Genomic DNA, 57671 nt, shown 5'->3' with positions numbered 1-57671 from the left:
CGGCACGCCGGCGGGGGCCGGGGGAGTGCTGGTGAACGGGGTGTCGCTGCCGCGGGCGTGGGTGGCCGGGGAGTCGCTGGCGCGTGCGCGGGTGGCCGAGGTGTCGGTCGGCGGGCCGCCGGCATGCGCGGTGCCTGCCGCCGGCGGCAGGCTGCCCGGCCCCGCCTCCGCCAGCTGGTCCTCCAGACGGCGGAGGAGCTCGTCGGTGCGGGCCGCTGCCTGTTCCCGGTCGTGGGCGAGGAGCAGCCGGCAGTCCTGGCCGTGCCCGGGACGGACATGCGGCAGCCAGCCCAGCCATGACCACTCGGCGGTGCGCTCCTCCAGCGGGCGGGATCGGTCCGCGGCGATCAGGACGATCTCCAGCATGTCGGGGGAGTGCAACGCGGTGAGCTGGGCCAGCAGGGCCCGGGCCAGTCCGCCGAGCCGCGCCCGCGGCCCGGCGAGCCCCAGAGCGCCGACCTCGCGCAGCCCGGCGGTCACCGGCACCGCGGGCAGCAGGCCCGAGCCGTCCGGCACCGCCCGGTCGGCCGTGCCGAGGCGCACCGCGAGCGCCTCCGGGTCGCCCGGACCGCGCTCCCAGAGCCGGGGTCCCGGGCCCAGTGCCGTCAGCAGCAGGGTGGCCGGATCCGGCCAGGTCTCCGGTACCGCCGGTACCACGGCCGAGCGCTCCGCCACCGCGTCGGCCGGCTCGTCCGCGTACGCCTCGCGCGCGTCCGGCCCCTGGTCGCCGCGCCCACCGGCCAGCCGCCGGGCCCAGGCCCCGAGCCCGCCGCGCCTGCGGGCACCCTGCGGTATGTCGGTCCCCCGGAGGGGAGTGCCCTTGCGCCCGCGCCCGGAAGGCTCCTCCGGGGCGCCCGGCCCCTGGCCGCCACCGGAACGAACGTCCCGTCCCGGCCCGGAGGCAGCGGAAGCGGGCCCCGCCGGCGCGGAAGCAGGCCCATCATCGGCTCCGGCCCGAGGACCGGCGCCGTGGGTCCCACGGGGGCTGTGGGTCCCGCCGGTGTCGTAGGTCCCGCGGGTGCTGCGGGTCCCGCCGGTGCCATGGGTCCCATCGGCGCCGTAGGTAGCGCCAGTGCCGTGGGCTTCACCGGTGCTGTTGGCCCCGCCGGTGCTGTTGGCCCCGCCGGTGCTGTTGGCCCCGCCGGCGCCGTAGGCCCCGCCGGCGCCGTGGGTCCCGCCAGCGCCGTAAGCCCCGCTAGTACCGTGGGCTCCACCGGTGCCGTGGGTCCCACCGATACCGTGCGCCCCGCCGGTACCGTCAGCCCCGCCATCGGCGAATGGCCCGCCGACCGTCCCCGCTCCAAAGCGCCCCGCATGGGTGTCCCCGTCGCCGAGCCCCGCCTGCGAGGCATCGCGCTGCCGGGACGTCTGGGCCGGGCCTTCGGGGGAGGCCATGGGGGACGAGCCCTCGGCGGCATCGCGCTGCCGGGGGGCCCGGGCCACTCCGTCCGGCGCAGCCGCTCGTGTCTCTTCCCGGGACGCCGCACGCGTGGAGTCCTCGGCAGCAGCGTCTCCCCGCACCCCCGAGACACGCCGCCCCCGCGCACCCGGCACGGCACCGGACCTGCCTTGTCCGGGCCCCGGGTACGCCCCACGCTCGGCGGACCCCGGCCCGGCCGCCCCCTCACCTCTGCTCTCGGCCCGGGGCGCCCCGCCCTGCCCCGGCACCACGGCCGAGTCGACGGAGCCCTGCCCGGCAGTGCCCGGCGTGGCCCAGGCCGCCGAGCCGTAGGCGTGCCGCGTGGCGCCGGAAGGGCCGGAAGAGCCGGTCGGCGTCGGGTTCGTCGCGCGCGGGTGGGTCGTCGGGCCGTCCCCGGCGGGGCCCGGCACGCGCACGTGCCCCTCCCCGTCCGGAGTCGTGCCGACCCGGGCGCCCGGTCCTCCGGCGGGAGCCAGCCGCAGGGCCGACTCGCCGATCCGCAGCAGCGCCCCGGGCGCGAACCGGACGGCCCGGCCACCCACCGGCCTGCCGTCCAGCGACGTGCCGTTCGTGGAGTCCAGGTCGGCGACCGCGACACGGCCGTCGGCGCCCACGGTCACCGCGCAGTGCAGCCGGGAGACGTCCGGGTCGTCCAGGGGCACGTCGGCGTCGGCGGAGCGGCCGATGCGGATCTCGCCGCCGTGCAGCAGATGGACGCCGCCGGCGTCGGGGCCGGCGACCACCTGGAGCTGGGCCGGGGCGTCGTCCAGCTCGGGGTGCGGCTCCGGTTCGCCCGGCGCGCCCACGGACAGCACGGCACCGTCGGTCAGCGGGGGCTCGCCGAGCGTGCAGCGCTGGGCGTCGAGCCGCTGCTCCCCGGCGTACAGCACCACCGTGCCCGAGCCGTCACCGCCGGAGACCACCTGGGCGAGCCCTGAGGCCACCGCCGCGAGCGCCGTACCGGCGGGTGCCGTGACCAGCACGTCGCTGCGTGGGGCGCGGCCCTGCGCCGGCGCCGACGGGCCCAGCGGATCTACGACGGTCAGCCGGATCTGCATCGCCGTCAGCGGTCCCTTCTGCCCGGGCGCGGAGTCCCCCACCCCGCCCCAGCACGTCGGCCAATACTGCAGGCATCCTCGCACCTGCCACTGACACCGCGCCCCTCGCTCCGGGAAAGGTGATCTTGATTGGTCGGCTCTGCCCGCAAAAGTGCCTGAGAGATGACCCACAGGCGACATCTTGAGATCGGTCACGTTCATTCCCGGCAACCACAAGACCGAGGTGAGCGTCTTTGCTTCGAACGGATGTGAGAACGGCTACGTAAGACCCACAGAAAGCCGACACCCCGGTCCCCGGCGTAGCGGCACTACAGTGGGTCGGACACAGGCCAGCAGGCAAGGCAAGCAGCAGGGAGCGCATGACGTGCGGCCGGTAGGCAGCAAGTACCTGCTCGAGGAGCCGCTCGGACGCGGCGCCACGGGCACCGTCTGGCGAGCCCGCCAGCGCGAGACCGCGGGCGCCGAGGCGGCCGTGCCGGGGCAGCCCGGCGAGACCGTCGCCATCAAGGTCCTCAAGGAGGAGCTGGCGAACGACGCGGACATCGTGATGCGGTTCCTCCGGGAGCGCTCCGTCCTGCTCCGGCTGACCCACCCGAACATCGTCCGGGTCCGTGACCTGGTCGTCGAGGGTGAGCTGCTGGCCCTGGTCATGGACCTCGTGGAGGGCCCCGACCTGCACCACTACCTGCGGGACAACGGCCCCTTCAGCCCCGTCGCCGCGGCCCTGCTCACCGCCCAGATCGCCGACGCGCTCGCCGCCAGCCACGCCGACGGCGTCGTCCACCGCGACCTCAAGCCGGCGAACGTCCTGCTCCAGCAGTACGACGGGCGGATGCACCCGCTGCTGACGGACTTCGGCATCGCCCGCCTCGCCGACTCCCCGGGCCTGACCCGGACCCAGGAGTTCGTCGGCACCCCGGCGTACGTCGCGCCCGAGGGCGCGGAAGGCCGTCCGCAGACCTCCGCCGTCGACATCTACGGCGCCGGCATCCTGCTGTACGAGCTGGTCACCGGCCGTCCGCCGTTCGCCGGCGGCTCCGCCCTGGAGGTGCTGCACCAGCACCTGAGCGCCGAGCCGCGCCGCCCCTCCACGGTCCCGGACCCGCTCTGGACGATCATCGAGCGCTGTCTGCGCAAGAACCCGGACGAGCGGCCCAGCGCCGAGAACCTCGCCCGCGGTCTGCGCGTCGTCGCCGAGGGCATCGGCGTGCACGCGAACTCCGCGCAGATCGCCGCCGCCGAGGGCGTCGGCATGCTCCTGGCGCCCGACCCGGCGCCCGCGCCCGTACCGGACATGTCCGGCGAGGCCGACCCCACCCAGGTCCTCCCGCAGGGCGCGGGTTCGTACGACCCGAACGCGGCGACCAGCTTCATGCCGCACACCGGCGGCCCGGCCGGTGCCGGCGACCCCACCTCGGTCCTGCCCCACCGGGGCGCGGCCGACCCGACCGCCGTCATGCCGCCGGTCCCGCCGGGATCGCCCGGCCACCCCGGTCAGCAGGGCCAGGGCGGCGGGCCCGAGGACCCGCACCCCTGGCAGAACCAGCTGCGGGCCGCCCGCGACCGCAACGAGCAGACACAGGTCCAGAACTACCTCGACCCGGGCCAGGACCCGCTGCGCCGCCGCCCCCAGCGCCAGGTCGCCCGGCCGCAGCAGGCCCCGCAGCAGCCTCCGCAGCGCGGCCGGCAGCCCCAGCCCGGCCCCGGCTACGGCCATCCGCAGCAGCAGCCCCAGCAGTACGCCCCGCAGCACCAGCCCCAGCAGCCGCAGCGCTACGCCCCGCCCCCGCCGCCTCCTCAGCCGCAGCAGCCCCAGCAGCCGCAGCGCGAGCCCCGGCAGCCGAGGCAGCGCAGCGCCAACCCGATGCGGATCCCCGGGCTCGGCTGCCTGAAGGGCTGCCTCTTCACGATCGTCATCCTGTTGGTCGCGGGCTGGCTGATCTGGGAACTGAGCCCCCTCCAGGAGTGGATCGGCACCGGCAAGGGCTACTGGGACCAGCTCACCGACTGGTTCGGCACGGTGACCGGCTGGATCGAGAAGCTCGGCGGGAGTTCGGGCGGGAACTGACCCGAAACTGTCCCGAACCGGCATGCGGGGTTGGTGATTTGTCGACACCTGGCGGGTGATTTCCGCCCGGGCGGTGAAGGTTGGCTCCTCCTGCGCGTAGTTTTAGCGACAACACGCGTCGGTAGGAGCAGCCTTGGCACGGAAGATCGGCAGCCGGTACACCGCCCACCAGATCCTGGGGCGGGGCAGCGCCGGCACGGTGTGGCTGGGCGAGGGCCCCGAAGGCCCGGTCGCCGTCAAGCTGCTGCGCGAGGATCTCGCGTCCGACCAGGAACTCGTCGGACGCTTCGTGCAGGAGCGGACGGCACTGCTCGGCCTGGAGCACCCGCACGTCGTGTCGGTGCGCGACCTGGTGGTGGACGGAAACGACCTGGCGCTGGTCATGGACCTCGTCCGCGGTACGGACCTCAGGACCCGGCTGGAGCGGGAACGCCGGCTGCCGCCCGAGGCGGCCGTGGCGATCGCGGCCGACATCGCCGACGGGCTGGCGGCCGCGCACGCGGCGGGCGTCGTGCACCGGGACGTGAAGCCGGAGAACGTGCTCCTGGACATGCAGGGCCCGCTCGGCCCCGGCGGCTCCCACCGCGCGCTGCTGACCGACTTCGGCGTGGCGAAGCTCATCGACACCCCGCGCCGGACCAAGGCCACGAAGATCATCGGCACGCCGGACTACCTCGCCCCGGAGATCGTCGAGGGCCTGCCCCCACGCGCGTCCGTCGACATCTACGCGCTCGCCACGGTCCTCTACGAGCTGCTGGCGGGCTTCACCCCGTTCGGCGGCGGCCATCCGGGCGCGGTGCTGCGCCGGCACGTCACGGAGACGGTCGTGCCGCTGCCCGGCATCCCCGACGAGCTGTGGCAGCTGCTCGTGCAGTGCCTGGCCAAGGCGCCGGCCTCGCGGCTGCGGGCCTCGGAGCTCGGGGCGCGGCTGCGGGAACTGCTGCCGATGCTGGCGGGCATGCCGCCGCTGGAGGTCGACGAGCCGGACACGGAGTCCGCCGAGGAGGACGACCGGGAGGAGCAGCCGGCCGGACCGGCACCGGCCGGGGAGCGGGTCCGCAGACGCGGCGCGGTCCCCCTGGTCCCGGGCGCGAAACCGGCCGACTCCAACCGGGACACCCACACCTCGATGCGCGTCCCCGCCCCCGACGAACTGGCCGGCGGTGCCCATGGCACGGCCCGCGCCCCGCGCACGACGGGCACGCCGCGGCCCGGCTCGGCCCGCAACCGCGCCGCCGCCCGGCGCCGCCGCCTGGCGCTCGGAGCGGGCGCGGTCGCCCTGGTGGCCGCGATCGGCGTCGGGGTATGGCTGTCCACATCGGACGACGACACGAGCACCCCTCCCCAGGACACGAGGAACTCGGCCCCGCAGTCGCCCTGACGAGCCGGGCTTCGCCGGGGCCCTGGTGCGGCGCCGCCGGACCGGGAACTCGGCTCCGCGTTCTGCTCGACCCGTTGCGAAGAACCGGCGCCGGCCCGAGGCCCGCGCCATTGAACGCCGCGTCGGGGTGGGGCTATGGCGGTCGGAGCGCGGGCCGGTCTGCCGCCGCCGGGTGCCCGAGCCCACAGTTCCGCCGGAGCACCGTGCCGCCGTGCCGCCGTGTGCACCGCGACCCCCGGCCGGGTCGCGAAGCCCGGCGCGCCTTCGGCAGCCCGCTCCGCCCGCCCGGCGATGGCCGCCGGGCGGAGCCGTTACGCTGGAGGCGTGGCAGTCGTCGACGTATCCGAAGAGCTCAAGTCCCTCTCCTCGACCATGGAGTCGATCGAGGCCGTTCTGGACCTCGACAAGATGAGGGCAGACATCGCCGTGCTCGAGGAGCAGGCGGCCGCGCCGTCCCTGTGGGACAACCCCGATGAGGCGCAGAAGATCACCAGCAAGCTGTCCCACCTCCAGGCCGAGGTGCGCAAGGCCGAGGCCCTGCGCGGTCGCCTCGACGACCTGGGCGTTCTCTTCGAGATGGCCGAGGAGGAGGACGACCCGGACACCCGCGCCGAGGCCGAGTCCGAGCTCACGGCCGTGAAGAAGGCGCTGGACGAGATGGAGGTCCGCACCCTCCTCTCCGGCGAGTACGACTCCCGTGAGGCCCTGGTGAACATCCGCGCCGAGGCCGGTGGCGTCGACGCCGCCGACTTCGCCGAGAAGCTCCAGCGCATGTATCTGCGGTGGGCCGAGCAGCGCGGCTACAAGACCGAGATCTACGAGACGTCGTACGCGGAGGAGGCCGGCATCAAGTCGACCACCTTCGCCGTCCAGGCGCCCTACGCGTACGGCACGCTCTCCGTCGAGCAGGGCACGCACCGGCTCGTGCGCATCTCGCCGTTCGACAACCAGGGGCGCCGCCAGACCTCCTTCGCGGGCGTCGAGGTCCTGCCCGTGGTCGAGCAGACCGACCACATCGAGATCGACGAGTCCGAACTGCGGGTCGATGTGTACCGTTCGTCCGGCCCCGGCGGCCAGGGCGTCAACACCACCGACTCCGCGGTGCGCCTCACCCACATCCCCACCGGCATCGTCGTCTCCTGCCAGAACGAGCGGTCGCAGATCCAGAACAAGGCGACGGCCATGAACGTGCTCCAGGCCAAGCTGCTGGAGCGGCGTCGCCAGGAGGAACAGGCCAAGATGGACGCCCTCAAGGGCGACGGCGGCAACTCCTGGGGCAACCAGATGCGTTCGTACGTGCTGCACCCGTACCAGATGGTCAAGGACCTGCGCACCGAGTGCGAGGTCGGCAACCCCGAGGCCGTCTTCAACGGTGAGATCGACGGGTTCCTCGAGGCCGGAATTCGCTGGCGCAAGCAGCAGGAGAAGTAAGTTTGTCGACAAGGCAACTGTCGCCATGAGCGCGGCAGTTGCCTTTTCTGTGCCCGGATGTCTGGGTTTTACATCACACTCACAGAGTTCGACTCTCCGCATAGCCCTCAGAGTTGGACATGGCGCCCGCAAACGCCCTTGACGTGTTCTTGAAAAATGGGAAGGGTAAAGCGCGGCATGCGTGTCTCTGGGGCGCATGTGAACCGGGGGGCCTTTTTCACCGCAGCCGCCCTGTCGATCGCAGCCCCGAGCCCTGCCTCACTGACGAGCTACTGGGGGTAGCAACCATATGACGAAGAAGACGCGGATCCGTGTCGCACGGATAGCGGCCGGCGCCGTGATCGCGGCCGGTGCCTCGCTGACCGCCGCTGGTGCCGCATCCGCCGCGGAGGCCGAGGACTGCCTGCTCGGCATCCTGTGCGCCAACGAGTCGCCCACTCCGGTCCCGACGCCGACGGACCCGCCCACCGACATCCCGACCGACCCGCCCACGGACATCCCGACCGACCCGCCGTCGACCGAGGAGCCCACGGACGAGCCGACGGAGCCCACGGACGAGCCCACCGAGCCGACCGAGGACCCGACCGACGCGCCGACCGACCCGGGCAACGGGAACGGCAACGGTGGCGGCAACGGCAACGGCAACGGTGGCAACAACGGCGGCGGCAACAACACCGACCCCGACGGCGGCACCTCCCCGCAGGAGGAGGGCTCCTCCTCCATCACGGACACCGGCTCGGACTCCACCCCGGCGGCCCCGCAGGGCCAGGCCCAGGCCCAGGGCAACGGCGCGGAACTCGCCGAGACGGGCGCCGCGCAGACCACCTTCCTGGTGATCGGCGCCGCCACGATGATCGCCGGCGGTGTCGGCTTCCGTCTCCTGCCGCGCCTCGTGGGCGGCCGTGGCGGGGCTGCAGCCTGACGGTAGCCACGTCCGTACGGACCGTAGGCACAGCGCGAAGCCGAGGGCCCGGAGCGAAACGCTCCGGGCCCTCGGCCGTGTCTGTGGTGTGGCTGCGATCCGCGGGTGCTACGCGGTCTGGTGCGCCAGTAGCGCCACCGCGGCGATCAGCACCGTCAGCAGTGCGATCAGCGTCATCGGGTTCAGATTCGCGAGGAAGTTCTCCTGCTGCAGCCGCTCGCGGTTCGCACGGCAGACGGGGCACCTGCCCTCGCTCACGGGGGCCGCGCAGTTCGCGCACACCAACCGGTCGTACGTCATGCGCTCGCCCTCCTTGCGCCGGTTCCTTGTATGTAACGCTCGTGCGGGTGCGAACGTTCCCTCTCCACTGTGCCAGGTTCCTCCGGAGGGCGCGCGGCTCGATCCCAGAGGGGTGGTTGTGCGTTGTTGCGCGCCCGCGGGCAGGTGGGGCTGGTCGCGCGGTTCCCCGCGCCCCTTCGGCCGGGTACAAAACGGCACATCCCTTGCGCAACCACTGTCGGTGACTGCGGTCCGCTCCCCGGTTCGCGTATGGTCACGCTCATCTACCCCCGGCGACCCGTGGTGCATCCGTGATCCGATTCGACAACGTCTCCAAGGTCTACCCCAAGCAGACCCGCCCCGCCCTCAGGGATGTCTCCCTGGAGGTCGAGAAGGGCGAGTTCGTCTTCCTCGTGGGGTCCTCCGGCTCCGGAAAGTCCACCTTCCTGCGGCTGATCCTCCGCGAGGAGCGGTGCAGTCACGGGCAGGTGCACGTCCTGGGCAAGGACCTCGCACGACTCTCCAACTGGAAGGTGCCGCAGATGCGGCGCCAGCTGGGGACGGTCTTCCAGGACTTCCGCCTGCTGCCGAACAAGACGGTCGGCGAGAACGTCGCCTTCGCGCAGGAGGTCATCGGCAAGTCGCGCGGCGAGATCCGCAAGTCCGTCCCGCAGGTGCTCGACCTCGTCGGCCTCGGCGGCAAGGACGACCGGATGCCCGGCGAGCTGTCCGGTGGTGAACAGCAGCGCGTCGCCATCGCGCGGGCCTTCGTCAACCGGCCCAAGCTGCTCATCGCCGACGAGCCCACCGGCAACCTCGACCCGCAGACCTCCGTCGGCATCATGAAGCTGCTCGACCGCATCAACCGGACGGGCACGACCGTGGTGATGGCCACGCACGACCAGAACATCGTCGACCAGATGCGCAAGCGCGTCATCGAACTGGAGAAGGGCCGCCTCGTCCGCGACCAGGCCCGCGGTGTCTACGGCTACCAGCACTGAGACCGCACCCTAGATCACGGAAAGGCATAACCAGTCGCCATGCGCGCCCAGTTCGTCCTGTCGGAGATCGGCGTCGGTCTCCGCCGCAACCTGACGATGACCTTCGCCGTCATCGTCTCCGTCGCCCTGTCGCTCGCCCTGTTCGGCGGGTCGCTCCTGATGAGCGACCAGGTCAACACCATGAAGGGCTACTGGTACGACAAGGTCAACGTCTCGGTCTTCCTCTGCAACAAGAGCGACGCCGAGTCCGACCCCAACTGCGCCAAGGGTGCGGTGACCGACGACCAGAAGAAGCAGATCCAGACCGACCTCGGCAAGATGGGCGTGGTCGAGAAGGTCACCTACGAGTCCCAGGACCAGGCGTACAAGCACTACAAGGAGCAGTTCGGCGACTCCCCGCTGGCCAGCTCCCTCACGCCTGACCAGATGCAGGAGTCGTACCGCATCAAGCTGAAGGACCCGCAGAAGTACCAGGTCATCGCGACCGCCTTCGACGGGCGGGACGGCGTCCAGTCCGTTCAGGACCAGAAGGGCATCCTGGACAACCTGTTCGGGCTGCTCAACGGCATGAACTGGGCGGCGCGGGCGGTGATGGCGCTGATGCTCGTCGTCGCGCTGATGCTGATCGTCAACACCGTGCGCGTCTCGGCGTTCAGCCGGCGGCGCGAGACCGGCATCATGCGTCTGGTCGGAGCCTCGGGCTTCTACATCCAGGCGCCGTTCATCATGGAGGCCGCGGTCGCCGGACTCATCGGCGGGACGGTCGCCTGCGGGTTCCTGGTGGTCGCGCGGTACTTCATCATCGACCACGGTCTGGCGCTGTCCGAGAAGCTGAATCTGATCAACTTCATCGGCTGGGACGCGGTCCTGACCAAGCTGCCGCTCATCCTCGCCACGAGTCTGCTGATGCCCGCGTTGGCCGCGTTCTTCGCGCTGCGCAAGTACTTGAAGGTGTGACGCATGCCAACAGGGGCCGTACGGACAACAGACCGTACGGCCCTTCCCCTTGTCCTAGACTCACCGGCATGTCAGGTCGTGACCCGTTCTGTCAGCCCCGCCGCATCCGCCGCGGGGCCGCCCTGACCTTGCTCTTCACGAGCGTGCTCGTCGCCGGCGCGGCCACCGGGTCCCTCCCGCAGGCCGACCGGAAGTCCGCTCCGGACGAGGCCCGTTCGGCCACCCCGGCCGGGCGCCACGCCGATGTCGCCAGGGCCGCCGAGGAGGCCATGGCCGACGGCAAGTCCCCGATGGAGGCCGCGAAGCGCGCGGTCAGCCGCAGCGGGGACCGCTGGGGCGCCGTCTACTCCCAGGGCGAGTACGAGGAGTTCGAGGACTCCCTCGACGGCCAGTACACCGGTGTCGGCCTGTGGGCCCGCAGCGAACGGGACGGCCGTATCGAGGTGACGAAGGTGCGCTCCGGCTCGCCCGCGGCCACCGCCGGGATCCGCCCCGGGGACCTGCTGCGCAGTGTCGACGGCGCGAAGGCCGACGGGCGGCCCGTCACCGAGGTCGTCTCCTTACTGCGCGGGGACGCCGCCGACGCCACCGCGGGCACCACCGTCCGTCTCGGCCTGGAGCGCGGCACGCGCGCGTGGAGCGAGACCCTGCGCCGGGCCCAGCTCTCCACGGACTCGGTCAGCGTCCGGGAAGTCGCCGGTTCGGTCACCGTCATCAGGGTCGACACCTTCACCAAGGGCTCAGGCGACCAGGTCCGCGAGGCCGTACGGCAGGCCCCGCGTGGCGCCGGCATCGTCCTCGACCTGCGCGGCAACTCCGGCGGCCTGGTCACCGAGGCCGTCACCGCCGCCTCCGCCTTCCTCGACGGCGGCCTGGTCGCCACGTACGACGTCGACGGTGAACAGCGCGCCCTGCACGCCGAGCCCGGCGGCGACACGACGAGACCCCTGGTCGCGCTCGTCGACGGCGGGACGATGAGCGCGGCCGAGCTGCTCACCGGTGCCGTTCAGGACCGCGGACGGGCCCTCGTCGTGGGCTCCCGCACCTTCGGCAAGGGCTCGGTCCAGATGCCGAGCAGGCTGCCCGACGGCTCCGTGGCGGAGCTGACCGTCGGGCACTACCGCACCCCCTCCGGCCGGGGGGTCGACGGCCGGGGCATCACGCCCGACCTGGAAACCGACGACGGAGCCCTTCAGCGGGCCGAGACCCTGCTGCGCGGTCTCGCCGGCCCGTCGTAATCGACTTTCCCGCGGCCCCCTCCGTAGTGCGAAAATGGACGGCACTATGGCTAAGGAAAAAGGGCGCAAGATGATCGCGCAGAACAAGAAGGCGCGGCACGACTACCTCATCATCGACACCTACGAGGCCGGTCTGGTCCTCAGCGGCACCGAGGTGAAGTCGCTGCGCCAGGGACGAGCGTCGCTGGCCGACGGTTTCGTGCAGCTGGACGGCAACGAGGCGTGGCTGCACAACGTGCACGTGCCGGAGTACAGCCAGGGCACGTGGACCAACCACAGCGCCCGGCGCAAGCGGAAGCTGCTGCTGCACCGCGCCGAGATCGACAAGCTGGAGTCGAAGTCGGGGGAGACCGGCCACACCATCGTGCCGCTCGCGCTGTACTTCAAGGACGGCCGGGCCAAGGTCGAGATCGCGCTGGCGAAGGGCAAGAAGGAGTACGACAAGCGTCAGGCGCTGCGGGAGAAGCAAGACCGCCGGGAGACCGACCGCGCGATCGCGGCGGTGAAGCGGAGGCAGCGCGGGGCGTAGGGAATACGCTGGCACCGACCTGCGTTGGTCACGTACGATGGTGCCTGCACCCCACAGCGGGTGCGCGCCCCTCTCCGGAGGGGATTGTCAACACAACATGGGGATGATCGGTTTCGACAGCGGCTGTCGAAGCAGGGGAAGCGTGTCGAGGAAGCGGCAATGATCTCGTAAACCATATGTCGCAAAAAATAATCGCCAATACCAAGCGCGATTCCCAGTCCTTCGCCCTCGCTGCCTGATAAGCAGTGACTGAAGGACCCTAAATGGGTGTCAGCCCGGGAGTGTTCCCGACCCGGATCCTGGCATAAGCTAGGGAACTAAACCATCGAGCCCGGTCACGGGGTTCGATGGGAAATCAAACAGTGACTGGGCCCGTCGGCGACTTGTTCGCGTGATCGCCGGGGCCGAGAAAATCGCAGCGAACTGCACACGGAGAAGCCCTGGTTCCGCACCGTTGGACGCGGGTTCGATTCCCGCCATCTCCACTCATCCCATGTGGGCACAGGCCCCGTCGCTTCCGAGCGGCGGGGCCTGTGTCATGGCCGGACGGTCATGGCCGGACGTCCTGACCGGACTGTCACGGCCGGACGTCGTGGCCGTCGGCGCCGACGAGAGTCCAGGGGATCGCCGGGTCGCTGCATGACGCCCGCAGGGCACCCCCCTCACAGACGACCGTGAAGGTCACGTCCCCGACCGGCACCGTCACCCGGTCGCCGTCCCGGAGGCCGTACGCCCGCAGGGTCACCCCGGCGGCATGGTCGTAGTCCGGGCGGTCGTCCACCGCGCCCACCGGGATCACGGCCCCGGGCCGGACCAGCAGCGGCACGCTCAGGAACCCGTGGCGTTCGCGCACCCAGCGCGGGCCGGTCACCGTCTCCCCGCTGAGGAGGTGGGTCCAGGTGCCCTCGGGGACGTAGTAGGTGACGTCGCCCTCGTCGCTGAACACCGGCGCGACCAGCAGGTCCGGGCCGAGCATGTACTGCCGCTCCAGGTGCGCGCACCCCGGGTCGTCCGGGAACTCCAGCACCATCGCCCGCATCACCGGCAGGCCCTCGCTGTGGGCGGTCCGGGCCGCCTCGTACAGATAGGGCATGAGCCGCAGCTTCAGCCGGGTGAAGTGGCGCGTGACCTCCACCGACTCCTCGTCGAACAGCCAGGGCACGCGGTACGACGAGCTGCCGTGCAGCCGGCTGTGCGAGGAGAGCAGGCCGAAGGCCAGCCACCGCTTGAACAGGGCCGGTGACGGCGTGCCCTCGAAGCCGCCGATGTCATGGCTCCAGAAGCCGAAGCCCGACAGTCCGAGGGACAGCCCACCGCGCAGGGACTCGGCCATCGACTCGTACGTCGCCTCGCAGTCACCTCCCCAGTGCACTGGGAACTGCTGGCTGCCCGTCGTCGCCGAGCGGGCGAAGAGGACGGCCTCCTCCTCGCCGCGGTGCTTGCGCAGCACCTCGAAGACCGTGCGGTTGTACAGGTACGTGTAGTAGTTGTGCATCCGCTCCGGGTCGGAGCCGTCGGACCAGGCCACATCGAGCGGCACGCGTTCGCCGAAGTCGGTCTTGAAGCAGTCCACGCCCTGGGTGAGCAGTGCCTCCAGCTTGGCGGCGTACCAGTCGCGGGCGGCCGGGCTCGTGAAGTCGACCAGGGCCATGCCGGGCTGCCACATGTCCCACTGCCAGACGCTGCCGTCCGGGCGCTGCAGCAGATGCCCCAGCTCCTTGCCCTCGGCGAACAGCGGGGAGCGCTGGGCGATGTACGGGTTGATCCAGACACTGACACGCAGGTCACGGGCCTTGAGCCGGGCCAGCATGCCCTCCGGGTCCGGGAAGACCCGCGGATCCCACTGGAAGTCGCACCAGTGGAACTCGCGCATCCAGAAGCAGTCGAAGTGGAAGACGGACAGGGGCAGCTCGCGCTCCCTCATGCCCTCGATGAAGGACGTCACCGTCTCCTCGTCGTACGAGGTGGTGAAGGACGTCGACAGCCACAGGCCGAACGACCAGGCGGGCGGCAGGGCCGGGCGGCCGGTCAGGGCCGTGTACTTGCGCAGGATGTCCTTCGGGGTCGGGCCGTAGACGACGTAGTACGTCAGCTCCTGTGTCTCCGCGCTGAACTGCACCCGGGACACGACTTCCGAGGCGACCTCGAAGGACACCTGGCCCGGGTGGTCGACGAAGACGCCGTAGCCGGCGTCCGTGAGGTAGAAGGGCACGTTCTTGTAGGCCTGTTCGCTGCACGTGCCGCCGTCGGCCTGCCAGATGTCGACGACCTGCCCGTTCCTCACCAGCGGGCCGAAGCGCTCACCGAGGCCGTAGACGGCGGTGCCGACCTGGAGCACCAGCTGTTCGCGCAGGTGGTGGGCGCCGGAAGCGTCCCGCATGATGCCCATGCTCTTGTGGCCGCTGCTGGTGAGCGCCCGGCCGCGCGCGGCGAACTCGACGTGCCAGGGGCCGCCGCGGGCCACCCGGACCGACAGCTCGCCCGAGGTCAGCGTCGTGTGCTCGTCGTCGTACGAGATCCGCGCTGGCGGCCGGGAGTCGGTGAGCTCGAACTCCGGGCCGCGGGGCTGTCCGCCCGTGAAGTGCGTCAGCGTCAGGCCGATGACGTCGGGCATGGGGGTGTGGGCGCGCAGCGTCAGGACGGGACCCGTCATCAGGTCGCCGCGGGAGCGGATGGGCCGGGTCGGCGCGTGGAACTCCAGCCCGTCGTCCGACTCGGTGACGTCGAGGACCTCGGCAGGGTGGGCGGCGGTGACGCCCTCGCGCAGCAGCCAGTAGCCGTCGGTGAACTTCATGTGGGGGGTCCCTAACTTCCCGGCGCATGATGTCGAAGCGCTTCGACAGCCGAACGTATGCGGGGCGCGTGAGGGCGTCAATGGGCAGTGAGGCAATTGGTGAAGCGATTCGACGCCGCAAGCGGGGACAACGCCAGGGCCAGGGCGGCCGCCGTCACCGGGATGCCGTATCCGGCCGTCGCCGACACATGTTCCACCGTCCAGCCGCCGAGCGCGCCGCCACCGGCGATGCCGCCCAGCAGGCCGGTCACCGCGAGGGTCATGCCCTCGTTCAGCCGGCCCTCGGGGGTGCGCTGCTGGACCAGCGTCATGGTGGTGACCATCGTTGGGGCGGTCGCCATCCCGGCGACCAGCAGCGCGCCCGCGAGGACCAGGAGGGATCCGGTGAGGACGGCCGCGAGCAGCGGCAGGGTCAGCAGGGCGGTCATCGCGGCCACGCACCACGGCAGACGTGCCGCGGCCGGCCCGGTGGGCTTCACGGCGCCGTACAGCAGGCCCGCCGCGCAGGAACCGGCCGCCTGGAGCGCGAGTACGGTCCCGGCCGCCGACTGCTGCCCCCGGGTGTCCGCGAACGCGAGCGTGACGACCTCCGTCGAGCCGAAGATCCCGCCCATCGCCAGACAGACCGCGAGCAGCGAGGGCATGCCGGGGGCGCGCAGCGGCGCCTTCGCGGGGACGCGCTCGCGGACCGGCGGCTCCGTGGCGCGCCGGGTCGTGAACAGGAGCATGCCCGTCAGCAGCAGCACCGCGCCGACGAGCGTGCCCGCCTCCGGGAAGAACGCCCCGCACAGGAACGCCGCGAGCACCGGGCCCAGCATGAAGCACAGTTCGTCCGCGGCCTGCTCGAAGGAGTGGGCGGTGTGCAGGCCCTTCGGGTCGCCGGCCAGCAGATGCGCCCAGCGGGCCCGGGCCATGCCGCCGGTGTTGGGGGTCGTGGCGGTGGCCGCGTAGGAGGCGAACAGTGTCCAGTCCGGGGCGTCGTTGCGCACGCACAGCAGCAGTGCGAGGGAGCCGAGGACGGCGATCACCGTCGCGGGCAGGGCCACCCTGGCCTGGCCGTGCCGGTCGACGAGCCGCGCGGTCCACGGCGCGACCACAGCGGTCGCCGCGAGCCCCGTCGCCGTGACCGCGCCGGCCAGGGCGTACGAGCCCCGCGTCCCGGCGATCATGACGACCGCGCTGACGCTGAACATGCCCATCGGCAGCCGCGCGACCAGGTTCCCGGCGGTGAACGCGCGGGCGCCCGGCAGGCGGAAGAGGCGGCGGTACGGGGTGAGGTGCGGCATGCCCCCACCGTCGCCCGGCGGTGATCAAGCGGTCCAACACCTGTTCCGTACGGACTCACGCACCTGTGTTGTAGGACCGCCCCGTGTTTCTTCATACAGAGATATGGAGAGTGCTGATGCTTCTATTGGCGCATGGAAAAGATGCTCAACGGGGAAATCCTTCACTCGTTTGCCGCGCATCCGCCGAAGTGGGCCGACGGTTAGTCGGTACATGACCGAGGCGACCAGGAAAAATGGTTGGGCGGTAACGCTCGGCCCGTACACCTACATTCCCGCTCCGGCGCACTCGTCGGCCACCGTCAACGGCACGCTCACCAACGGTGGTTGCCCGGTCACGCTGCAGGTGACCGAGCCGGTTCTGCGCGATTTCATCGACACCATGAGCGTGCTGGAAAAGGATCTTGCGCGACGGTGGATCAGTGCGACGGAATGGCCCGCATTCGCGCTTGCGGAATAGTCGGGTCGCGCTATGTATGACAATAAAATCGAAGGCAGTGGCCGGCACCGGGCTCCGGCCCGGGAATTCTTCACCCCCCTGACACCACCGGACCCGACCTGGGATCCGGCCGAGGAACTGGCGTTCATCCTCGAGGAGGCCCTGGGGCAGCAGGCGGCGAGGGTTCCCCCTCCCCGTGACGAGGTGGCGGAGGCGGACCCGGACCCGGTGGACCCGGAGCCGGCACCTGCTCCGGCGCCGGGCGTCCACATGAGGCGGCTCCAGGACATCACCGAGGAACTGCCGCCCGTGCGGGACTTCCACCGGCGCCACCGCAAGGTCCGCACCCGCAAGAAGCTCGGCCTGCTCCGCACCACCAGCCTCTTCGTCGCCGCCCTGGCGGCCGTCATCGCCTCCGCGGTGAGCCTCCTGGGCGGCATGGTCGCCTACGACCCCCTGCGCCTGGTCGGCGTGTCCCCCGAGGGGAAGAGTTTCGGCAGCTGGTGGCCCCTGCTGGTGTACGGGCCCTGGCTGGTGGCCTCCCTGTCCGTGCTGCGGGCCGCGCTCCACCAGCGCCGGGCCGTGCACTCCTGGTGCGTGGTCCTGGTCTTCTCCTGCGTCGCCGTACTGCTCTGTGTCGCCCAGGCGCCGAGGACCGTGCTCGGCACCGCGGCGGCCGCCCTGCCGGGGGTGGCGGCCCTGGCCTGCTTCCAGCAGGTCGTCCGCCAGATCACCCTGACCCGCCCGCCTCTGCGCTCGGTGCCCCGGCACCGCCTGGGCCAGACCGGACCGCGGGACGCACCCGGCGCCGACCCCGGCGAGGGCACGGGGCAGAGCGAGGCTCCCGGGCGGGGTGCCGGTTCCTGAAGCTCCCGCGCGGTCGATGGCCTGTGGCATCGCGCGGTCGGTGGCCTGTGGCATCGCGCGGTCGGTGGCCTGTGGCATCGCGCGGTCGGGGAGCGGCGTCGTCCCGTCGCTCCCCGCTGTAGGTTCACCGCATGCCCGCCCACCTCGACCCCCGGCTGCTGCGTGGCTTCGTCATCGTCGCCGAGGAACTCCACTTCACCCGCGCCGCGGTGCGTCTGCACGTGGCGCAGCAGGCACTCAGCCGGGATGTGCGGCGGCTGGAGCGGGAGCTGGGCGCCGAGCTGTTCGTACGGACCACCCGGCAGGTGACGCTCACGCCCGAGGGAGAACGGCTGCTGCCGTACGCCCGTCGCGTGCTGCTGGCGCAGGACGAGCTGCTCGCCGCCTTCGACCAGGCCCGGCCCCTGCTGGTGGACCTCAACTCCCCGGGCCTGGTCACACCCCGCCGCGTGCTGCACCGGGCGCGCGAAATCGCCCCTGGGCAAGAGCTCATGGCCCGCTACGAGAGCGGCCTGACCGGAGCCTCCGGGGAACTGCTCGCCGGGCGGCTGGACGCGTCGTTCGGACGGTTCGGCGGGCTGGACCCGGCGCTGCGGGCCGGGCTCGACCACCAGCCGGTGCGCTACGAGCCGATGGCGGTCGTGCTGCCCGAGGACCACCGGCTGGCCGCGCTGACGGCGGTGCCGCTCGCCGAGCTGGCCGGCGAGACCGTCTACGCGGGGGCCGGCAATCCGCGCACGCCGGAGTGGACCGGCCTCGCGCGGCAGCTGTTCGAGGGGCGGGGCATCGAAATCGCGCCACCCGCGCCGCTGGCCGTGGGAGATGAGGAGTTCCAGCGGATCATGGCCAGAACACGCAACCCGGTCCTGGCCGTTGTGGGGTTCCCCGCGCTGCCGTCCATGGTGTCGCGGCCCCTGGTCGATCCCGTCCCGCTGTCTCCCGTGTCGCTGGTGTGGCGCAGGGGCCTGACCCACCCCGCGTTCGACGCGCTGCGACGGGCCGCGGCCCTGCTCACGGCGGAGGAGGGGTGGCTGGACAGGCCCGCCGGGGCCTGGATTCCGGCCGGGGACGATGTCCGCGTGGCGTCTCGCGGCTGACACGATTCGGTACGCCGTCCACACGGAACCTCCGCGTGCGCTACATTCAACGCCTGAGCACGGTGTGGTAATGGGGGGCGCTCGGACGGGCGAGGGGGCCCGGGTCCGACGACGGGTGCTCAGGTCGACAGCGCACCTGAACCATCCCGTGGGGGGAAGTGCGCGCGTGAAAAAGTGGCGAGAAGACGCCCAACCCGAGTGGCCCGAGGCCGCGTCGGTAACCGGTGAACTCCCCGCGGACGGCAGAGTCCGGGACCGCAGAGCCACCCAGCTCTTCGCCGGGAGCGACCTCCAGGGGACGGGCCACCGGCTGCCCGCCGCGACGGAGATACTGCGCGGCATCCCCCGGCAGAGCGAGGGCGAGGCCGACTCGTTCGTCCCGGACCCCGGGTCCCGGCCCGCCGTCCGCGACCCCTGGGAGGAGCCCGGGGAAGCCGTCCCGTCCGGGCACGGCCGCGACTCGGCCGGAGACACCGAGGACCAGGCCGAGCACAGCCACGACCCGCACGAGGTCACCGTCCAGTTGGACGCCGTCCAGCTCGGGGACGGGTTCCTCCGGCAGATCAAGGAAGGCCCCGGAGCCGGCTCCGCGGCCGCCGACTCGCCCGTCTTCGTCGACGAGTCCGGCCGCCGCAGCCGCCGCTTCCGCCGGATCGGCATGGCCATCGCGCTGGCCTGCGGGGTCTACGCCGTCGTCATCGTCGCCACGCTGATGTCGGGCAACTCCCAGGCGCCCTGGCTGCCCGTACCGGGCCAGAAGGACGCTCCGCCGGCCGGGCAGGTCGACACCCCGCCGGTGCCCGAGCGATCGGCGCCGACCGACGGCACCGGAGCCACCGCGCCGGGCAGTACGCCGGCGACCGAGGAAGGCACGGCGCCCTCGCCCGGCGAGAGCGCCGGCGACCCCGCGGACCCCGTGGCCCCCGCGTCCCCCGGCCGTTCCGGTACGACCGCCAAACCCTCGCCCACCGCGACCCGGACCGCACCGACCCCGGCTACCGGCGGCACCGATCCGACCCCGAGCAAGCCGGCGGACCCGCCGAGCACGCCGGTGACCGAGCCGTCGCCGCCCGGCGAACCCACGCCCCTGCCGACCGAGACGACCGGCACCGGCACGGTCGCCGACGGCCCGGCTCCGACCCAGCCGGTCGCGCAGTCACCCGTGGCCGACCAGCCTGTGGCCGAGCCCCCGGTCGACCAGCCCGCGGCCTGAGCGCCGCGCTGAAGGTGCCGCGAGGTGCCGCCGTTCGTCCGCGGCGCCTTCGTGGCCGGTCGCGCAGTTCCCCGCGCCCCTTCAGGGCGCTGCCGCACCGCGGTGGGGTCCGCCCGCACCTGTCCCCGTACCACCCGCTCCCCGCACCACCCGGAGTACCACCACCCATGGCATCCCGTACCCGCCGTTCCGGGCGCGCGTCCCGAGCCCGTGGCGGCTCCAGGCGCCGCCGCCTGCCCATGCGCCTGCTGCTGCCCGTGCTTCTCCTCGTCGCCCTGATGGCGATGCTCATGCTGCGCGGCTACGTGCACAGCGAGATCCTCGCCGACCACCGGGTCGGGCCGCCGACGTCGAGCGACCAGGTCCCGAAGGAGATCCTGGAGGGCGGGCCCGTCATAGACACCCGGGAGGAGAAGCCGACCGCGCTGGAGCTCCCGGACCGCGAGCTTGTGCTGACCTTCGACGACGGACCTGACCCCGTGTGGACGCCCAAGGTCCTCGACATGCTGAAGAAGCACGACGCCCACGCCGTCTTCTTCATCACCGGCACCATGGCCTCCCGTTACCCCGACCTCGTCCAGCGCATGGTCGACGAGGGACATGAGATCGGGCTGCACACCTTCAACCACCCGGACCTCGCGCTGCAGAGCAAGAGCCGGGTCGACTGGGAGCTGTCGCAGAGCCAGCTCGCGCTGGCCGGGGCGGCGGGCATCCGCACCTCGCTCTTCCGCCCGCCCTACTCGTCGTACTCGCACCTCATGGACAACAAGTCCTGGCCGGTGACCGAGTACATCGGCAGCAAGGGCTACATCACCATCGTCAACGACACCGACAGCCAGGACTGGCGCAGGCCCGGTGTCGACCAGATCATCCGCAACGCCACGCCGAAGAACGGCGACGGCGCCATCGTGCTGATGCACGACTCCGGCGGCGACCGCTCCCAGACCGTGGCCGCGCTCGACCGGTTCATCTCGGGGCTGCAGGACGAGGGCTACCGCTTCGACACCCTGACCGCCGCCCTCGACGCCCCCAGCGCGCACACCCCGGTCGCCGGGCTCGACGCGCTGAAGGGCAACGCGTGGGTCTTCCTCGTCCAGGCCTCCGAGAAGACGACCGGCGTCCTCGTCGCCGGTCTCGCCGTCGTCGGCGTGCTCGTCTTCGCCCGCCTCGGGCTGATGCTGATCCTCTCCGTCGCGCACGCCCGCCGCGTCCGCCGCCGCGGCTTCCGCTGGGGCGAGACCGTCACGGAACCGGTGTCCGTCCTCGTGCCCGCCTACAACGAGGCCAAGTGCATCGAGCAGACGGTCCGTTCCCTCGTCGCGAGCGACCACCCCATCGAGGTGCTGGTCATCGACGACGGCTCCAGCGACGGCACCGCGCGCATCGTCGAGAACCTCGGCCTGCCCGGCGTACGCGTCGTGCGCCAGCTCAACGCGGGCAAGCCCGCCGCGCTCAACCGGGGCATCGCCAACGCCAAGTACGACCTCATCGTGATGATGGACGGCGACACGGTCTTCGAACCGACCACCGTCCGTGAACTCGTGCAGCCCTTCGGCGACTCGCGGGTCGGCGCCGTCGCGGGCAACGCCAAGGTCGGCAACCGGGACTCGCTGATCGGCGCCTGGCAGCACATCGAGTACGTGATGGGCTTCAACCTCGACCGGCGCATGTACGACGTGCTGCGCTGCATGCCGACCATCCCCGGCGCGGTCGGGGCGTTCCGGCGCAGCGCGCTGGAACGCGTCGGCGGCATGAGCGACGACACGCTCGCCGAGGACACCGACATCACCATGGCCATGCACCGCGACGGCTGGCACGTGGTGTACGCGGAGAAGGCCGTCGCCTGGACCGAGGCCCCGGAGTCCGTCCAGCAACTGTGGTCCCAGCGCTACCGCTGGTCGTACGGCACGATGCAGGCGATCTGGAAGCACCGCCGCTCCATCGTCGAGAAGGGACCCTCGGGCCGTTTCGGCCGGGTGGGCATGCCCCTGGTGTCGATGTTCATGGTCGTGGCGCCGCTGCTGGCCCCGCTCATCGACGTGTTCCTGCTGTACGGGCTGGTGTTCGGCCCGACGGAGAAGACCATCGGCGCCTGGCTGGGCGTCCTCGCGGTGCAGGGGGTGTGCGCGGCCTACGCGTTCCACCTCGACAAGGAACGCATGACCCATCTGCTCTCGCTCCCGCTCCAGCAGCTCCTCTACCGCCAGCTCATGTACGTCGTGCTGCTCCAGTCCTGGATCACCGCCCTCACCGGCGGCCGGCTGCGCTGGCAGAAGCTGCGGCGCACGGGCGCGGTGGGCCTGCCAGGGCCCGGCAGCGGCACGCCCCAGCAGCCCGTGGGCGGGAGGCAGGCCTGATGACCACGCACCCCGAAGTCGTGGCCGCCGCCCCGGAGAAGGAACGGACCGGCTCCACCGGCCCCGTCCGCGACCGGTACTTCGACCTGCTGCGCGCCCTCGCCCTGTTCCGTGTCGTGCTGTACCACCTGACGGGCTGGGCCTGGCTGCCGCTGGTGTTCCCGTCGATGGGCGTGATGTTCGCCCTCGCCGGCAACCTCATGGCCCGCTCGCTCAAGCGCCCGCCCGTCCAGGTGATCCGCGGCCGGCTGCGGCGGCTGCTGCCTCCGCTGTGGCTGCTGGGCGTCGTCGGCGTCACCGGCATGGTCCTCCAGAGCTGGGGGCCGGGCGACGACGGCCACCCCGGCTGGTGGTGGCTCCACCTCACCTTCTGGATTGTCCCGCTCAGCGACCCGCCGTACGCCGAGGGACTGCCCGGCATCCACGGCTTCATCGGCGAGGACTGGGCCGCCGAACTCGCCGGCCCGCTCTGGTACATCCGCGCCTACCTCTGGTTCGTCCTGCTGTCCCCGCTGCTCCTGAAGGCCCTGCGCGCCCTCCCGGTCGTCACGCTCCTGGCGCCGATCGCCCTGGCGGTCGCCCTGGAGTCCGGCTACCTCACCCTGCCCGGCGAGCGGTTCCCCTCGGCGCTCACCGACTTCTCCACCTTCGGCGCCTGCTGGATCCTCGGCATGGCCCACCAGGAGGGCATCCTCAAGCGGCTGCCGCGCTACGTCGTCCCTTCCGTGGCACCCGTGATCGCCCTGGCCGGCCTCTGGTACGCCCTGCACCACGACTTCGGACCGGGCAACGACCTGGACAGCATGCCCCTGGCCCAGGCCCTGTGGTCCTTCGGCACCGTGTTCCTGTTGCTGCACATCAGCCCGTCCTGGTCCGAGTGGCCGCCCAGGCTGCGCCGCTGGGCCGGGCCGATCACCCTGCTCAACTCCCGGGCCGTGACGATCTATCTGTGGCACAACACCTGCATCCTGATCGCCGCGACCCTGTGGGACCGGCTGTGGGGCTTCCCCGTGCTGGAGCAGAACGTGCCCGGGCTGCTGGAGAGCGTCTGGCCGGTGCTGGTCCTGGTCTGGATCCTGCTCGGCGGCTGTGTCCTGGCGTTCGGCTGGGTGGAGGACCTGGCGGCGAAACAGCGGCCCCGGTTGTGGCCGACGCGTGAGCCCCGGGTGAGGGCTCGCGGGAGCCGGAGGCGAGCGGCGCCCGGCGGCTGACGCCCCTTTCCCCCGGGGCTCTCCGGTATGGAAAACTGCCCGAGTTGCGCATGTGAACGAATGCGATCGGTGAGTGACCGGGGGAGCGGTGGGATGAGCAAGCGGCAGACACAGAAGATGCTGCGGCTGATGGCGAGCGGAGAGCCGGTCGAGCTCACCAGTCCGATGGCGTCCGTGAAGAAACTCGCCCGGCTGGCCTTCGTCGCCCAGCAGTTCGGCTACGAGTACGCGGACGTACGGCAGAGCAGCGGCCGCAACGGCGCGCTCACGATGCTCATCCTGCCCGACCCCAGCCCGCACGCCCGGGGCCGGGCCGCGCAGAACTGGGCGCAGTATCCGAACGCCGCCGACGGCGTCTCCCTCCCGCCGCTCGTGCCCGACGCCTTCGAGCTCCTCAAGGCCCGGATCAACTTCGACCTCACCGGCAAGAGCGCCGAGAAGCGCATGGGCTACGCGGCCCTCGGCCTCACCGTCGGCTGTGTGATCCTCGCCCTCCGCTCCGGCGGGGATGCCTCCGCCTTCATCGCCGCGGGCGGGATCTGGCTGCTCTTCATGGCGATCTTCGGCATCGGCCTCCTGGTCACCCGCAAGCGCAACGCGAAGTTCGCCGCCCGGCTGCAGGCGGCCGGCTTCATGCCGGTGACGGACGAGAACGGCCGGATGCGGTACCTCCCGCCGGGGGCGCAGCCGCCCGGGCATGGCAACCCGTTCGGCGGTGGGCCGTACGGCGGTGGGCCGTACGGCGGTGGGCCGTACGGCGGTGGGCCTTACGGCGGTGCGCCGGGGCAGGGCGGTGGAGTGCCCGGGCCGGCTGTGCCCGGGCAGGCGCCCGCGGGTTACGGACATCAGCAGCCGGGGCCGGCGCCCGTGGGTTACGGACATCAGCAGCCGGGGCAGGCGCCGGCACCAGGGCCGTACGCCCAGCCCGCACCAGGCCCGTACGCCCAGCCCGCCCAGGGCCCCTACCCGCCTCAGCCCGCGCCCGGGCCGTACGGGGCTCAGCCCCCTGCCGCGCCCTATCCGCCGCAGCAGCAGCCCGGCCCCTATGCGCCGCAGCAGCCGCCCCACCCCGGGCAGAACCCCCACTGGCAGCACCCGCAACGCTGACACAAGCCACCGAACCTCTCATCCCGCCCAGGCTCGGGGTGAGAGCAAAGTTCCCTCGAGGTCACTCGATGGCACAGTCACGAAACGCGCCCTCCCTACCTTCGGGATCAGCCACTCGTAGTAAGACCGAGTCCCGGAGCAAGTGGAGGCGTCATGACAGGCCCTGGCACGGCACCCGCACCCCCGAGCAGGGGCGGACGCTGGATCCGGCACTGGGATCCGGAAAACGAGACCTTCTGGAAGGAAACCGGCGAGAAGGTCGCCCGCCGCAACCTCTACTTCTCCGTGCTGTCCGAGCACATCGGCTTCTCGATCTGGACCCTGTGGTCCGTGATGGTGCTCTTCATGGGCCCGGAGTACGGCCTGACCCCCGCCGACAAGTTCATGCTGACCTCGATGGTCACGCTGGTCGGCGCGGTCGTCCGCGTCCCCTACACCTTCGCCGTAGCGATCTTCGGCGGCCGGAACTGGACGATCATCTCCGCAGGCCTGCTGCTGATCCCGACCGTCGCCGCGTTCGCCGTGATGGAGCCGGGCACCTCCTTCTCCACCTTCCTGCTCGTCGGCCTGCTCGCCGGCATCGGCGGCGGCAACTTCGCATCCTCCATGACCAACATCAACGCCTTCTTCCCGCTGCGGAAGAAGGGCTGGGCCCTCGGCCTCAACGCGGGCGGCGGCAACATCGGCGTCCCCGTGGCGCAGCTGGTCGCGCTGGCGATCATCGGTGCCGGGGGCGGCCCGAGGGTGCTGCTGGGGATCTACATCCCGCTGATCGTCGTGGCCGCCGTCATGGCCGCGCTGTTCATGGACAACCTGGAGAACGTCAAGAACGACACCGGCGCCGCCAAGGACGCCGCGCGGGACGGCCACACGTGGATCATGTCCGTCCTCTACATCGGCACCTTCGGCTCCTTCATCGGCTACAGCTTCGCCTTCGGCCAGGTCCTGACGAGCCAGTTCGGCCGTACGCCGCTGCAGGCCGCGTACGTCACCTTCCTCGGCCCGCTGCTCGGCTCCCTGATCAGGCCCGTCGGCGGCTGGCTCGCCGACCGGTACGGCGGCGCGAGGATCAGCCTCTGGAACTACGTCGCCATGGGCGTCGCGACGGCGGTCCTGATCGGCGCCTCCATGGAGAAGTCGCTGGCGCTGTTCACCGGGGCGTTCGTGGTGCTGTTCGTGCTCAGCGGGCTCGGCAACGGCTCGACGTTCAAGATGATCCCGGGCATCTTCCAGAACAAGGCCCTGGCCAAGGGGCTGGAGGGGGAAGAGGCCGCGGCATACGGGCGCAGGCTCTCCGGCGCCTCGATGGGACTCATCGGCGCGGTGGGCGCGCTCGGCGGTGTCGGCATCAACCTCGCCTTCCGCCAGTCCTTCCTCTCCTATGGTTCCGGCACCGGCGCGTTCGTCGCCTTCCTCGCCTTCTACGTGGTCTGCTTCGGGATCACCTGGGCCGTATACCTTCGACGTACGGCTCCGCGGGTACCCGTCAGCACGGCGACCTCGGAGGCGAAGCCGCAGCTCAGCTACGCCAAGGTGTGACGTAACACCGCCGACATCATGCCGATCCGGGCCTGTCACGAGCCGTTGACAGGCTCGTTCGGCATACACGTACGCCGAACCCATGGAGTACGACGACTCGAATGCGGGACGAGAGCATGCACGAGGAACAACAGCGACCGGAACACGGCCCACTGGCGGGATTCACTGTGGGCGTCACGGCCGCGCGCCGGGCCGAGGAGCTGGGCACGCTGCTCCAGCGGCGCGGCGCCACCGTCCTGCATGCCCCCGCCCTGCGGATCGTGCCGCTCGCCGACGACAGCGAGCTGCTGGCCGCGACGAAGGAGATCATCCACCAGGTGCCGGACATCGTCGTGGCGACGACCGCGATTGGTTTCCGGGGCTGGGTCGAGGCCGCGGACGGCTGGGGTCTGGGCGAGGATCTGCTGGTGCGGCTGGGCGGCGTACGGATCATGGCGCGCGGGCCCAAGGTCAAGGGCGCGGTCCGGGCCGCCGGTCTCACGGAGGAGTGGTCTCCGTCGTCGGAGTCCATGGCCGAGGTGCTCGACCGGCTGCTGGAGGAGGGCGTCGACGGTCTGCGGATCGCGATCCAGCTGCACGGGGAGCCGCTGCCCGGGTTCGTGGAGTCGCTGCGGGCGGGCGGCGCCGAGGTGGTCGGGGTGCCCGTCTACCGGTGGATGCCGCCGGAGGACATCGGGCCGGTCGACCGTCTCCTGGACGCGACGGTGTCCCGCGGCGTCGACGCGCTGACCTTCACCAGTGCTCCCGCCGCGGCCTCCCTCCTCTCCCGTGCGGAGGAACGCGGACTGCTGCCCGAGGTGCTGGCGGCACTCGGCCATGACGTCCTGCCGGCCTGTGTCGGCCCGGTCACCGCGGTGCCGCTGCAGGGCCACGGCATCGACACGGTCCAGCCCGAGCGCTTCCGGCTCGGCCCGCTCGTCCAGCTCCTCTGCCAGGAGCTGCCCGCGCGAGCGCGCTCGCTGCCGATCGCCGGGCACCGGGTGGAGATCCGCGGCCACGCCGTCCTGGTCGACGGTGACCTCAAGCCCGTACCGCCCGCTGGTATGGCCCTCCTGCGCGCCCTGTCCCGCCGTCCCGGCTGGGTCGTCGCCCGCGCCGACCTGCTGCGCGCCCTGCCCGGAGCCGGCCGCGACGAACACGCCGTCGAGACGGCCATGGCCCGCCTCCGCACGGCCCTCGGCGCCCCGAAACTGATCCAGACGGTGGTCAAGCGGGGCTACCGGCTGGCCCTGGACCCGGCAGCGGAGACGAAGTACGCGGACGCGTGAGGCCGCGCGGGGCCGTGCGGGCCCGCGCCGCGGGCGGGACGTGAGGGCCTGGACGACGACGGCATCGCGCGGGCCTACAGGGCTGGGAGGCACCACCCCGGCCTTCGGGTGCGGGCGCGTCGTGGCTGGTCGCGCAGTTCCCCGCGCCCCTTGGGGCGTGCAGTTCCCCGTGCTCCTCAGGGCGTGCAGATTCCCGTGCTCCTCAGAACGCGCCTCCTCGAAACCCCGTCGTACGGCCCCGGGCGCCGGCCCCTGGCCGGAACGCTCACCCGGCGGGACGCCCAGCCGTGTCAGGCCCGTGCCGAGGGGTTTCCGGCGGGGGATGGGGCAGGCACTGTATGAGGGAACGGTTTCCCAGCCCTCTCACTGGCATCTCACCGGCCCTCTCGCGACCGGGGTGAACCCCTAGGCGGTGACAGGCACATGGCATTGGGTACGGCCACGGCCCCGTACGAGCTGCGGTTCGATGCCGGGCGGATCTGCCTGGATCTGCTCTCCACCACGCATCCGGAGGAGCGGCTCGACTCCGTGGCCGTGCTGTGCGCCTGGATCACAGGCTCCGGTCTCGTCCCGGCGGACACCCTCCTGGCCCACGCCGACGCCACCTGGCCGGCCGCCTTCCGCGAACTGCGCGACCAGATCGGGAGGTTGGTGCGCGGCTGGTCGGCGCCCCGGGCCCGCGCGTACGACTTCGCGCTCGCGCGCGTCAACGACCTGGCCACTCCCGCGCCCCCTGCCCCGCGCGCCGTACGCGACGGAGACGGCGAGCTCATACGGCGGTTGGACGGCCCGCCCGACTGCGCCGCCCTGCTCGCGGCCGTCGCCCGGGACGCCGTGGACCTGCTCACGGACCCCGTCGCCCGCGCGGCGCTGCGCCAGTGCGAGGGCGACAACTGCCCCATCGTGTACCTCGACACCTCCCGGGGGCGCAGGAGGCGTTGGTGCTCCAGTGAGGTCTGCGGGAACCGCGAACGGGTCGCCCGCCATCGCCGCCGCGCGGCACTCGCACGCGCTTAAATCCCTTTTGCCCATCACGGCAAGGCAGTTGCGTGGCAACTGCACTCAATTCCCGTGCCCTAAATGCCACTTCTGTGAACGCACTGTCGAAGTGATTTCGATTACATACCGTTTACCTACGCCACCGTAGGGAAAGCCAGACTTGATCTTGCTCATGTGGCAGAAATGTGAAGATCGCGGGGTGGGAATGTGACCCCATGTCCAGCTCGTCACGTCATCTCGAAGAAATCTGTCACGTCTCGTTGAACGCCCAACCGCTCATCTCCGTACGGCATGTGGAGCGACCGACTGGGGGAACCCCCGGACACCGGAGGTGGGCGTGCGCAAGGATTCCGTCGTGGCCAATGAACGTGCACCGAGGGCCCGACATCGCATGTCCCAGCCCTCGGAACCCGACGAGGAGCTGATGCGTGCTCTGTACAGAGAGCACGCCGGACCCCTGCTCGCGTATGTCCTGCGACTGGTCGCCGGAGACCGGCAGCGCGCCGAGGACGTCGTGCAGGAAACCCTCATCCGTGCCTGGAAGAACGCCGGTCAGCTCAATCGGGCGACCGGATCGGTACGCCCCTGGCTGGTGACGGTCGCCCGGCGCATCGTCATCGACGGCCACCGCAGCCGGCAGGCCCGGCCGCAGGAGGTCGACCCGTCGCCGCTGGAGGTCATCCCCGCGGAGGACGAGATCGACAAGGCGCTGTGGCTGATGACTCTGTCGGACGCACTCGACGACCTGACCCCCGCCCACCGGGAGGTGCTCGTCGAGACGTACTTCAAGGGGCGTACCGTCAATGAGGCGGCCGAGACCCTGGGCATACCCAGCGGAACGGTCCGCTCGAGGGTGTTCTACGCCCTGCGTTCGATGAAGCTGGCACTGGAGGAGCGGGGGGTGACGGCGTGATGAGTGTTTACGGGGGTAACCAAGGGTTCGGTACGGGAGGCATGGGTATGTCAGGACCCATGCAGGAATCCCCGGTGCCGAACGAGCACGAGACCGTCGGCGCCTACGCCCTCGGCATCCTCGACGACGCCGAAGCAACCGCTTTCGAAGCCCACCTCGCGGGCTGTGAGTGGTGCGCCCAGCAGCTCGACGAGCTGGCCGGCATGGAGCCGATGCTCGCCGCTCTCGCCGACCTGCCCGGATCCGGCACACCCGCGATCGGCGAGTCGTTGTCCGCGAAGCCCCGGCCGCGCGTGGTGGAGAGGCTCGTCGACGAGGTCGCCGAGCGCCGCGCCCAGAAGCGCCGCCGCAGCTTCTACATGGTGGCCGCGTCCGCCGCGCTGATCGTCGGCGGTCCCTTCGTCGCGGTCGCGGCGAACGGCGGCGACGACGGCGGAGGAGCGGAGAACCGGCCCCTCGCCGCGAGCCCGGCAAAGGAAGCCTTCAACGGCATCTCCGACAAGATCACGGCCACCGACCCGACCACCAAGGTCACCGCTACGGTCGCCCTCCAGAAGAAGGACTGGGGCACCGGCATGGTCCTGGAGGCGAAGAACCTCAAGGGCCCGCTGAAGTGCGCCCTCGTCGCGGTCGGGAAGAACGGCGAGCGCGAGACCCTCTCGTCCTGGTCCGTCCCGAACTGGGGCTACGGCATCCCGGACGCCACGACGGAGAAGGCCAAGGAGCCGCTGTACGTCCAGGGCGGCGCCGCCTTCCAGCCGAACGAGATCGACCACTTCGAGATCGTGACCTTCGACGGCAAGCGTCTGGTCGAGGTCGACGCGTAGCCTTTCGGGGTCCCCTTCGCGTACGGTAGACGGCTGCCATGCACGTCAGAAGGGGGCCCGGTGGCCGCTCAGGCTCAGCAGGAAGCCGCGCTCGAAGACTCCTTGAGAGACCGCGAGATCAGCGTCGAACAGGAACACCTCGACCGGGTGTACCGACGCCTCGAGGAGAAGATCCACGAGGCCGAGTTCCTCATGAACGACGCGGCCCAGCGCGGCCAGGTCGGCACGCCCGGCGCGCTCGCCGAGCGGGACGCGCAGGTCTTCCGGGCGGGCGTCCACCTCAATCGGCTCAACAACGAGTTCGAAGACTTCCTCTTCGGTCGTATCGACCTGCTGACCGGCAAGGACGGCAAGAAGGGCCCCGACGGCGCCTACACGGCGGTGGAGCCTGCCGAGGGCGCGGTCCGTGAGGACGACACCGCCGACATCGCCGAGACCCTGCACATCGGCCGCATCGGCGTCCTCGACCAGGACTACGCCCCGCTGGTCATCGACTGGCGGGCCCCGGCCGCCGCCCCCTTCTACCGCTCCACCCCGGTCGACCCCGGCCGTGTCGTCCGCCGCCGCGTCATCCGCTCCAAGGGCCGCAAGGTGCTCGGCGTCGAGGACGACCTGATGCGCCCCGAGCTGACGGCCTTCCTCGACGGCCACCAGCTGCCCGTCATCGGCGACGGCGCCCTGATGGCCGCGCTCGGTCAGGCCCGCAGCCACACCATGCGCGACATCGTCGCCTCCATCCAGGCCGAACAGGACCTGGTCATCCGCGCCCCCGCCGCCTCCGTGACCTACGTCGAGGGCGGCCCGGGCACCGGAAAGACCGCCGTGGCCCTGCACCGCGCGGCCTACCTCCTCTACCAGGACCGGCGGCGGTACGCGGGCGGCATCCTGATCGTCTCGCCGACCCCGCTGCTCGTCGCCTACACCGAGGGCGTACTCCCCTCCCTCGGCGAGGAGGGCCAGGTCGCGATCCGCGCCATCGGCTCACTCGTCGAGGGCAGCGAGGCCGCGCTCTACGACGCCCCGTCCGTGGCCCGCGCCAAGGGCTCGTACCGCATGCTCAAGGTGCTGCGGAAGGCCGCCCGCGGCGCCCTGGAGATGAACGACACGCCGACCCGGCTGCGTGTGGTCGCCTTCGGCCGCCGACTGGAGCTGGAGGCTCAGGAACTGGAGGGCATCCGCCGCGCCGTCCTCGGGGGCACCGCCCCCGTCAACCTGCTGCGCCCGCGCGCCCGCAAGCTGCTCCTGGACGCCCTGTGGGAGCAGTCCGGCTCGGCCGGCCGCCACAGCGATCCGGAACTGGCCGCCGAGCTGCGCTCCTCCTTCGACGAGGACATCACCTCCGAGGACGCCTTCATCGCCTTCCTCGACGCCTGGTGGCCGGAGCTGACCCCGGCGGCCGTCCTGGACGCCATGAGCGACGAGCGGCGCCTCGGCCGCTGGGCCCGGCGGATCCTCAACCCCGGCGAGGTCCGCAAGGTCGCCCGCTCCCTCAAGCGCGACGGCCGCTCCGTGCACGACATCGCCCTGCTCGACGAGCTCCAGGCCATCCTCGGAGCTCCCGCCCGCCCCCGGAAGAAGCGCGAGCTCGACCCGCTGGACCAGCTCACCGGCCTGGACGAGCTGATGCCGGTGCGCGAGGAGTCCCAGCGCGAGCGGGCCGAGCGACTCGCCCAGGAGCGCACCGAGTACGCGCACGTCATCGTCGACGAGGCGCAGGACCTCACCCCGATGCAGTGGCGCATGGTCGGCCGCCGCGGCCGGCACGCCACCTGGACGGTCGTCGGCGACCCGGCCCAGTCCTCCTGGTCCGACCCGGACGAGGCCGCCCAGGCCCGCGACGAGGCCCTCGGCACCCGCCCGCGCCGCCGCTTCCAGCTCACCGTGAACTACCGCAACCCGGCCGAGATCGCCGAGCTGGCCTCGAAGGTGCTGGCCCTGGCCATGCCCGGCTCCGAGTCCCCGCGAGCGGTCCGCTCCACCGGCGTCGAGCCCCGCTTCACGGTCGTCGAGGACACCCTCGGAGAGACCGTCCGCGACGAGGCGGCCCGGCTGCTGGAGCGCGTCGACGGCACGGTCGGCGTGGTCGTCGCCATGCAGCGCCGCGCGGAGGCCCGGCGCTGGCTCGCCGGGCTCGGCGACCGGGTCGTGGCACTGGGCAGCCTGGAGGCCAAGGGCCTGGAGTACGACGCGACGGTCGTGGTCTCCCCGGCCGAGATCGCCGACGAGTCCCCGGCCGGACTGCGTGTGCTCTATGTCGCACTGACCCGGGCCACGCAGCAGCTCACGGTCGTCTCGGCGGAGCGGGACGAGCCCGACGGGGCGGGGGTCCCGGACCTGCTGAGGGACTGATCCGGGCCCTCCGGCGGACCGCGCCCGGATACCCACTTGTCGGCGAAATGAACTCCCGGTACGGGAATGGCCTTACGGGATCTGTTTGTTAGCCTGGACGTGGCACCGGCTCGATCCAAGCCCCCGGGCCCAACCTTCGTCGCTACGAGCGACCACTTGCCGCGAGGCGAGCATGGCGGGTCGGTGCCACCTAGCTTTCACAGGGGACTTGCGCAGAGACCCACGTCCAAGTGACGTGGGTCTCTTTTGCTGACCTGTTCCGCGAACAAAAAGTTCGCAATCGGAGGCGGCTACCAGCTACTCAGCGGTAGGTGCGACTATCGGACGGCACAACTCAGCGTCAGGTGAAAGCAGAGGAAGTCGGCCATGGCAACGGCGCCCAGCGTCTCCTACTCGATGACGGTCCGGCTGGAGGTGCCCGCGAGCGGAACCGCCGTCTCGCAGCTCACCACCGCCGTGGAGTCCTCCGGAGGCTCGGTGACCGGCCTCGACGTCACCGCGTCCGGTCACGAGAAGCTCCGTATCGACGTCACCATCGCGGCCTCGTCGACCGCGCACGCGGACGAGATCGTCGAGGAACTCCGCGGCATCGAGGGCGTCACCCTGGGCAAGGTCTCGGACCGTACCTTCCTGATGCACCTCGGCGGCAAGATCGAGATGGCGTCGAAGCACCCCATCCGCAACCGTGACGACCTGTCCATGGTCTACACGCCGGGCGTGGCCCGCGTCTGCATGGCGATCGCCGAGAACCCCGAGGACGCCCGCCGCCTCACCATCAAGCGCAACACGGTTGCGGTCGTGACGGACGGCTCCGCGGTGCTGGGCCTGGGCAACATCGGCCCGATGGCCGCCATGCCGGTCATGGAGGGCAAGGCGGCCCTCTTCAAGCGCTTCGCCGACATCGACGCCTGGCCGATCTGCCTCGACACCCAGGACACCGACGCGATCGTCGAGATCGTCAAGGCCATCGCCCCGGGCTTCGCCGGCATCAACCTCGAGGACATCTCCGCCCCCCGCTGCTTCGAGATCGAGGCCCGGCTGCGCGAGGCCCTCGACATCCCCGTCTTCCACGACGACCAGCACGGCACCGCGATCGTCGTCCTCGCCGCGCTGACCAACGCACTTCGCGTCACCGGCAAGGCGATCGAGAACATCCGCGTCGTCATGTCCGGCGCGGGCGCGGCCGGTACGGCCATCCTGAAGCTGCTCATCGCCGCGGGCGTCAAGAACGCCGTCGTCGCCGACATCCACGGTGTGGTGCACGCCGGCCGCGAGGACCTGGTGGACGCCGCCCCGGACTCCGCGCTGCGCTGGATCGCCGACAACACCAACCCCGAGGGCCTCACCGGCACGCTGAAGGAGGCCGTGCGCGGCGCCGACGTCTTCATCGGCGTCTCGGCTCCCAACGTCCTCGACGGCGACGACGTGGCCGCCATGGCCGACGGTGCCATCGTGTTCGCGCTTGCGAACCCGGACCCCGAGGTCGACCCGGCAATCGCCCGCCAGACCGCGGCCGTTGTCGCGACGGGCCGCTCCGACTTCCCGAACCAGATCAACAACGTGCTGGTCTTCCCGGGTGTCTTCCGCGGTCTGCTGGACGCCCAGTCCCGCACGGTCAACACCGAGATGATGCTGGCCGCCGCGACCGCCCTCGCGGACGTGGTGACCGAGGACGAGATCAACCCGAACTACATCATCCCGAGCGTCTTCAACGACAAGGTCGCGGGCGCGGTCGCCGGGGCCGTGCGGGAGGCCGCCAAGGCGGCGGGGGCGTCCGCCCTCTGACTGTGAGTATCCCCACGGCAGCGCGGGGAACGGCGCGTCGCAGGACCTCTGTGAGCAGCGGAGCCCTATCGTGGCCGTCAGGCTCAGGCCCTCGTTTCGTGTGACTCCTGAAGGGTGTACTCACGACTCGTGCGGGTGCCGGATTGGCTTTCCCGCCGCAGGTAGGGGCAGGATGCGTCTCTGGGCGCGAGGGTCTGACGACGGACCCGGTCCGGGGACTCACGGAGGACCCTGGCAGCATCGGCTTCGATCTGACGCCTCAACGGCAAGATGAACACGGGAGTAACAACATGAACCGCAGTGAGCTGGTGGCCGCGCTGGCCGACCGCGCCGAGGTGACCCGCAAGGACGCCGACGCCGTGCTGGCCGCGTTCGCCGAGGTCGTCGGCGACATCGTCTCCAAGGGCGACGAGAAGGTCACGATCCCCGGCTTCCTGACCTTCGAGCGCACCCACCGTGCCGCTCGCACCGCCCGCAACCCGCAGACCGGCGAGCCCATCCAGATCCCGGCCGGCTACAGCGTGAAGGTCTCCGCGGGCTCGAAGCTCAAGGAATCCGCCAAGGGCAAGTAAGCGCTCCGTACAAGCGCCGTGGGTATCTGCGGGCCGCCAGTGGCTGGTCGCGCAGTTCCCCGCGCCCCTTTGGGGGCGCGTCCCACGGCGCGTTGTCCATTGAGAGCCGCATGAACGCCGAGGGGCGGCCACCTGGATCCAGGTGGCCGCCCCTCGGCGTTTCGGCGTTCGCCCAGCTATCCCAGCGCCTTGCCGGGGAGCTCGACCTTCGCGCCGAGCTCCATCAGCTTCTCCATGCTGTGCTTGCCCGGGGGATGACCCCCGGACCCCCAGCCGGGCAGCCGAGCGCTGTACGCGCGACGGGCCCGCGTGAGGTCAGCCCAGTGCCTTGCCCGGGAGCTCGACCTTCGCGCCCAGCTCCATCAGCTTCTCCATGAAGTTCTCGTAGCCGCGGTTGATGAGGCCGATGCCGTGGACCCGGGAGGTGCCCTGGGCCGCGAGGGCCGCGATGAGGTACGAGAAGCCGCCGCGGAGGTCGGGGATGACCAGGTCCGCGCCCTGGAGCTTGGTCGGGCCCGAGACGACGGCCGAGTGGAGGAAGTTGCGCTGGCCGAAGCGGCAGTCGGAGCCGCCCAGGCACTCGCGGTAGAGCTGGATGTGCGCGCCCATCTGGTTCAGCGCGGAGGTGAAGCCCAGGCGGGACTCGTAGACCGTCTCGTGGACGATGGACAGGCCCGTGGCCTGGGTCAGGGCCACCACCAGCGGCTGCTGCCAGTCGGTCTGGAAGCCGGGGTGGACGTCCGTCTCCAGCGCGATGGACTTGAGCTGGCCGCCGGGGTGCCAGAAGCGGATGCCCTCGTCGTCGATCTCGAAGGCCCCGCCCACCTTCCGGTAGGTGTTCAGGAACGTCATCATCGAGCGCTGCTGCGCGCCGCGGACGTAGACGTTGCCCTCGGTCGCCAGTGCCGCCGACGCCCAGGACGCGGCCTCCAGCCGGTCCGACAGGGCGTGGTGGGTGTACCCGCCGAGCTTGTCCACACCGGTGATGCGGATCGTCCGGTCGGTGTCCATCGCGATGATCGCGCCCATTTTCTGCAGAACGCAGATCAGGTCCTCGATCTCCGGCTCGACGGCCGCGTTGGACAGCTCCGTGACGCCCTCCGCGAGGACCGCCGTCAGCAGCACCTGCTCGGTCGCGCCGACGGACGGGTACGGCAGCCGGATCTTCGTACCGCGCAGCCGCTGCGGCGCCTCCAGGTACTGCCCGTCGGCCCGCTTCTCGATGGTCGCGCCGAACTGCCGCAGCACGTCGAAGTGGAAGTCGATGGGCCGGCCGCCGATGTCGCAGCCGCCGAGGCCGGGGATGAAGGCGTGACCGAGGCGGTGCAGCAGTGGACCGCAGAACAGGATCGGGATGCGGCTCGAACCGGCGTGGGCATCGATGTCAGCGACGTTGGCGCTCTCCACGCGCGTCGGATCCATCACCAGTTCGCCGGGTTCGTCCCCCGGACGGACCGTCACACCGTGGAGCTGCAGCAGACCCCGCACGACCCGTACGTCACGGATGTCCGGAACATTGCGCAGCCGGCTCGGAGCGCTGCCCAGCAGCGCTGCCACCATGGCCTTCGGTACGAGGTTCTTCGCACCGCGGACACGGATCTCGCCCTCCAGCGGGGTTCCGCCGTGGACAAGCAGGACATCGTCGTTGACGGTCATGAATCTCGCGTTCCGTGGAGTCGGGCAGGGGCCAGAAGGGAAAGGGTAATCGCCCACCACCCCCCTTCTGTAAGCCTGAGTCAGACCCAGACACGTCATAGCTCTGTCACAACACGAACCGTTCCGTGCCGGGCACATGGGGTCACGGTCTCTTTCGTGCGCGCCCGGCGCATCGGTGTGCCCTGAGCTGCGTTCCCTCGCGTCCCCGCAATGCCTCCCCACGCGGAGGGAAGATGCGGGATCATGTCTGGCATGACCGAGGTGTCCTCGCTCACAGGGCGGTTGCTCGTGGCCACCCCCGCCCTGGCGGACCCGAACTTCGACCGCGCGGTGGTGCTGCTCCTCGACCACGACGAGGAGGGCTCCCTCGATGTCGTCCTCAATCGCCCCACCCCGGTGGATGTGAACGACATCCTGGAGGGCTGGGGGGACCTCGCGGGCGAGCCCGGCGTCGTCTTCCAGGGCGGTCCGGTCTCGCTGGACTCGGCCCTCGGCGTCGCGGTCGTCCCCGGCGGCGCGTCCGGGGAGCCCGGTCCGCTGGGCTGGCGCCGGGTGCACGGCGCGATCGGCCTGGTCGATCTGGAGGCCCCGCCGCAGCTGCTGGCCTCCGCCCTCGGCTCCCTGCGGATCTTCGCCGGATACGCCGGCTGGGGCCCCGGCCAGCTGGAGGACGAGCTGGTGGACGGCGCGTGGTACGTCGTGGAGTCGGAGCCCGGCGATGTCTCGTCCCCGTGCCCCGAGCGGCTCTGGCGCGAGGTCCTGCGCCGCCAGCGGGGCGAGCTGGCGATGGTGGCGACGTATCCGGACGACCCTTCGCTCAACTGATGCGTGTGAGCTTCAGTACCCTTGGGCCTATGAGCACTCTCGAGCCCGAGCGCGGGACTGGTACGGGGACCCTCGTAGAGCCGACGCCGCAGACCTCGCACGGTGACGGTGACCACGAGCGCTTCGCCCATTACGTCCAGAAGGACAAGATCATGGCGAGCGCCCTCGACGGCACCCCCGTCGTGGCGCTGTGCGGCAAGGTGTGGGTGCCGGGCCGCGACCCGAAGAAGTACCCCGTGTGTCCCATGTGCAAGGAGATCTACGAGTCCATGGGCTCCGGCGACGACGACAAGGGCAAGGGCGACAAGTAGCGCCCGGCCCGCGCGGCCAAGGCCTCCAGGGTGCGTTTTGCGTGCCCTGGAGGCTTTTGTGCTGTCCGGGCGTTGCGCGGGACGCTTCTGCCGGTCACAGAGTGGTTGAGACCTCTTGTGGTCGTGTTCATGCAGTCCCTAGCCTCCGATGTGTTGTGCACAGCGAAACCTTCATTGCGCATGTTGCAACACTCCCTCGGAGGAGCACTTCATGAAGCTGTCCGTCCGTTTTGCCGGGCTCACGGCGCTCGCCGCCCTGCTGGCCACGGCCTGCGCACCCCAGACCTCCAGTAACTCCTCCTCCGACAAGGACGAGAAGACCGGCGCGCTGCGTGTCTGGCTCTTCCAGGAGGTCGGCAACACCCCCAAGGAGAAGGTCGTCGACTCGGTCGTCGCCGCCTTCGAGAAGGCCCACAAGGGCACGAAGGTCAACGTCGAGTACATCCCGATCGAGACCCGCGCCCAGCGCGTCAAGGCCGCCTTCAACGACCCCGCCTCCGCTCCTGACGTCATGGAGTACGGCAACACCGACACGGCCGGCTATGTGAAGGACGGCGGACTCCTCGACGTCACGAAGGACTTCGGCGACTGGAGCGAGGCGAAGGACACCGACCCGACCGCGAAGCAGTCGGTGACGGTCGACGGCAAGATGTACGGCGCCCCCTTCTATGTCGGCGTCCGCGCCCTGTACTACCGCACGGACGTCTTCGAGGAACTGGGTCTGAAGCCCCCGAAGACGATGGACGAGCTGGCCTCCACCGCCCGGGCGATCCGCGCCGCGAAGCCCGGCCTCTACGGGCTCGTCGTCGGCGGCGCCTACACTTACGGCGCGATGCCGTTCGTCTGGGCCAACGGCGGTGAACTCGCCAACGGCAAGGGCGGTTCGTACGCCTCCGGCATCGACAGTCCCGAGGCCCAGAAGGGCATCAAGGCGTACACGTCCCTCTTCGGTGACGACAACTGTCCTGCCGCCAAGTGCGCGGGCATGGGCGGCAACGACACGATCTCCGCCTTCGCCGCCGGGAAGGCCGGGATGGCGATCGGCGGCGACTTCAGCCACACCGCCGTCGAGGCCGGGAAGGTCAAGGGCAAGTACGCCGTCGTCCCGCTGCCGGGTGTGACGTCCGGCTCGATCGCTCCCGCCTTCGCCGGTGGCAACAACATCGGCGTCCTGAAGAGCACCTCGCACCGCACGCTCGCCGTCGAGCTGATGGAACAGCTCGCCTCGAAGAAGACGCAGACCGAGCTCTTCGGCGCGATGGGCTTCCTGCCGACCTTCACGGACGTACGGCAGCAGGTCGCGACGAAGGAGCCCTTCGTGAAGCCCTTCGTGCAGACCCTCTCGTCCGGCACCAAGTTCGTCCCCGCCTCACCCGCCTGGGCCCAGATCGACTCCTCGCTCGTCCTGCCGACGATGTTCCAGGAGGTCATCGCGGGCAAGAAGGACGTACCCGCCGCCTCCGAGGACGCCGCGAAGAAGATGAACACCGCGTTCGGCTCCGCCGGGTGAGCCGGATGAACGACCGTAGGGAACCGGCGGGAGCCGGCTTGGCGCGGGGCGACTCGGCTGACACCGGCCCGGTGGGGAGCGGCTCCGTCGGGGCTCACCCGGCCGGGGCCCGGCGCGGCCCGGTGGCCCCCGCAGGTGCGTCGGCCTCGGCGAGGGAAGGCCTTCCGGGCCCGCGCAAATCCTCCGACGCCCGAGTCCCTCGGGCCGGGCGGCCGGGGGCGCGCCGGGGCGGGGCGGGCAGGTCCGCGCTCCGCTCGGGCGGCTGGACGCCCTGGCTGTATCTCGCGCCCGCACTCGTCGTGCTCGGCGGGCTGCTCGTCTACCCCATCTACCAACTCGGCCTGATCTCGTTCTTCGAGTACACCCAGGCCCAGGTCAGCGGCGGCGAACCGGCCACGTTCCAGGGGTTCGGGAACTACGCCGAGCTGTTCGGGGACCCGCAGTTCTGGCAGGTGCTGCTCGCCACCGTGCTGTTCGCGGCGGCCTGCGTCGTCTCCACGCTCGCGGTCGGCTGCGCCCTCGCCGTGCTCCTCACCCGTGTGCGGGCCGTACCGCGGCTCGCGCTGATGCTGGCCGCGCTGGGTGCCTGGGCGACCCCGGCCGTCACCGGCTCCACGGTCTGGCTGTTCCTCTTCGACCCGGACTTCGGCCCGGTCAACCGGATGCTGGGCCTCGGCGACCACTCATGGACGTACGGGCGGACCAGCGCCTTCTTCCTCGTCCTGCTCGAAGTGGTGTGGTGCTCCTTCCCGTTCGTGATGGTGACCGTGTACGCCGGTATCCGCGCCGTACCCTCCGAGGTCCTGGAGGCCGCCGCCCTGGACGGCGCCTCGCAGTGGCGTATCTGGCGCTCTGTGCTCGCCCCGATGCTCCGGCCGATCCTGGTCGTCGTCACCATCCAGTCGGTCATCTGGGACTTCAAGGTCTTCACCCAGATCTACGTCATGACGAACGGCGGCGGCATCGCGGGCCAGAACCTGGTCCTCAACGTCTACGCCTACCAGCAGGCGTTCGCGTCCTCGCAGTACAGCCTCGGCTCGGCGATCGGCGTCGTGATGCTGCTGATCCTGCTCGCCGTCACCCTGCTGTACCTGCGGCTGCTGCGCCGGCAGGGGGAGGAACTGTGAATCTTCTACGCTCCCGTGTCCGCCGCCCGGGGCGGCTGGCCGCCGAGGCCTCGGCCCTGCTGATCGCGGTCGTCGTCGCCTTCCCCCTCTACTGGATGGTGCTCAGCGCCTTCAAGCCGGCCGGGGAGATCGAGTCGAGCGAGCCCCGGCCGTGGACGCTCGCGCCCTCCCTGGATTCCTTCCGACGCGTCTTCGGGCAGCAGGAATTCGGCCGCTACTTCCTCAACAGTCTCGTCGTCGCGAGCTGTGTCGTGATCGCCTCCGCGCTGATCGCGTTTCTCGCCGCGACCGCCGTGACACGATTCCGCTTCCGCCTGAGGACCACCCTGCTGATCATGTTTCTGGTGGCCCAGATGGTGCCCGTGGAAGCCCTCACGATCCCCCTCTTCTTCCTCATGCGGGACTTCGGTCAGCTGAACACGCTCGGCTCGCTGATCCTGCCTCACATCGCCTTCTCGCTGCCCTTCGCGATCTGGATGCTGCGGGGGTTCGTGAAAGGCGTTCCGGAGGCGCTGGAGGAGGCCGCGTACATCGACGGGGCGAGCCGGGCGCGATTCCTCTGGCAGATCCTTTTCCCCCTCGTCCTGCCGGGTCTCGTGGCCACAAGCGTTTTCTCCTTCATCTCCGCCTGGAACGACTTCCTGTTCGCCAAGTCGTTCATCATCAGCGACACCTCGCAGTCCACGCTGCCGATGGCGCTGCTGGTCTTCTACAAGCCCGACGACCCGGACTGGGGCGGCGTCATGGCTGCCTCCACGGTGATGACGATCCCGGTCCTGGTCTTCTTCGTACTCGTACAGCGGCGCCTGGTCTCCGGACTGGGCGGAGCGGTGAAGGACTGACGTGACCGAACTGATCCCGGCACCCCGCGGCGTCGTCACCGGCTCCGGCGAGGTGCGGCTGACGCACCACTCCCGGCTCTACGCCGACACCGCGACGGAGGGCGTCGGCCACTGGCTGAGCGCCGCCCTCCGGCAGGCCACCGGCCTGCCGCTGCGCGAGGCGCGGGAGCTCGACGACGCCGAGGGCGGTATCGGGCTGCGACTCGACCCCGGGCTCGGCCCCGAGGAGTACCGCCTCGTCAGCGACGGCTTCGGCGTCCTCATCGAGGGCGGCAGCGCGGCCGGTGTCTTCTGGGGCGCCCAGACACTGCGGCAGCTCCTGGGCCCCGACGCGTACCGCAGGGCCCCGCTCGGCCGTGACCGCGTCTGGGCCGTGCCGTACCTCACGATCGAGGACGCGCCCCGATTCCGCTGGCGCGGCCTGATGCTCGACGTCGCCCGGCACTTCATGCCCAAGGAAGGCGTCCTGCGTTACCTCGATCTGATGGCGGCGCACAAACTCAACGTCTTCCACTTCCATCTGACGGACGACCAGGGCTGGCGCATCGAGATCGAGCGGCATCCGCGGCTGACGGAGATCGGCTCCTGGCGGGCCCGTACGAAAACCGGCCACCGCGCCTCGCCGCTGTGGGAGGAGAAGCCACACGGCGGCTACTACACCCGGGACGACATCCGGGAGATCGTCGCCTACGCCGCCGAGCGGCATATCACCGTCGTCCCCGAAATCGACGTACCCGGCCACTCGCAGGCCGCCATCGCCGCGTACCCGGAACTCGGCAACACCGACGTCATCGCCACCGACAGCCTCTCCGTCTGGGACACCTGGGGAATCAACCCGAACGTACTCGCCCCCACTGACAACACCCTGCGCTTCTACGAGGGCGTCTTCGAGGAAGTCCTCGAGCTGTTCCCGTCGGAGTTCGTCCACATCGGCGGCGACGAATGCCCCAAGGACCAGTGGCGGGGCTCGGCGACCGCCCAGGCACGCATCAGGGAACTCGGGCTCGCGGACGAGGACGAGCTCCAGTCCTGGTTCATCGGGCACTTCGACGCGTGGCTCTCCGCGCGCGGGCGCCGGCTGATCGGCTGGGACGAGATCCTGGAGGGCGGGCTGGCGAAGGGCGCGGCCGTCTCCTCCTGGCGCGGCTACGCCGGAGGCATCGCCGCCGCCCGGGCCGGCCACGACGTCGTCATGTGCCCCGAGCAGCAGGTGTATCTGGACCACCGTCAGGACCCCGGCCCCGACGAGCCGGTACCGATCGGGTGGGTGCGCACCCTGGAGGACGTCTACCGGTTCGAGCCCGTGCCGCCGGAGCTGACGCCCGAGGAGGCCAGGCACGTACTGGGCACCCAGGCCAACCTGTGGACCGAGGTGATGGAGGACCACGCGCGCGTGGACTACCAGGCGTTCCCCCGGCTCGCGGCCTTCGCCGAGGTCGCCTGGAGCGCCCTGCCCGCCCCGGCGGAACGGGACTTCGCCGGCTTCGAGCACCGGATGACCGCCCACTACCGGCGGCTCGACGCCCTGGGCGTCGCCTACCGGCCACCCTCCGGGCCGCTGCCCTGGCAGCGGCGCCCCGGGGTGCTGGGGCGTCCGGTCGACGGCCCGCCGCCCAACCGGTAGTACCTGCCTGCGGGTACCGAACAGCTCGAACAGGCCACGGAAAATGCGCACAAGGGTCACCGAAAGTGCCAATCGGCACGCACTGGTGAACCCGTGCGAAAACGGACCATCCCCCCGATGAGGTGGGCGAATGCCTCCTAGCGGACCCGTGTCTTCGGCTCTCGCCAAGATGTGCCAGAGTTGCCACGTCCGCCCTGTCAGCACGTACCGTACGGCAGCACAGGTGGGACCAGGTGGGGCAGCGGGAAGGGGCAGCCGGTTTGACCACGCACGCACCGCAGGCGGCGCAGGCCGTCACGCTGCCCACGACGCTGGACGAGGCCGTCGCGGCACTCACCGCCGTGCCCGCCGCCGTGCCCGTCGCGGGCGGCACCGACCTGATGGCCTCCGTCAACTCCGGGCAGCTCAGGCCCGCCGCGCTGGTGGGACTCGGCCGGATCAGCGAGATCCGCGGCTGGCAGTACCAGGACGGCCACGCCCTGCTCGGCGCGGGCCTCACCCACGCGCGCATGGGACGCCCCGACTTCGCGGCCCTCATCCCGGCGCTCGCCGCCGCCGCGCGCGCCGCGGGCCCGCCGCACATCCGCAACGCGGGGACCCTGGGCGGCAACATCGCCTCCGCCGCCCCCACCGGTGACGCGCTGCCGGTCCTGGCGGCCCTGGAGGCGACACTGATCATCGCGGGCCCGGGCGGAGTCCGCCGGGAGATCCCGGTGTCGCACCTGCTGGCCGGGATGGACATGCTGCGCGCCGGTGAACTCATCGGCTACGTGCGCGTGCCGCTGCTGCACGCCCCGCAGGTCTTCCTGAAGGCGACCGGCCGTACCGGCCCCGGGCGGGCGGTGGCGTCCGTGGCCCTGGTCCTGGACCCCGCGCGCCGGGGTGTGCGCTGCGCGGTGGGCGCCATAGCGCCGATGGCGCTGCGGCCCCTGGAGGCCGAGGAGTGGGTGGGCCGGCTCATCGACTGGGACAACAACCGCGCGATCGTGCCGGAGGCGCTGAACGCCTTCGGGGAGTACGTCGCCACGGCCTGCATCCCCGACGCGGCCCCGGCCGAGGACGGCTCCGTACCGCAGCTTCCGCCCGCCGTACTGCACCTGCGGCGCACCGTCGCCGCGCTGGCCCGACGAGCACTGGGGAGGGCGCTGTCGTGACCGACGACCAGCACGGACAGGGCACACCCCGCGGCGGCAGCCGCTGGGACCCGCTGCCCCAGGGCGAGTACGACGACGGCGCCACCGCCTTCGTCGAGCTCCCCGAGGGGGGTATCGACGCCCTGCTGGCCGCCGACAGCCCCCTCGCCGCGCCCGGCCACGGCTACGTACCGCCGCAGATAACGGTCGACCCCGCCACGACCGCCGGCACCGACCCGGCCGCCACGGCCGCGTGGCCGGTGCCCGGGGCGCCCGTCGACGGCGCCCAGTGGCACGACCCGCACGCGGCACACCAGCAGCAGGGACACGAGGTCGCCGAGCAGCCGTACGGAGCCGACACGCCGTACGGCCCCGACGCGCCCTACGGCTCCGAGGTGCCCTACGACTCCGGTACGCCGTACGGCTCCGACTCCGGGGCGGGGCAGCACGGCGGGGACGACCGGTTCACGTACAACCCGGGAGCCACCGGGCAGTGGAACTTCGAGGAGGCCGCGGCGGCGGAGCCCGCACCCGGCCATGACGTGACCGGGCAGTGGTCCATCCCCGTCGCCGGGGGCGACCTTCCGGACGAGTCGGGCGAGTTCACCACGTCCTCGCTGGTCGAGCAGTGGAGCGGCGGCAACCCGCCGGCCACGCTGCCGGGCGGCGCGCCCGCACCGTGGGCGACACAGGCGGCGGGCGAGCCGTGGGGGCAGCAGGCCCCGCAGGACGCCCCCGGGCAGGAACAGGCCCGGCCGGGCCACCCGCAGGAACACGAGCAGGGCCACGGGCCGCAGAGTCTCGCCGGACCGCCCTCCGCGTACGCACCGGACCAGGGCGCGCACGCCCCGGAGCAGCCGCCCGCCGGCCCCCTGCCGCAGGAGACGGACCCGACGCACCGGACGCCGGGCAGCGGCCACGCACCTCAGCCCGGGGGGCTGGGCCACGCACCTCAGCGCGGGGGGCTCGGCCATGCGCCGGAGCCCGGAGGACTCGGCCACGCGCCGGAGCCGTCGGGCTTCGACGACCACGGGCCGGAGCCGTCCGGCTTCGACGACCATCGAGTCGATCACGGGGGCGATCACGGGGTCGAGCACCGCCCCGAGCACCGCCCCGAGCACCCGGCGGAGCCGTCCGGCGTACCCGGCCGCGCACCGGAACCGTCCGGCCCCGCCGGACACCCGGACGAACACCCCGCGCCCTCCGCGCCCGCCCAGCCGTACGAGGCACACACCGAACGCGCCGAACCCGTAGCGTCCCAGGAGGCCGTCCAGGAGGCCTCACAGGCCGCTCCTGGGGCCGGTGAGGCCGAAGGGCCCGCCGAGGACGCCCCGGACGCCGCAGAGGGCGCGGACGGCCCCGCCGAGCCGGTCGCCGTGCCCCTCCCCGCAACGCCGGACGCGGACACGGACGCCGGACCGGAGGCCGCCGACGGAGAGTCCCCGGACGACCCGGCGCCGCAGGACGCCTCCGGCGCCGCGGACGACGCGGCCTCCGCACCCCAGGACGCACCCGCCCTCCCGCAGGAGGAACACCCCCTCGCCTCCTACGTCCTGCGCGTCAACGGCACCGACCGCCCCGTCACCGACGCGTGGATCGGCGAGTCCCTGCTGTACGTGCTGCGCGAGCGGCTCGGGCTGGCCGGCGCCAAGGACGGCTGCTCGCAGGGCGAGTGCGGCGCGTGCAACGTCCAGGTCGACGGGCGCCTCGTCGCGTCCTGCCTGGTCCCCGCCGTGACCGCCGCCGGCAGCGAGGTCCGCACCGTGGAGGGCCTGGCCGAGGACGGACAGCCCTCGGACGTCCAGCGGGCGCTCGCGCGCTGCGGTGCCGTGCAGTGCGGCTTCTGCGTACCGGGCATGGCGATGACGGTGCACGACCTCCTGGAGGGCAACCCGGCGCCCACCGAGCTGGAGACCCGCCAGGCGCTCTGCGGCAACCTGTGCCGCTGCTCCGGCTACCGGGGCGTGGTCGACGCCGTGAAGGACGTCGTCGCCGAACGCGAGACACACGCCGCGCCCGCCGCGGGCGACACCGACGAGGCCCGTATCCCGCGCCAGGCGGGCCCGGGCGCCGGCGGCGTCCACCCGTCGGCCTTCGGATCGCCCCCGGACGCGCACGCCCAGGACGGGCGTTCCCCGGACCCGCACGACCAGCCCTACGGCCAGGACGGAGGCCCCGCGTGAGCAACGAAGCAGCCACCGCGCAGGCCGCGGAGGCCGCCCCCGCCCCCGAAGCGCCGCCGCACGGCCTCGGCGTGTCCCTCCCGGCCGCGGACGCCCGCGCCAAGACGGAGGGCACCTTCCCCTACGCCGCCGACCTGTGGGCCGAGGGACTGCTGTGGGCGGCCGTGCTGCGCTCACCGCACCCGCACGCGCGCATCGTGTCGATCGACATCTCCCACGCGCGCGAGATGCCCGGCGTACGCGCCGTCGTCACCCACGAGGACATGCCCGGCAGCCCGTTCCGCGGCCGCGGCAAGTCCGACCGCCCGGTCTTTGCCTCCGAGGTCGTACGCCATCACGGTGAGCCCATCGCCGCCGTCGCCGCCGACCATCCGGACACCGCGCGCATGGCGGCCGCCGCCGTCATCGTCGAGTACGAGGTGCTCGACCCGGTGACCGACCCGGAGCATGCCTTCGAGGCCGAGCCCCTGCACCCCGACGGCAACCTGATCCGGCACATCCCGCTGCACCACGGCGACCCGGATGCGACCGGCGAGATCGTCGTCGAGGGCCTGTACCGCATCGGCCGTCAGGACCCCGCGCCCATCGGCGCCGAGGCGGGCCTGGCCGTACCGCGCCCGGACGGCGGCGTGGAGCTGTACCTCGCCTCCACCGACCCGCACTCCGACCGCGACGCGGCCGCCGCCGCCTTCGGTCTGGAGCCCGAGCGCGTCAAGGTCGTCGTCACCGGCGTCCCCGGCGCCACGGCCGACCGCGAGGACCAGGGCTTCCAGCTCCCGCTGGGCCTGCTGGCGCTGCGGACCGGCTGCCCGGTGAAGCTCACGGCCACGCGCGAGGAGTCGTTCCTCGGCCACGCCCACCGGCACCCCACCCTCCTGCGCTACCGCCACCACGCGGACGCCGAGGGCACGCTCGTGAAGGTCGAGGCCCAGATCCTGCTCGACGCGGGCGCCTACGCCGACAGCTCCGCCGAGGCCCTCGCCGCCGCGGTCGGCTTCGCCTGCGGCCCGTACGTCGTCCCGAACGCCTTCATCGAGGGCTGGGCCGTACGCACCAACAACCCCCCGTCGGGCCACGTTCGCGGCGAAGGGGCCATGCAGGTCTGCGCCGCCTACGAGGCGCAGATGGACAAGATCGCCAAGAAGCTCGGCATCGACCCGGCCGAGGTGCGGCTGCGCAACGCCATGGCGACGGGCGACGTGCTCCCGACCGGCCAGACGGTGACCTGCCCGGCCCCGGTCGCCGAACTGCTCCAGGCCGTACGGGACTTCCCGCTGCCGCCGCTGCCCAAGGACACGCCCGAGGACGAGTGGCTGCTGCCCGGCGGCCCCGAGGGCGCGGGCGAACCGGGCGCGGTGCGCCGGGGCGTGGGCTACGGCGTGGGCATGGTGCACATGCTCGGCGCGGAGGGCGCGGACGAGGTCTCCACGGCCACCGTCAAGGTCCAGGACGGGGTGGCGACGGTCCTGTGCGCCGCCGTCGAGACCGGCCAGGGCTTCACGACCCTGGCCCGGCAGATCGTCCAGGAGACGCTCGGCGTCGACGAGGTGCACGTGGCGCCGGTCGACACCGACCAGCCCACGGCGGGCGCGGCCTGCCACGGCCGGCACACCTGGGTGTCGGGCGGTGCGGTGGAGCGCGCGGCCAAGATGGTCCGTACGCAGCTCCTCCAGCCGCTCGCCCACAAGTTCGGCATGTCCACGGAGCTGCTCCAGATCAACGACGGCAAGATCACGTCGTACGACGGAGTCCTGTCGACGACCGTCACCGAGGCGCTGGACGGCAAGGAACTGTGGGCCACCGCCCAGTGCCGCCCGCACCCGACCGAGCCGCTGAACGAGGCCGGGCAGGGCGACGCCTTCGTGGGCATGGCCTTCTGCGCGATCCGCGCGGTGGTGGACGTCGACATCGAGATCGGTTCCGTACGGGTCGTGGAACTGGCCGTCGCCCAGGACGTGGGGCGGATCCTGAACCCGGCCCAGCTCGCCGCCCGCATCGAGGCGGGTGTGACCCAGGGCGTGGGCATCGCGCTGACCGAGAACCTGCGCACCCCGCGCGGCCTGATCCGCCACCCGGACCTGACCGGTTACGCCCTCCCGACCGCCCTCGACGCGCCGGACATCCGCATCGTCCGGCTGGTCGAGGAACGGGACGTGGTCGCCCCCTTCGGCGCGAAGGCGGTCAGCGCGGTGCCGGTGGTGACGTCCCCGGCGGCCGTCGCGTCCGCCGTACGGGCCGCCACGGGCCGCCCCGTGAACCGGCTGCCGATCCGCCCGCAGGCCGCGGTGGTCACGGAACGGTCCTGAGGGCCACTCCGTGCCTGGAGGCCATTCACGTGGAGAGGGAACGCGCGAGGGTCGTCTGAGCGTCATGTGAGGTGAGCGCGTCGTCATTGCTCGGCGCGCGTCGCTGTTCCGGGGCGTTGTCAGTGGTGGGGCGTAGTGTTCTGGGCAGTGGGGGGACGGCTGCCGGGCCTGGCCGGGCGGTCTGCCGTGCTCCGCCAGGGGACGCTGAGCAAGCACATGCGGGGGAGCCCATGAGTACGACCGACGCCGGTTCCGCGGTGATCACCCTGACCGAGTCCGAGCTGGACCCGTGGGTGACGCACGCGTCGACGCGGCACTGGCTGACCGGCCCCGGACTGCCCTCCGGGAACGGCGTCCTGAGCTTCGCGGAGCTGCGCCGGGAGGGCCTGCGCACGGTGGCGGACTCGACGGGCGATCCGGACGACCGCCTCTCCGCCGAGCTGCGCGAGCAGCTGGTGATAGGCGGACTGCTGGGCCCCGGAGGCCTGGAGACGGAGTCGGTCCTGCTGGACGGCGCGACGGGCGAGATCTCGACGACACCCTTCCTGCACGACCGCCCCGACCTGATGGACCGCCGCCCCCTGGCCCCCTCGCTGCGCACCCTGGTCCGCTTCGCCGAGGCCACGGACGAACTGGCGGGCCTGCGCGGCCAGTTCGCCTCCTACGCGGGCCGCTACGGCCCGAAGGCGGTGGCGCAGGCGTCCCAGCACCTCCTGGCGGTCTTCCGGGACGGCACGGACGGCGAACCGGCCCCCTTCTGGAAGATGGCGGCCCTCATCCGCCCCCTGTCCCTGGTCGCGGGCCGCGGCGGCACGTCCGGCCTCTCCCTGGACCTCCCGCACCGCCTGCTGGACCAGGAGTTCGGCCCCGGCAAGGTCGTCCGCTTCGAGGACGTCGACTTCCCCGCGACACTCACCCACGAGCCGACCCGCCGCTTCCTCCGCGAGGCCGGCCTGCCCGAGGACGCCCATGTCTTCTCCCTGGACACGGATGTCCCCCTGGCGACACTGGCCGAGTACTACGCCGACGCGGACGCCCCGACGCAACTCCCTTCCCGCGCCCACCGCTTGATACGCCTCGGCTGCCTGGTCGACGACAACAGCCTGGTCGTCGACGGCGAGACGGGCGCGGTCCTGAACTGGAACGAGCCGGAGGCAACTCTCTACCCGCTGAACACGGACGTCTCGACCCTCGCCTTCACCCTCTGGCTCCTCCACCGCGAACGCGCCATCGACTCCCAGTCGGACCACGAGCTGACGACCGACACCTACGGCCAACTGGCCATGACGATGCTCCAGGTCCTCTCGGCGGTCGACCCCACGGGGGTCATGGCCGGGAGGTCGGGGCGGCATTACTGGACGGATGTGTTCCGGGATGAGGCGGGTGGGGTGCTGTAGGGGGTGGGGTCACGGGCTGGAGGGTGGTCCAGCCGACCCAGCCCCGCTGCTTCAGCAGCTCGATGAGCCGACGGGCGGACGGCACGGTGTCGAATACGAACGCGTCCATCAACTCGGCAAGCTCCGGCTCAATGCCGCCGCCCGGGTCGCCGACGTACTCCTCGCCCCGCTCCTCGGCCAGCTTCGTGACGTAGACGGCCACCCGGTCGGCCAGTTCGACCAGCTGCGGATCGTCGTCGCCCCACCCGAGAGCCGCACTCAAGGCCAAGTAGAAGTCGACGAACTCCGGATCGGCGATCTGCTCCCGCTTGCGCGCGATCCACTCCGGCACCCGCTCCGGAGCGCGCGCGACCAACGGGACCCAGCCGTCGCGCTCGGCCTGGACGATCCGCTCGTCGACGCCGAGCGCCCGCAGCCGCTCCAGGAACCCGACCACTTCAGTGGGCAGCACCAGCCTGTCTCCCGAGACGAGGCGGCCGATCCGCTCGCGATGTCGCTGCCGCTCCCGGATCTCCGCCTCCAGCCGCCTGTCGATGTCCGCGACAGCCGAGGCGAACTCCTCCTCGCCGGCCTGGAGCAACTCCCGTACACGCGCCAGCGGAACCCCGGCCTCGGCGAGAGTCCGGATCCTGATCAGCTCCACCACGGCCCCGGCGTCGTACCGCCGATAGCCGGATCGATCCCGCTCGGGCTCCGGCAGCAGTCCCTTGGCGTGATAGTGCCGCACGGCGCGCACGGTCACGCCGGCGTACGAGGCGAGCTCACCGATGGTCAGCATGGGCCCAGTCTTCTCCGGATGATCTCGGCGATGTCAGAGGCATGCGTGAAGACCAGTCCGTGGTCGGTATCGAGCCAGTGTGCGGAGATGTGCGGCCGCTCGCGTATGAGCCGCTCGACACCGTCACGCCAGAGTTGGTTGTGCCGAGGCGCACGCCCTTCGGTCCTGTTGCCGGCGATCGCGGTGGACATGATGACCTGCACGGGCAGGTCGATCCTCTGATACCGGTCGAGAATCCCGGACCGGACCGCATCCATCTCAAGGCCCAGGTCGAGGATGTCCCTGGCGGTGAGCGACACCTGACGCGCCGCCTCAGCCTCTGCCAGGGCACGGAACTCCGCGAGGTCGAGGTCGGTGAGGAACGGCTCGGGCAGCGGATTCGCACCGTCGATGAGCACAAGCCCGGCGATGGTGCCAGGGCACTCGGCCGCGTAGTGCACCGCCAGATCCGCGCCCAGGGAGTACCCCACGAGCACGGGTGCCGACGGCAGTTCGAGTTCGCTCAGCACGGCACGGAGATCACCCAGGAACGCGTCGAAGGAGTACCGCCCGGCGGCGGAGGACAGACCGTGCCCCCGGAGATCGAAGGTCACGACCTCATGGTCACGCCGCAGCAGATCGATCAGCTCATGCAGGTCGGCCTGCGTGCAGTTCAGCCCCGGGCACAGAACCAGGGGTCTTCCCCGGCCGCCGCGGGACACCGCGATGGTGACATCGTCGTGCTGAACGGTGAGGTGCCGCGTGGTGCTGTCGCCTGTCGGAGTCATGCGGATCAGGGTGGGGGGTTGCCCGTGCGTCAGGGTCAACCACGGGACGGGGGAGCGGAGCGGTGACCTGCTCCTTGCCCACCCGACTGCTCCCGTTGCGCCCTGATTGCGCCCTACCCCGGTCCCGAACACCCCCTGATGCTCGGTCCCATGGGGGATACAGCTGAGCCGAGCATCATCCCGTTACATGGCCCCGACGGACACCGGCAGGTGCCACCAGGTGTGCCACAGCCGTGGGAGAAGACCGACCGGGCCCAGGCCGCGATGGAAGGCGCCACCGGGCCCGAACCACCCGCCCCGCCCGTCTGCCCCAACTGCGGGCTCGTCGGTGATCGGCGTGTCACCTACTACGGCTGGCACGTCCTCCTCGAACCGGACATGCCGGTGCCGGCACACATGGTGCCCGCCTGGCACCGCTGGTACGTGGATTCCAACGGAACGGCCTGGAACAGCCGCGCGGACGAGCCCACGCCCGGTGCCGTGTGCCGGGTACCGCACCGGATCGCCTGCCCCGGCCTGAGACTCGAGGAGATCGGCCTCTGGCGGTGGCTGGACGCCGTACGCACGGAGAACGCCCGCCGGGCATGGCGAAAGGCCGACGAGGAGGCCGGTCGGGAGCCGCTTCCGGACGCCGGGTGACGCTGTGGAGGCCGTGGCGGGATTTGAACCCACGTAACTCGCTTTGCAGGCGAGCCCCTGAACCACTCGGGCACACGGCCGGGGCGAGGGGGAACTGTTCGGCACACGGCCGTGTTCCAACTCGGTGTTCTGACCGTAGGTCGGTGGGGGAGTGGTGCTCAAGGGCGTCGGGTGTGGCGCAATGGGACTGCCATACGGCGTTCACAGAGCGGGTGTCGGGCCAGGGTCGTACGACCAAGGTCGGGGCGGTTCACCGTCTCGCGACAGGGGTCAACGGGGCCTGTGGACCTTACGCTGGCGGGCATGACCGTCCCCAAGCCGAGTGACCCAGAGGTCGTAGACGCCACCGCCGCCATCGATGACCCCTCGGTCGCCGAGGTGGAGGAGTCCGTGCTGGGGCGGGCCTACCGGGCGTTGAGCGTCGGGATCGTCTCCGTCGTGCTGCTCATCGCCTTCGAGGCGACGGCCGTGGGGACGGCGATGCCGGTCGCGGCGCGGGAGCTGGACGGGGTGTCGCTCTACGCGTTCGCGTTCTCCGGGTACTTCACGACCAGTCTGTTCGGGATGGTGCTCGCCGGGCAGTGGTCCGATCGGCGTGGGCCTCTCGGGCCGCTGGCCGTCGGCATCTCCTCCTTCGGGGCCGGGCTGCTGCTGTCGGGGACGGCCGGGGTGATGTGGCTGTTCATCCTGGGGCGGGCCGTGCAGGGGCTCGGCGGCGGGCTGGTGATCGTCGCGCTGTACGTCGTCGTCGGGCGGGCCTATCCGGAACGGCTGCGGCCGGCGATCATGGCGGCGTTCGCGGCGAGCTGGGTCGTACCGTCGATCGTCGGCCCGCTCGCCGCCGGCACGGTGACGGAACAGCTGGGCTGGCGCTGGGTGTTCGTCGGGATTCCGGTGCTCGTCGTCTTCCCGCTGGCGCTCGCGCTGCCGCAGATACGGCGCCGGGCGGCCGGTCCCGTCGGGGAGGAGGGACCGAAGTCCTTCGACCGACGGCGTATCCGTCTCGCCCTCGCCATTTCCTTCGGCGCGGGGCTGCTCCAGTACGCCGCCCAGGACCTGCGGCTCCTCTCGCTCCTGCCCGGTGCCGTGGGCGTGGCCCTGCTGGTGCCTGCCGTGCTCGGGTTGCTGCCGAAGGGCACGTACCGGGCCGCCCGCGGACTGCCCTCCGTCGTGCTGCTGCGCGGTGTCGCCGCGGGGTCCTTCATCGCCGCGGAGTCGTTCGTACCGCTGATGCTGGTGACCCAGCGCGGGCTCAGTCCGACGCTGGCCGGGTTCTCGCTCGCCGCGGGCGGCGGGACGTGGGCGCTGGGCTCCTGGGTGCAGTCGCGGTCGCGGTTCGAGGCGTACCGGGAGCGGTTGACGACCGTCGGGATGCTGCTGGTGGCCGCCGCCATCGCCACGGCACCGAGTGTGCTCATCGACTCCGTGCCCGTCTGGACCCTGGCCGTCGCCTGGGCCTTCGGCTGCCTGGGCATGGGGCTCGTCATCTCCTCCACCAGCGTGCTCCTGCTCCAGCTCTCCGCCCCGTCGGAAGCCGGCTCCAACTCCGCCGCCCTGCAGATCTCCGACGGCCTCTCCAACGTCGTCCTGCTCTCCGCCGGGGGCGCCGCGTTCGCCGCCCTCGGCGGCGGCACACTCAGCCACACATCCGCGCACGCTGCCTCCTCCGGTTCTCATCCGGCCGCCTTCGCCGCCGTGTTCCTGCCGATGGCGGGGGTGGCGCTGGTGGGGGCCTGGGTGACGACGCGGCTGCGGGAGCGGTGAGGAACCCTTCGCGTGTGGGCTGTTGGGGCCGGGGCGGGGCGTAAAGCGTTCGCCGGTTCCCGGGCGGACTCCCTATCGTCACCGGCATGACCGACTTCACCATCCCCCTCCCGCCGCACGTCCGGCAGGAGCTCGACGACCTCGCGGACGCCACCGGCCGTCTCCCCGAGGACATCGCGCTGGACGCCGTACTGCACCGGCTGGCGCGGGAGTCGGCGCCGGTGCGGGGCACGGCCGAGTCGCTCGCCGGCGCCCACGCCGACCTGCTGCGGAGGCTCGGCGAATGAGCGGGCGGAGCAGCCAGAGCAGTCAGGCCGGGCAGGCCAGGCATAACAGGCAGCCCGGGCATGCCAGGCAGACCAGGCATCTCACCGTCGCGGAGGTCACGGCGATCGCCCGCATCGCCTTCGGCGGGCGAGGCGACGGGCCCGCCCCCGAGGTCCGGGAGGCCGGACTGTTCGTCTCCGCCGTGCACCGCCCGCGCGCCCGGATGTTCGGTACGGCGGCCTACGAGGACCTGTACGAGCAGGCGGCCGCGCTGCTGCACGCCATCGCCACGAACCACCCCCTCGTCGACGGGAACAAGCGCACGGCCTGGCTGGCCGCCGCGACCTTCCTGGGCGTGAACGGCGTCGACCTCACCGGCTGCGACCAGGACATCGCGTACGACCTGGTCATCGATGTGGCCTCCGGGGACGAGAGCGACATCTCCGTGATCGCGGGGCGGCTGAGGGAGCTGTGACGTCGGTCCCACCCGTGGGTGACCCGGCCCGGTCCGCGCGTTGACAGGTTCGGGCCGCCGGTAGGGTGGCCCGGTTGTCATACGTAGCCGAGCTGTTTGGCCCGCTCGGACGAGCCGCCCGACCCCCTTACGGAGACCGTGACTACCACCGCCGGCACCAGCTCTGCCTCGCACCACCTGTCCCCGGCGTTCCCCGGCCGCGCCCCCTGGGGTACCGCCAGCAAGCTGCGCGCCTGGCAGCAGGGCGCGATGGAGAAGTACATCCAGGAGCAGCCGCGGGACTTCCTGGCGGTCGCCACCCCCGGCGCCGGCAAGACGACCTTCGCGCTGACGCTGGCCTCCTGGATGCTGCACCACCATGTCGTCCAGCAGGTCACCGTCGTCGCGCCCACCGAGCACCTCAAGAAGCAGTGGGCGGAGGCGGCCGCGCGGATCGGCATCAAGCTGGACCCCGAGTACAGCGCGGGGCCGCTCGGCAAGGACTACCACGGGATCGCCGTGACGTACGCCGGTGTCGGTGTGCGGCCCATGCTGCACCGCAACCGGGTCGAGCAGCGCAAGACCCTCGTCATCCTCGACGAGATCCACCACGCCGGTGACAGCAAGTCGTGGGGCGAGGCCTGTCTGGAGGCCTTCGAGCCCGCCACCCGCCGGCTCGCCCTGACCGGTACGCCCTTCCGGTCCGACACCAACCCCATCCCCTTCGTGACGTACGAGGAGGGCAACGACGGGATCCGGCGGTCCGCCGCCGACTACACCTACGGCTACGGCAACGCCCTCGCCGACAACGTCGTGCGGCCGGTCATCTTCCTCTCCTACAGCGGCAACATGCGCTGGCGCACCAAGGCCGGTGACGAGATCGCGGCACGGCTGGGCGAGCCGATGACCAAGGACGCCATCAGCCAGGCCTGGCGTACCGCCCTCGATCCGCGCGGTGAGTGGATGCCCTCTGTGCTGCGCGCCGCCGACCAGCGTCTGACCGAGGTGCGCAAGGCCATCCCGGACGCGGGCGCTCTCGTCATCGCCGCGGACCAGGACTCCGCGCGCGCCTACGCCAAGCTGATCCGCGAGATCACCGGCAGCAAGGCCACGGTCGTGCTCTCCGACGACACCGGGGCCTCGAAGAACATCGACGACTTCAGCGCCAGCAACGACCGGTGGATGGTCGCGGTGCGCATGGTGTCCGAGGGTGTGGACGTGCCGCGCCTCGCGGTCGGCGTGTACGCCACGACCATCTCGACGCCGCTCTTCTTCGCCCAGGCCGTGGGCCGTTTCGTGCGTTCCCGGCGCCGCGGCGAGACGGCCTCCGTGTTCCTGCCGACCGTGCCCGACCTGCTCTCCTTCGCCAACGAGATGGAGCGCGAGCGCGACCACGTCCTCGACAAGCCCAAGAAGCAGGGCGAAGAGGACCCCTACGCCGAGTCCGAGAAGGAGATGGACGAGGCGAACCGGGAGCAGGACGAGGACACCGGCGAGCAGGAGCAGTTCTCCTTCGAGGCGCTGGAGTCCGAGGCCGTCTTCGACCGGGTCATGTACAACGGCGCCGAGTTCGGCATGCAGGCCCACCCGGGCAGCGAGGAGGAGCAGGACTACCTCGGGATCCCGGGGCTGCTCGAGCCCGACCAGGTCCAGTTGCTGCTCCAGAAGCGGCAGGCCCGGCAGATCGCGCACAGCCGCAAGAAGCCGGACGAGGAGGCCGACCTGCTCGAAGTGCCCGCCGAGCGGCGGCCGGTGGTCTCCCACAAGGAGATGATGGAGCTGCGGCGGCAGCTCAACGGGCTGGTCAGCGCGTACGTCCACCAGAGCGGCAAGCCGCACGGCGTGATCCACACCGAGCTGCGGCGCGTGTGCGGGGGGCCTCCGGCGGCGGAGGCGACGGCGGGGCAGCTGCGGCAGCGGATCGCCAAGGTGCAGGAGTGGGCGACCCGGATGAAGTGACGCCGGGCGCCCCCCGGGGCGGGTCCCGTGTTGTACGTACTCGGGCAAACGGAGTCAGGTGCCCCTGGAACGTGCCCGGATTCTGGACGGAGCCTTCCGCTCAGCGAACCGGCTTCGCTACTGTCCCGCTACGCACACGCCCCGTGGCAGCGCCGCCGCGGAGCGCAGCCGTGAAGCGACGCGGTCCGGACAGGCCGGGCCGCCGGCCGATCGGCGGCCTCTGAAGCGCGTTGCCGACGGGACTCGGTGACGCACCAGCCGCCAGAGGGCCGCCGACCTCACCACTAAGGAGTGGGCGTCGTGACCGCGGAGACCTCCCAGACGCTCGACAGAGGACTGCGGGTCCTCAAGCTGCTCGCCGACACGGACCACGGGCTGACCGTGACCGAGCTCTCCGTCCGGCTGGGCGTGAACCGGACCGTGGTGTACCGGTTGCTCGCCACACTGGAACAGCACGCACTCATACGCCGTGACCTGGGCGGACGTGCCCGCGTCGGGCTCGGTGTGCTCGGTCTGGGGCGGCAGGTCCATCCGCTGGTCCGGGAGGCCGCGATGCCGGCGCTGCGGTCGCTGGCCGAGGACATCGGCGCCACGGCGCATCTGACCCTGGTCGACGGGGCGGACGCGCTCGCCGTGGCCGTGGTGGAGCCGACCTGGACCGACTATCACGTCGCCTATCGCGCCGGGTTCCGGCATGCCCTGGACCGGGGCGCCGCAGGCAAGGCGATCCTCGCGGCCCGGCAGCACCCGATGGCGGACCCGGGCTACACCCTCACGCACGGGGAGCTGGAGGCGGGCGCCTGCGGGGCGGCGGCACCGCTGCTGGGCGTGACGGGCGTCGAGGGCAGTGTGGGTGTGGTGATGCTGGCGGACGTGGTGCCGGAGCGGGTGGGGACGCGGGTCGTCGAAGCGGCGCGGGAGGTCGCGGAGGCGCTGCGCTGACCTCTGCCATGTCTCCCGCGCGCCCTTGGCCAGGGTCCGGACGCCCTGATCCGGGCCGGATCCCACCCCCGAGTTAGATTGATCCCGTGTTCTCTCGTCTCACGCGCCCCCGGGCCATCGCCGTCTGTGCCCTGCCCGTAGCCGCCCTGTTCGCCACGGCGGCGTTCGCGCCACTGCCGTTCTCGGTGGCGCAGCCGGGGATGACGGCGAACGTGCTCGGTGAGAACAAGGGCGCCGAGGTGATCACCATCTCGGGCGCACCGGCCCGGGACACCCGCGGGCA

At 71.6% G+C, this 57671-nt stretch carries 47 protein-coding genes, 1 tRNA gene and 1 other RNA gene (2 of these 49 only partly in view); 41 read left to right on the top strand and 8 right to left on the bottom strand.

Going from position 1 to position 57671, the window contains the following annotated elements:
* Positions 1 to 2478, bottom strand: the 5' portion of a protein-coding gene (locus ACIBK5_RS33660; RefSeq protein WP_399025645.1) for an FHA domain-containing protein. 1653 nt of this gene lie to the left of the window's left edge; the window shows 2478 of its 4131 coding nt (coding positions 1-2478); the start codon lies at positions 2476 to 2478; its stop codon lies beyond the left edge, outside the window.
* Positions 2479 to 2842: 364 nt separating this feature from the next.
* On the opposite strand from ACIBK5_RS33660, the gene ACIBK5_RS33655 reads away from it, so the two are divergent.
* The 4 genes from ACIBK5_RS33655 (at position 2843) to ACIBK5_RS33640 (ending at position 8280) form a co-directional block, all read left to right on the top strand.
* Complete coding sequence (locus ACIBK5_RS33655) at positions 2843 to 4546, top strand: serine/threonine-protein kinase (RefSeq protein ID WP_399025561.1); 1704 nt, start codon at positions 2843 to 2845, stop codon at positions 4544 to 4546.
* A gap of 133 nt (positions 4547 to 4679) precedes the next feature.
* The gene (locus ACIBK5_RS33650; protein ID WP_399025559.1) at positions 4680 to 5927 is read left to right on the top strand and encodes a serine/threonine-protein kinase; all 1248 of its coding nucleotides are present in this window, start codon (positions 4680 to 4682) and stop codon (positions 5925 to 5927) included.
* 324 nt (positions 5928 to 6251) lie between these two features.
* A complete protein-coding gene (gene prfB / locus ACIBK5_RS33645) occupies positions 6252 to 7358 on the top strand; it encodes a peptide chain release factor 2 (RefSeq protein WP_189723994.1) in 1107 nt (368 codons plus the stop codon).
* Between the two features lie 289 nt (positions 7359 to 7647).
* A complete protein-coding gene (locus ACIBK5_RS33640) occupies positions 7648 to 8280 on the top strand; it encodes a hypothetical protein (protein ID WP_399025557.1) in 633 nt (210 codons plus the stop codon).
* A 108-nt stretch (positions 8281 to 8388) separates the two neighbouring features.
* Here the strand turns inward: ACIBK5_RS33640 and ACIBK5_RS33635 are convergent, their stop codons facing one another.
* The gene (locus ACIBK5_RS33635) at positions 8389 to 8580 is read right to left on the bottom strand and encodes a hypothetical protein (protein WP_261683029.1); all 192 of its coding nucleotides are present in this window, start codon (positions 8578 to 8580) and stop codon (positions 8389 to 8391) included.
* A 290-nt stretch (positions 8581 to 8870) separates the two neighbouring features.
* On the opposite strand from ACIBK5_RS33635, the gene ftsE reads away from it, so the two are divergent.
* The 5 genes from ftsE to ssrA all read left to right on the top strand — a co-directional run bounded on the left by ftsE (position 8871) and on the right by ssrA (position 12772).
* Entirely contained in the window at positions 8871 to 9560 is a 690-nt protein-coding gene (gene ftsE, locus ACIBK5_RS33630) for a cell division ATP-binding protein FtsE (protein WP_184593314.1), read from the top strand.
* 39 nt (positions 9561 to 9599) lie between these two features.
* Positions 9600 to 10517: a permease-like cell division protein FtsX gene (gene ftsX / locus ACIBK5_RS33625; protein ID WP_382499996.1), complete on the top strand. Its 918-nt coding sequence runs from the start codon at positions 9600 to 9602 to the stop codon at positions 10515 to 10517.
* A 68-nt stretch (positions 10518 to 10585) separates the two neighbouring features.
* On the top strand, positions 10586 to 11755 hold the full coding sequence (locus tag ACIBK5_RS33620) for a S41 family peptidase (RefSeq protein WP_399025553.1): 1170 nt from the start codon (positions 10586 to 10588) through the stop codon (positions 11753 to 11755).
* A 46-nt stretch (positions 11756 to 11801) separates the two neighbouring features.
* On the top strand, positions 11802 to 12284 hold the full coding sequence (gene smpB / locus ACIBK5_RS33615) for an SsrA-binding protein SmpB (RefSeq protein ID WP_399025551.1): 483 nt from the start codon (positions 11802 to 11804) through the stop codon (positions 12282 to 12284).
* 99 nt (positions 12285 to 12383) lie between these two features.
* Positions 12384 to 12772, top strand: a transfer-messenger RNA (tmRNA) gene (gene ssrA, locus ACIBK5_RS33610).
* An 89-nt stretch (positions 12773 to 12861) separates the two neighbouring features.
* On the opposite strand, the gene yicI is transcribed toward ssrA, so the two are convergent.
* Positions 12862 to 15078: an alpha-xylosidase gene (gene yicI, locus ACIBK5_RS33605; protein ID WP_399025549.1), complete on the bottom strand. Its 2217-nt coding sequence runs from the start codon at positions 15076 to 15078 to the stop codon at positions 12862 to 12864.
* A gap of 77 nt (positions 15079 to 15155) precedes the next feature.
* Positions 15156 to 16364 carry an MFS transporter gene (locus ACIBK5_RS33600; protein ID WP_399025547.1) on the bottom strand — a complete coding sequence of 403 codons (1209 nt, stop codon included), beginning with the start codon at positions 16362 to 16364 and terminating at the stop codon, positions 15156 to 15158.
* Between the two features lie 211 nt (positions 16365 to 16575).
* On the opposite strand from ACIBK5_RS33600, the gene ACIBK5_RS33595 reads away from it, so the two are divergent.
* The 15 genes from ACIBK5_RS33595 (at position 16576) to ACIBK5_RS33525 (ending at position 34904) form a co-directional block, all read left to right on the top strand.
* Entirely contained in the window at positions 16576 to 16821 is a 246-nt protein-coding gene (locus tag ACIBK5_RS33595) for a hypothetical protein (RefSeq protein WP_382499985.1), read from the top strand.
* Positions 16822 to 16833: 12 nt separating this feature from the next.
* Complete coding sequence (locus ACIBK5_RS33590; protein WP_399025545.1) at positions 16834 to 17667, top strand: hypothetical protein; 834 nt, start codon at positions 16834 to 16836, stop codon at positions 17665 to 17667.
* Between the two features lie 131 nt (positions 17668 to 17798).
* On the top strand, positions 17799 to 18764 hold the full coding sequence (locus ACIBK5_RS33585; RefSeq protein WP_399025543.1) for a LysR family transcriptional regulator: 966 nt from the start codon (positions 17799 to 17801) through the stop codon (positions 18762 to 18764).
* A gap of 166 nt (positions 18765 to 18930) precedes the next feature.
* A complete protein-coding gene (locus tag ACIBK5_RS33580) occupies positions 18931 to 19977 on the top strand; it encodes a hypothetical protein (protein ID WP_399025541.1) in 1047 nt (348 codons plus the stop codon).
* 167 nt (positions 19978 to 20144) lie between these two features.
* Positions 20145 to 22334 (top strand): bifunctional polysaccharide deacetylase/glycosyltransferase family 2 protein, encoded by a 2190-nt coding sequence (locus ACIBK5_RS33575; RefSeq protein WP_399025539.1) that lies wholly within the window; start codon positions 20145 to 20147, stop codon positions 22332 to 22334.
* The gene (locus ACIBK5_RS33570; protein WP_399025536.1) at positions 22334 to 23545 is read left to right on the top strand and encodes an acyltransferase family protein; all 1212 of its coding nucleotides are present in this window, start codon (positions 22334 to 22336) and stop codon (positions 23543 to 23545) included. Before ACIBK5_RS33575 ends, ACIBK5_RS33570 begins: the two co-directional genes overlap by 1 nt.
* Before the next feature lie 93 nt (positions 23546 to 23638).
* Positions 23639 to 24652, top strand: a complete 1014-nt coding sequence (locus ACIBK5_RS33565) for a hypothetical protein (protein ID WP_399025534.1) — start codon at positions 23639 to 23641, stop codon at positions 24650 to 24652.
* A 153-nt stretch (positions 24653 to 24805) separates the two neighbouring features.
* Complete coding sequence (locus tag ACIBK5_RS33560; protein WP_399025532.1) at positions 24806 to 26191, top strand: nitrate/nitrite transporter; 1386 nt, start codon at positions 24806 to 24808, stop codon at positions 26189 to 26191.
* Between the two features lie 116 nt (positions 26192 to 26307).
* Positions 26308 to 27459 (top strand): uroporphyrinogen-III synthase, encoded by a 1152-nt coding sequence (locus ACIBK5_RS33555; protein ID WP_399025643.1) that lies wholly within the window; start codon positions 26308 to 26310, stop codon positions 27457 to 27459.
* A gap of 423 nt (positions 27460 to 27882) precedes the next feature.
* Positions 27883 to 28476 (top strand): CGNR zinc finger domain-containing protein, encoded by a 594-nt coding sequence (locus ACIBK5_RS33550; RefSeq protein ID WP_399025531.1) that lies wholly within the window; start codon positions 27883 to 27885, stop codon positions 28474 to 28476.
* A gap of 373 nt (positions 28477 to 28849) precedes the next feature.
* Positions 28850 to 29371: a sigma-70 family RNA polymerase sigma factor gene (locus ACIBK5_RS33545; protein WP_010039908.1), complete on the top strand. Its 522-nt coding sequence runs from the start codon at positions 28850 to 28852 to the stop codon at positions 29369 to 29371.
* A complete protein-coding gene (locus ACIBK5_RS33540; protein WP_399025529.1) occupies positions 29371 to 30198 on the top strand; it encodes an anti-sigma factor family protein in 828 nt (275 codons plus the stop codon). Before ACIBK5_RS33545 ends, ACIBK5_RS33540 begins: the two co-directional genes overlap by 1 nt.
* 60 nt (positions 30199 to 30258) lie before the next feature.
* Complete coding sequence (locus tag ACIBK5_RS33535; RefSeq protein WP_399025528.1) at positions 30259 to 32547, top strand: HelD family protein; 2289 nt, start codon at positions 30259 to 30261, stop codon at positions 32545 to 32547.
* A gap of 366 nt (positions 32548 to 32913) precedes the next feature.
* On the top strand, positions 32914 to 34332 hold the full coding sequence (locus ACIBK5_RS33530) for an NAD-dependent malic enzyme (protein WP_399025526.1): 1419 nt from the start codon (positions 32914 to 32916) through the stop codon (positions 34330 to 34332).
* Between the two features lie 290 nt (positions 34333 to 34622).
* Positions 34623 to 34904 carry an HU family DNA-binding protein gene (locus tag ACIBK5_RS33525; RefSeq protein WP_215121071.1) on the top strand — a complete coding sequence of 94 codons (282 nt, stop codon included), beginning with the start codon at positions 34623 to 34625 and terminating at the stop codon, positions 34902 to 34904.
* Positions 34905 to 35219: 315 nt separating this feature from the next.
* On the opposite strand, the gene murA is transcribed toward ACIBK5_RS33525, so the two are convergent.
* Complete coding sequence (gene murA / locus ACIBK5_RS33520; protein ID WP_399025524.1) at positions 35220 to 36560, bottom strand: UDP-N-acetylglucosamine 1-carboxyvinyltransferase; 1341 nt, start codon at positions 36558 to 36560, stop codon at positions 35220 to 35222.
* A 252-nt stretch (positions 36561 to 36812) separates the two neighbouring features.
* On the opposite strand from murA, the gene ACIBK5_RS33515 reads away from it, so the two are divergent.
* The 10 genes from ACIBK5_RS33515 (at position 36813) to ACIBK5_RS33470 (ending at position 49818) form a co-directional block, all read left to right on the top strand.
* A complete protein-coding gene (locus tag ACIBK5_RS33515; RefSeq protein WP_399025523.1) occupies positions 36813 to 37385 on the top strand; it encodes a YqgE/AlgH family protein in 573 nt (190 codons plus the stop codon).
* Positions 37386 to 37414: 29 nt separating this feature from the next.
* Positions 37415 to 37696, top strand: a complete 282-nt coding sequence (locus ACIBK5_RS33510) for a DUF3039 domain-containing protein (RefSeq protein WP_010039914.1) — start codon at positions 37415 to 37417, stop codon at positions 37694 to 37696.
* Between the two features lie 211 nt (positions 37697 to 37907).
* Positions 37908 to 39206, top strand: a complete 1299-nt coding sequence (locus ACIBK5_RS33505; protein WP_399025521.1) for an extracellular solute-binding protein — start codon at positions 37908 to 37910, stop codon at positions 39204 to 39206.
* A gap of 5 nt (positions 39207 to 39211) precedes the next feature.
* Positions 39212 to 40333, top strand: coding sequence for an ABC transporter permease subunit (locus tag ACIBK5_RS33500; RefSeq protein ID WP_399025520.1), 1122 nt, complete (start codon positions 39212 to 39214; stop codon positions 40331 to 40333).
* On the top strand, positions 40330 to 41175 hold the full coding sequence (locus ACIBK5_RS33495; RefSeq protein WP_399025518.1) for a carbohydrate ABC transporter permease: 846 nt from the start codon (positions 40330 to 40332) through the stop codon (positions 41173 to 41175). Before ACIBK5_RS33500 ends, ACIBK5_RS33495 begins: the two co-directional genes overlap by 4 nt.
* Position 41176: 1 nt before the next feature.
* Positions 41177 to 42799, top strand: a complete 1623-nt coding sequence (locus tag ACIBK5_RS33490; RefSeq protein WP_399025517.1) for a beta-N-acetylhexosaminidase — start codon at positions 41177 to 41179, stop codon at positions 42797 to 42799.
* A 260-nt stretch (positions 42800 to 43059) separates the two neighbouring features.
* Positions 43060 to 43953, top strand: coding sequence for an FAD binding domain-containing protein (locus tag ACIBK5_RS33485; protein WP_399025515.1), 894 nt, complete (start codon positions 43060 to 43062; stop codon positions 43951 to 43953).
* The gene (locus tag ACIBK5_RS33480) at positions 43950 to 46115 is read left to right on the top strand and encodes a 2Fe-2S iron-sulfur cluster-binding protein (RefSeq protein WP_399025513.1); all 2166 of its coding nucleotides are present in this window, start codon (positions 43950 to 43952) and stop codon (positions 46113 to 46115) included. The genes ACIBK5_RS33485 and ACIBK5_RS33480 overlap by 4 nt, the downstream gene beginning before the upstream one ends.
* The gene (locus tag ACIBK5_RS33475; RefSeq protein ID WP_399025511.1) at positions 46112 to 48421 is read left to right on the top strand and encodes a xanthine dehydrogenase family protein molybdopterin-binding subunit; all 2310 of its coding nucleotides are present in this window, start codon (positions 46112 to 46114) and stop codon (positions 48419 to 48421) included. Before ACIBK5_RS33480 ends, ACIBK5_RS33475 begins: the two co-directional genes overlap by 4 nt.
* Positions 48422 to 48651: 230 nt before the next feature.
* Positions 48652 to 49818, top strand: coding sequence for an SUKH-4 family immunity protein (locus tag ACIBK5_RS33470; RefSeq protein WP_399025509.1), 1167 nt, complete (start codon positions 48652 to 48654; stop codon positions 49816 to 49818).
* Here ACIBK5_RS33470 and ACIBK5_RS33465 read toward each other — a convergent pair.
* Together ACIBK5_RS33465 and ACIBK5_RS33460 are read right to left on the bottom strand one after the other, a co-directional pair.
* Positions 49748 to 50596, bottom strand: coding sequence for a MerR family transcriptional regulator (locus ACIBK5_RS33465; RefSeq protein ID WP_399025507.1), 849 nt, complete (start codon positions 50594 to 50596; stop codon positions 49748 to 49750). The two genes, ACIBK5_RS33470 and ACIBK5_RS33465, sit on opposite strands and share 71 nt — an antisense overlap.
* Positions 50590 to 51363, bottom strand: coding sequence for an alpha/beta fold hydrolase (locus ACIBK5_RS33460; RefSeq protein ID WP_399025505.1), 774 nt, complete (start codon positions 51361 to 51363; stop codon positions 50590 to 50592). Before ACIBK5_RS33460 ends, ACIBK5_RS33465 begins: the two co-directional genes overlap by 7 nt.
* A 222-nt stretch (positions 51364 to 51585) precedes the next feature.
* Here ACIBK5_RS33460 and ACIBK5_RS33455 point away from each other — a divergent pair, with 222 nt between their 5' ends.
* The gene (locus tag ACIBK5_RS33455; protein ID WP_399025503.1) at positions 51586 to 52002 is read left to right on the top strand and encodes a DUF6083 domain-containing protein; all 417 of its coding nucleotides are present in this window, start codon (positions 51586 to 51588) and stop codon (positions 52000 to 52002) included.
* A 5-nt stretch (positions 52003 to 52007) separates the two neighbouring features.
* On the opposite strand, the gene ACIBK5_RS33450 is transcribed toward ACIBK5_RS33455, so the two are convergent.
* A tRNA-Cys gene (locus ACIBK5_RS33450) sits at positions 52008 to 52082 on the bottom strand.
* A gap of 223 nt (positions 52083 to 52305) precedes the next feature.
* Here ACIBK5_RS33450 and ACIBK5_RS33445 point away from each other — a divergent pair.
* The 6 genes from ACIBK5_RS33445 to ACIBK5_RS33420 all read left to right on the top strand — a co-directional run.
* Positions 52306 to 53766, top strand: a complete 1461-nt coding sequence (locus ACIBK5_RS33445; RefSeq protein ID WP_399025502.1) for an MFS transporter — start codon at positions 52306 to 52308, stop codon at positions 53764 to 53766.
* A gap of 86 nt (positions 53767 to 53852) precedes the next feature.
* Positions 53853 to 54053 (top strand): hypothetical protein, encoded by a 201-nt coding sequence (locus ACIBK5_RS33440; protein ID WP_399025500.1) that lies wholly within the window; start codon positions 53853 to 53855, stop codon positions 54051 to 54053.
* Positions 54050 to 54508, top strand: a complete 459-nt coding sequence (locus ACIBK5_RS33435; protein ID WP_399025498.1) for a type II toxin-antitoxin system death-on-curing family toxin — start codon at positions 54050 to 54052, stop codon at positions 54506 to 54508. Before ACIBK5_RS33440 ends, ACIBK5_RS33435 begins: the two co-directional genes overlap by 4 nt.
* Before the next feature lie 138 nt (positions 54509 to 54646).
* Entirely contained in the window at positions 54647 to 56446 is a 1800-nt protein-coding gene (locus ACIBK5_RS33430) for a DEAD/DEAH box helicase (protein WP_399025496.1), read from the top strand.
* Between the two features lie 300 nt (positions 56447 to 56746).
* Positions 56747 to 57388 carry an IclR family transcriptional regulator gene (locus ACIBK5_RS33425; protein ID WP_399025494.1) on the top strand — a complete coding sequence of 214 codons (642 nt, stop codon included), beginning with the start codon at positions 56747 to 56749 and terminating at the stop codon, positions 57386 to 57388.
* Positions 57389 to 57474: 86 nt separating this feature from the next.
* A protein-coding gene (locus tag ACIBK5_RS33420; RefSeq protein WP_399025493.1) for a S16 family serine protease crosses the window boundary here: on the top strand, positions 57475 to 57671 show its beginning. It continues 595 nt past the right edge of the window; the window shows 197 of its 792 coding nt (coding positions 1-197); it begins with the start codon at positions 57475 to 57477; its stop codon lies off the right edge, out of view.

This window comes from Streptomyces sp. NPDC050546 (assembly GCF_044457425.1).
Lineage (GTDB): Bacteria > Actinomycetota > Actinomycetes > Streptomycetales > Streptomycetaceae > Streptomyces.
The sequence above is the reverse complement of the archived record's forward strand: the minus strand, read 5'-3'. Positions and strand labels throughout refer to the sequence as shown.

Bases quoted from the DNA above. Each gene is read 5' to 3' on its own strand.
- ACIBK5_RS33595 (WP_382499985.1), top strand. From the start codon at position 16,576: ATGACCGAGGCGACCAGGAAAAATGGTTGGGCGGTAACGCTCGGCCCG.
- ACIBK5_RS33470 (WP_399025509.1), top strand. From the start codon at position 48,652: ATGAGTACGACCGACGCCGGTTCCGCGGTGATCACCCTGACCGAGTCC.
- ACIBK5_RS33620 (WP_399025553.1), top strand. From the start codon at position 10,586: ATGTCAGGTCGTGACCCGTTCTGTCAGCCCCGCCGCATCCGCCGCGGG.
- smpB (WP_399025551.1), top strand. From the start codon at position 11,802: ATGGCTAAGGAAAAAGGGCGCAAGATGATCGCGCAGAACAAGAAGGCG.
- ACIBK5_RS33515 (WP_399025523.1), top strand. From the start codon at position 36,813: ATGACCGAGGTGTCCTCGCTCACAGGGCGGTTGCTCGTGGCCACCCCC.
- ACIBK5_RS33540 (WP_399025529.1), top strand. From the start codon at position 29,371: ATGAGTGTTTACGGGGGTAACCAAGGGTTCGGTACGGGAGGCATGGGT.
- ACIBK5_RS33575 (WP_399025539.1), top strand. From the start codon at position 20,145: ATGGCATCCCGTACCCGCCGTTCCGGGCGCGCGTCCCGAGCCCGTGGC.
- ACIBK5_RS33445 (WP_399025502.1), top strand. From the start codon at position 52,306: ATGACCGTCCCCAAGCCGAGTGACCCAGAGGTCGTAGACGCCACCGCC.
- ACIBK5_RS33590 (WP_399025545.1), top strand. From the start codon at position 16,834: ATGTATGACAATAAAATCGAAGGCAGTGGCCGGCACCGGGCTCCGGCC.
- ACIBK5_RS33505 (WP_399025521.1), top strand. From the start codon at position 37,908: ATGAAGCTGTCCGTCCGTTTTGCCGGGCTCACGGCGCTCGCCGCCCTG.
- yicI (WP_399025549.1), bottom strand. From the start codon at position 15,078: ATGAAGTTCACCGACGGCTACTGGCTGCTGCGCGAGGGCGTCACCGCC.
- ACIBK5_RS33600 (WP_399025547.1), bottom strand. From the start codon at position 16,364: ATGCCGCACCTCACCCCGTACCGCCGCCTCTTCCGCCTGCCGGGCGCC.
- ACIBK5_RS33435 (WP_399025498.1), top strand. From the start codon at position 54,050: ATGAGCGGGCGGAGCAGCCAGAGCAGTCAGGCCGGGCAGGCCAGGCAT.
- ACIBK5_RS33545 (WP_010039908.1), top strand. From the start codon at position 28,850: ATGTCCCAGCCCTCGGAACCCGACGAGGAGCTGATGCGTGCTCTGTAC.
- ACIBK5_RS33570 (WP_399025536.1), top strand. From the start codon at position 22,334: ATGACCACGCACCCCGAAGTCGTGGCCGCCGCCCCGGAGAAGGAACGG.
- ACIBK5_RS33510 (WP_010039914.1), top strand. From the start codon at position 37,415: ATGAGCACTCTCGAGCCCGAGCGCGGGACTGGTACGGGGACCCTCGTA.
- ACIBK5_RS33635 (WP_261683029.1), bottom strand. From the start codon at position 8,580: ATGACGTACGACCGGTTGGTGTGCGCGAACTGCGCGGCCCCCGTGAGC.
- ACIBK5_RS33555 (WP_399025643.1), top strand. From the start codon at position 26,308: ATGCACGAGGAACAACAGCGACCGGAACACGGCCCACTGGCGGGATTC.
- ACIBK5_RS33465 (WP_399025507.1), bottom strand. From the start codon at position 50,596: ATGCTGACCATCGGTGAGCTCGCCTCGTACGCCGGCGTGACCGTGCGC.
- ACIBK5_RS33550 (WP_399025531.1), top strand. From the start codon at position 27,883: ATGGCATTGGGTACGGCCACGGCCCCGTACGAGCTGCGGTTCGATGCC.
- murA (WP_399025524.1), bottom strand. From the start codon at position 36,560: ATGACCGTCAACGACGATGTCCTGCTTGTCCACGGCGGAACCCCGCTG.
- ftsX (WP_382499996.1), top strand. From the start codon at position 9,600: ATGCGCGCCCAGTTCGTCCTGTCGGAGATCGGCGTCGGTCTCCGCCGC.
- ACIBK5_RS33530 (WP_399025526.1), top strand. From the start codon at position 32,914: ATGGCAACGGCGCCCAGCGTCTCCTACTCGATGACGGTCCGGCTGGAG.
- ACIBK5_RS33525 (WP_215121071.1), top strand. From the start codon at position 34,623: ATGAACCGCAGTGAGCTGGTGGCCGCGCTGGCCGACCGCGCCGAGGTG.
- ACIBK5_RS33565 (WP_399025534.1), top strand. From the start codon at position 23,639: ATGAGCAAGCGGCAGACACAGAAGATGCTGCGGCTGATGGCGAGCGGA.
- ACIBK5_RS33560 (WP_399025532.1), top strand. From the start codon at position 24,806: ATGACAGGCCCTGGCACGGCACCCGCACCCCCGAGCAGGGGCGGACGC.
- ACIBK5_RS33460 (WP_399025505.1), bottom strand. From the start codon at position 51,363: ATGACTCCGACAGGCGACAGCACCACGCGGCACCTCACCGTTCAGCAC.
- ACIBK5_RS33585 (WP_399025543.1), top strand. From the start codon at position 17,799: ATGCCCGCCCACCTCGACCCCCGGCTGCTGCGTGGCTTCGTCATCGTC.
- ACIBK5_RS33440 (WP_399025500.1), top strand. From the start codon at position 53,853: ATGACCGACTTCACCATCCCCCTCCCGCCGCACGTCCGGCAGGAGCTC.
- ACIBK5_RS33640 (WP_399025557.1), top strand. From the start codon at position 7,648: ATGACGAAGAAGACGCGGATCCGTGTCGCACGGATAGCGGCCGGCGCC.
- ACIBK5_RS33500 (WP_399025520.1), top strand. From the start codon at position 39,212: ATGAACGACCGTAGGGAACCGGCGGGAGCCGGCTTGGCGCGGGGCGAC.